Raw genomic sequence first — 57671 nt, 5'->3', positions numbered from 1 at the left:
AATATTGTAATTATTTAGCATTCTAAGAAAAGATTTCGCATTGCCGTAACCTATATTTAAAATTTTACCGACTTTTATTCTAAGCGATTTGGATCCTTCGCCTACTAATCCATAGTAAATCATATCATCCATCGTGTATTCATTCTTAGAATCAATCATTGACGGATGAGCGTTTTCTATGGCGATTTTGATATCTTCTTCCTTTGCATTTTCAATTCCGATATCCTCATCTTTGATACACAAATCTTGTGATATAAATGCATTTTTTGCGTTTGGAATAAAATCATTAATTCTTTTTCTGATTTTATTACCTGCGTAGTCTGGATCTGTTAAAACTATTATTCCTCTGTCTTCGTCTATTTTTTTGAGTCTTTTGAGTAATTTATCGCTAAAATAAATCCCACCAGTACATATAACTTCGCAGTCTAGTGCTCTTTTGACTCTCTGCTCATCGTCTCTGCCTTCTACAACTATTATTTCTTTTATCATAATTTACCATCCAAAAATATCATCGGCATTGTTGCAAATGATTTGTGCTGCATCTTTTTCCGACATTTTTTTCAACAAACTTACTTCTTGTAACACCAAATTCACATATTTAGGCTCATTTCTTTTACCACGATATGGATGAGGCGTCAAGTACGGTGAGTCTGTTTCAACCAAAATTTTGTCAATTGGTAGTTTCTCACAAGTTTCTTTGACATTCCTTGCATTCTTAAATGTTACAACACCACTAAAAGAAATATAATATCCCAAATCAATAAACTTCATTGCCATTTCATAACTTCCAGAATAAGAGTGCATTATCCCTCTGACATTTGGATATTTAGCTAGGATATCATAAGTATCTTGTATCGCATCTCTTGTGTGAATTATTACAGGCAAATTTTTCCTTTCTGCGATTTGCATTTGCTTTTCAAAAAGATATTTTTGCTTTTCCTTATCGTGTTCGTAATGATAATCCAATCCTATTTCTCCAATTGCCTTGCATTTTGGATTATCTGCTAACTCTTCAATTCTCAAAATATCATCGTCAGTAAACCTACTGTCTTCTTCAGGATGAATTCCCACAGCATTATACAAGAAGTCGTACTTTTCAGATAATTCAATAGCCTTTATGGAGTTTTCGACATTGTCACTTGGAAGCATTGCTTTCACAACAGAATTAGATTTTAAATTTTCGATTATTTTTTCTCTGTCGAAATCAAATTTCTCATCTGTCAAGTGACAATGCGTGTCGTATATTACATATTCTCCCATTAAGATACAATCGCTCCATCTTCAAATTCTGAATCAAGTAAACTTGCCATAGTCAATTTATCGCCTTTGCTTGCAGCAAGAAGCATACCTTGAGATTCTACTCCTCTTAACTTAACAGGCTTCAAATTATACACAACTATAACCTTCTTACCTATCAAATCATTTGGTTCGTACCAGTTTTTAATTCCAGAAACAATTTGTCTTTTTTCTTCTCCTATTTTAACCTTGAAAACCAAAAGCTTATCTGCATCAGGATGTTGTTTTGCTTCTATGATTTGACCTACTCTCAAATCTAATTTATCAAAATCATCTATAGTGATTTCTTCCTTTGTTTTGTTTTTCTTAGAGCTTTTCTTCGATTTCTTAGGAGCTTCTTCTGTGTCTTCTCTCAATTCAGAAACTTTCTTACCAGTTCTTTCTTCTATTAATTTGTCATTAACTTCATTTAATCTTTCAGTTTCCTTCTTGATATCCAATCTATTGAACAAGTTTTCTCCTCTTTGAACCTTAGTTCCAACTACTGTTTTACCGAAAACTTTTCCATCTTCCCATTTAATTTCTGAAAGTCCTATTTGTTCTTTGATTTTATTGCTTGTTTCAGTGATAAATGGGGAAGTCAAAATACAAATAACTCTTATAGCATCCATCAAATTATACAAAACCGTCTTCAACCTTTCAGGATCTTCTTTAATCAAAATCCATGGTGTAGTTTCATCGATGTATTTGTTCGCTCTTCTGACAACTTTCCAAATTTCTTCTAGTGCATTTGAGAAATCAAGTTCCTCCAATAGTTCTTCAACTTTTTCTTGGCAAGCTTCAACTACAGAAATCAAATCCTTGTCTATATCATTATTTTCATTTGGTTGAGGAATAACTCCATCAAAGTATTTTTCAACCATTGACACAGATCTACTTACAAGATTACCCAAATCATTTACCAAATCAGAATTAAATCTATTCATAAATCTTTCTGTCGTAAAGTTACCATCATTACCAAAAGTAAAATCTCTTAAAATGTAATATTTCAAAGCATCTACACCGTACAAATCTATAATTGGCTCTGGATAATATACATTTCCCTTAGATTTACTCATCTTATCTTCATTAAACAAAATCCATCCATGAGCGAAAACCCTCTTTGGCAATGGTAAATCCAACGCCATCAACAACGCTGGCCAAATAATAGTGTGGAATCTTACAATTTCTTTACCTACCAAGTGAATATCACATGGCCAGAATTTGTTGAATAATTCTTCATCTTGTCCGTATCCAATCCCCGTTAAATAACAGCTAAGCGCATCAATCCATACATAGATAATATGCTTATCATCAAAAGGAACCTTAACTCCCCAATCAAAACTTGTTCTTGATACCGATAAATCTTCCAATTCACCGCTTAAGAAATTGTTGACCATTTCGTTTTTACGTGATTCCGGCTTCAAGAAATCAGGATTATCCTTGTATAACTCTAAAATTCTGTCTTTGTATTTTGACAATCTGAAAAAGTACGATTCTTCTTCATGATAATGAACATCACGTCCACAATCAGGACATTTGCCATCTTTTAATTGTGATTCTGTCCAAAAAGCTTCACAATCAACGCAGTAGTGTCCTTTATAAGTAGATTTGTAAATATCTCCCTTATCATATAACTTTTGGAAAATTTCTTGAACATTTTTTTCGTGAGCCTTATCTGTACTTCTAACAAAACTATCAATATCAATGTCAAGTTTCTTCCACAAATCCTTTGCACTTTGTACAATTGGATCAATATAATTTAATGGATTATCACCCATGTTCTTTTCTTTTGCTTTTTCGTATAATTTTTGGCCGTGTTCATCAGTACCTGTAGTCAAAAACACATCATAGCCTTGGATTTTTTTGAACTTTTTCAAAGTATCCGCAATAATTGTCGTATAGGTATGACCTAAATGTAAGTTACTACTTGGATAATAAATCGGCGTAGTGATGTAGTATGATTTCTTTTCTTCTGACATAATTTCCCTCCTAAATAAACTACAATAAAATAAAAAATCCCTTATATGACATACATCATATAAGGGCGAAAATCCGCGTTACCACCTTAATTTTAGAATATAAAATATTCTCTCATTGTTTGGCACATTAATGCCTAGCATTTGATAACGGATGCTCCCGGAAAAATTTAAAAGCATAAGCTATTCAACTTTTCAAACTCAAAGACCATATTCTGTAACAATCTAATATCTTATTCCACCATACTAAGACTCTCTTTAAAAAAATTATTACATACTCATCTCATCGTAGTCATTTTATCAATATATTTAAATAATATCATAATCAAATGATTTGTCAAGCAATTAAAAAAGAGAGGCTATTGTGCATAACCTCTCCATAAATTTATCGACTATTTTAATTCGATAGTAGCTCCAACTTCTTCAAGTTTAGCTTTTAATTCTTCAGCTTCTTCTTTAGAAGCGCCTTCTTTGATTGCTTTAGGAGCTTCGTCTACGATAGCTTTAGCATCTTTTAATCCTAAACCAGTTAAGTCTTTAACTGCTTTGATAACTTTCATTTTAGCGTCACCAGCTGATGCTAAGATTACATCAAATTCTGATTTTTCTTCTGCTGCTGCTCCACCTGCTGCTGGTGCTGCACCTGCTACAGCTACAGGAGCCGCTGCTGATACTCCAAATTTTTCTTCTGCTTTTTCTACTAATTCATTTAATTCAAGAACAGTTAAGCCTTCAACTGCTTCTAAGATTTCATCTATTGACATTTTTTACCTCCAAATTTTATTTTAAATAATTATTCTTCTACTGTTTCAGTAGTTTCGTTTGATTCAGCTTCTTCTGAACCTTCAGCTTTTGATTTAGCAATAGCATCTGCTAAATATACAAATTTTGATACTGGAGCTTTGAAGCTTCCAAGCATTTTTGTAAGAAGAACTTCTCTTGAAGGGATAGATGCGATTTTCTTTACACCTTCAACATCTAAGAATTTGTCTCCTAAATAACCTGCTTTAATTTCTAAATTTTCGTGATCTGCTGCGAATTCTTTAGCTATTCTAGCTGCAGCGATTGGATCATCCATACTGAATGCAACCGCGTTAGGACCAGATAAGTAATCTAAGAATCCATCAAATCCCAATTCTTTAAAAGCAAAATTCATCATTGTGTTTTTGTATACTTTGAATAATACATTTTCATTTCTGAATTTTTCTCTTAATTCTGTTGCTTCACTAACATCTAATCCTCTATAATCAACGATAACCATTGATTTAGCATCATTAATGTGTCCTTTAATTTCTTCGACAACAGCTTTCTTTTGATTTAAAACGTGTTCTTTCATTATTTCACCTCCATGAAAAAGGCTACACTAAAAAAGTCTTTCCATCCAAAGACAGAAAGACTGATAAACTCATATCTTATGCTCCTCTGTAGGATGATTAAACTTTAATAGTCCCTACTGTCTTCGGTAGCCCAAATTAATTACTTGATTATTATATCATATTCAATGAATATGTCAACACTTTTTTTATTATTTTTCTTCAATAATACAAATGTTTTTGTCTTCTAATTTCTTTTTCTTATATCTGTACAATAATTCATAGATTGTAGCAAATATTGGAACGAAAATAAGCATACCAACAATACCACTTACTGCCGCCCCTATGATAACTGCAACTAAAACCCAAATAGATGGAAGTCCTACAGAAGAACCAACAATTCTAGGATAAGTTACATTACCATCAAATTGTTGAAGAACAATTATGAAAATCACAAACATAATCGCTTTTGAAAAAGATTCGATTAAAATAATCAAAGCTCCTAGAGCAGCTCCTAGTATCGCTCCAACCAGTGGAATCAACGCTCCAAAACCAATTAATACACTAACTGTTGCAGCGTTTGGAATCTTCAACAAATACATTCCTATGAAACACATAAACCCAAGCATAAATGCTTCGATAAATTGGCCTTTGAAGAACGAGTAAAATTTTTCGTAAGCGACTTTGAAGAAAACAATAATTCTTTTTGCAGTTTTCCCGCTGAAGAAAACATAAGTTAATTCTGTGAATTGTCTTCTCAACGTTTCTTTTGAGAATAATAAATAAATTGCAAAAGTAAACGAGACTACAAAACTAAGTACAACAGAAAATACTGTGCTAATTCCAAAAAATACATTGTTCAATATATCCAATCCATTTTTAGTTAAATAAGGCTTCAATTTTACAAACAAATCGTGAGTGCTTGTTATAGCGTATGTGTCGTAAATTTTATCTAATTGTTTTGCTATTTCTGGATATTTTCTTAGCTTTTCAACCAACACCGGAATACCTTGTATTAGTGATTTAATAGCCTCTAAAAAATTAGGAATTATAAGTGTCACTACAAATGTTAATATCGCACTAACTATTACTAAGCTTATTAGCAGAGATATTGCCCTTTTTAGACCCGGCTTCGAAGTCCATTTTTTTAAAAGTTTATTCTCAATAAAATTCATCGGCATATTCAATACAAAAGCTAATGCAGCACCAATAATAAATGGAGATATAATCGCCATAAAAGTGCCCAATGCATTTCCTATTGATTTTCCATTGAACAAAAGATATGCCAAAATAACCGGAACGATTAATATAGTAATTCCTATTTGGATTTTTCTTTTGTCATCTTTTAATAATTTCATTTTTTCCTCCGAATTTAAGAAAAGCCACTTTTACGGTGGCTAAAAATTTCTTATATATTATTCTTTTGCAAATTGTAATGGATTAACCTTGATTCCAGGGCCCATTGTTGAAGCAATTGTTAAAGATCTAATATATTTACCTTTTGATGAAGCTGGTTTTGCTTTCAATATTGCTTGCATTAACGCATTGATGTTTTCAGCAATTTTTTCTTCTCCGAAAGAAACTTTACCAACTGGAACGTGAATAATATTGCTCTTGTCAGTTCTATATTCAACTTTACCAGCTTTGATTTCTTTGATTGCACTTGTAACATCCATAGTTACTGTACCAGCTTTAGGGTTTGGCATTAAACCTTGAGGTCCTAAGATTCTACCAATTCTACCTACTACACCCATCATGTCTGGAGTAGCTACTGCAACATCAAATCCTAACCAACCTTCTTTTTGGATTTTTTCTGCTAAATCTTCTGCTCCTACAAAATCTGCTCCTGCAGCTTTTGCTTCTTCAGCTTTTTCACCTTTTGCAAATACAGCTACCTTTTGGTCTTTACCTGTACCATGAGGAAGTACGATAGTACCACGAACTTGTTGGTCAGCGTGTCTACTATCTACACCTAATTTTGCGTGTAATTCTACTGATTCGTCAAATTTAGCTTTAGCAGTTTCAACAACTAATTTACTTGCTTCGTCTAATTTATATTCAACTGTTCTATCAATTAATTTTGCACTTTCTTGATATTTTTTACCTTTTTTTGCCATATAATCCTCCTTGTGGTTCTAACGAACTAAATCTCCCACTATTCTTCTACTGTAACTCCCATACTTCTTGCTGTACCTTTAATCATACTCATAGCAGATTCTAAGTTTGCTGCATTTAAGTCAGGCATTTTAATTTCAGCAATTTTCTTAACTTGTTCTTTAGTTAATTGTCCAACTTTAGTTTTATTAGGTTCTCCTGAAGCAGAATTTAATCCTAATTCTTTTTTAATAAGAACTGGTGCTGGTGGAGTTTTTGTTATAAATGTGAATGATCTATCTTGGTATACAGTCATAACAACTGGAATAATCATTCCCATTTGGTCTTGAGTTTTTGCATTAAACTCTTTTGTAAATTGCATTATATTAACACCGTGAGGTCCAAGTGCTGTACCTACTGGTGGTGCAGGTGTTGCTTTACCTGCAGGAATTTGTAACTTTACTATTGCTTGTACTTTTTTAGCCATATTAGTTCCTCCTTAAACTATTGTGGTTATCGGGGCTAACCTCCCACATCGATCTATATGAAATTAATTAAATAACTTATATTCAAATTTATATTTTTTCGATATCATCAAAGCTAATTTCAACAGATGTGTCTCTGCCGAACAAGGAAATTAAAACTTTACAGATAGCTTTTTCAGTATTTATTTCTTCAATAATACCTACTTGATCGCTAAATGCTCCAGAAACAATATTCACATTGTCTCCCACATTAACATCAATTTCTTTTTTAGAGTAAGATTGATTTTTAAGAGCGAATTTTTGGATTTCCTTTTCACTAACTGCTACAGGTTTGGATTCTGGTCCTACAAATCCTGTAACACCTCTGGTATTTCTAACTAAATACCATGAGACATCGGTAATTTTCATCTTAACGAAAACATAACCGGGGAAGATCTTTCTTTCTTTTAACTTTTTAGCTCCACCGACCTCTGAAACATATTCTTCAGTAGGTACTACTACTTCAAATATATTGTCGATATAACCACGATTTTCTACCATTTTTTCAATATTAACTTTTACTTTACCTTCGTGTCCAGAGTAAGTATGTACTACATACCATTTTCCCTCTTTGGCACGTTCCTTAAAATCTTCAGTTGCATTTTCAATAAATGTGTTATTTTTTTCGGTCATTGTGGATACTGTTCCTTTCTAAATAAATAGTCCAATTAAACGTTGGAACACAGTATCTAATCCGTATACGATTAATGCAACTATAAAGGAAATTATAACTACTACTATTGAGTATTCTAAAGTTTCCTTTGGTGTCGGCCAGACAATTTTATTCCATTCAGTCTTCACGCCTTTCAAAAATCCTTGATTTTTTTGGGCTGATTTTTGATTAGAATTTTGCGTATTTTTCGCTGCCATAAGCTCCTCCTATCTTGTTTCCTTGTGTAGAGTGTGCTTTTTACAGAATTTACAATACTTGTTAGTTTCCACTCTATCAGGGTGAAGTTTTTTATTCTTTTTAGTAGTGTAATTTCTGCTCTTGCATTCAGTACATTCTAAAATTACTTTATCTCTCATATTAGACCTCCTCTATTAGTATGGACAAAATCCACCGTACTACTTTATCATAAACGCGTTGAAAAGTCAATAAATACTAAACTCTTGACAAATATTCTCCAGTTCTTGTATCTATCTTGATTTTATCTCCTTCGTTTACAAATAAAGGTACGTTAACTGTAGCGCCTGTTTCTACAGTAGCTGGTTTTGTAGCTCCTGTTGCAGTGTTACCTTTAATACCAGGTTCTGTTTGAGTGATTTCTAACTCAACAAAGTTTGGCGGAGAAACTTGGAATGCTTTACCTTTGAAAAATTTGATTGTTGCCATATCATTTTCCTTTATATAAAGAATAGCTTCTTCAACACTAACTTTATCAATTGGTAATTGTTCATAAGATTCTGGGTCCATGAAATAATATAAAGTTCCATCGTTGTATAAGTATTGCATTTCTCTTGTTTCAATTCTAGCTTCTTCATATTTTTCGTTAGGATTGAATGTCATGTCTCTGTTTGAACCAGTCATAACTGATCTGATTTTTGTTCTTACAAAAGCTGCACCTTTTCCTGGTTTAACGTGTTGGAAATCTATAATTTGCCATACATCTCCATCCATTTCAAAAGTTGTGCCTTTTCTAAAATCTCCTGCTTGTATCATATATACCTCCTACAATTATCTATCATATATTATACATTACTAATTAATTATGAACAACTATTTTCTCGCACATTCTGATGCATCGCCTTGTAAAATTTTCAAAGCGTGATCTAACGTATCAATTATGTATTCCAAACTTTCTTCAACAGCCTTAGGACTACCCGGCATATTTATTATGAGGGAGTTTTTTCTAATAACTGAAACAGCTCTTGAAAGCATTGCTCTTTTTGTAATAGTCATCGAATAATTTCTAATCGCTTCACTAATTCCCAAACAAAGTTTTTCTGAAACTTCTAATGTAGCCTCAGGAGTTACATCTCTTTTTGAAAATCCAGTTCCACCCGTAGTCAAAATCAACTCAATATTTTCATTGGAATACTCGATTAATTTTTCTTTTATAAGTTCTTTTTCATCTGCTACAATATCATATTTTTCTAATTTATAGCCGTTTTTTTCGATAATTTCTATAATTTTTTTACCACTTAAATCTTCTCTTTTTCCTTGAGAACCCTTGTCTGATACTGTAAGCACTGCTACTTTATACATATTAAAACCTCTTTGTGTCAATATATTTGCTTGACCTTGATATTATATAAAAATACTAGCCCATTGTCAATATTAAAATGCGTCAATATAGTGATTTAATTTGAAATTATCCAAATAAATTTCTATCACATCAAATCTAGGCTGATAATCGTACAAATCATTTTTGTCGATATAAATTTCTGTTGTTTTTCTTATTCTGTCTTGTTTTCCCAAAGTTACAAAATCAGAAGGAGCGCCGAACTTATCATCAGTCCTTGCTTTTACTTCAACTATGACCAAATAATTTTCGTAAGTGCAAACTATGTCTAGTTCCCCAATTCTCTCGGAATAATTCCTGTCAATAATTTCGTAACCTTTTTCTATTAAATATTCACAAGCGTAATCCTCGGCAAATTTACCTCGGTTTTTTTCCATTTTCATATAATTTCCTCAAAAAAGTTTTTCTATGAAGCGGACACTCTCCATATTCAAGTATCATTTCTCTGTGAAATTTAGTTCCATATCCCTTGTGTTTTTCAAAACCGTATTGTGGATAGATAGTAGCCATATCCTTCATGTACTCATCTCTTATAACCTTTGCTACAATTGATGCACAAGAAATCGGATATAATTTTTCGTCACCTTTGACAAATGACATTTGTTTAATATCTGTGTCAATAATTTCTGCATCAATTACAATCAAATCAGGTTTTATGAATTTATTGTCCTTTGTTTTCAGACTTTCTACAGCTCTTTTCATAGATAATCTCGTGGCTTGCTTGATGTTAATCTCATCAACCACACTTTGATCCACAAAATTTACACTGTATGCCAAAGCTTGATCCAAAATCATATCCTTGAATTTAATTCTCTTTTTTTCAGAAAGCTTTTTTGAGTCAGTGACTCCTTCTATTATCTCACAATTTTTAGGCATAATAATTGCACATGTCACAACAGGACCTGCTAATGGTCCTCTTCCAACTTCATCTACGCCACAAATTAATTCTTCCCCAAATTCGTTATAATCAATCGCAAACATCTTCTAATGAAATTCTTCCTAACTTTGTTTTTCTAAATTCATCTATAACTATTGATGAAACTTTAGAATAATCAATATTTTTTCCTTTTAACAAACAGCCACGTCTTATAGCAATATCATCCATTATTTCGATTGTTTCCTTGTTTTGTGTATCAATCGAATATCTTTTTTCTAAAATTTGTGGATCAATACTCATTAGTTTCTCGATGAGCTTGTACGCTAAGTTTTCTTCATCCAAAATTTCATCTTTGATAGCCCCAGTAAATGCCAAATTCAGGCCAATTTCATTATCTTCGAATTTTGGCCACAAAACACCTGGTGTATCCAACAATTCCATCTTACCTTTTATTCTAATCCACTGATTAGTCCTTGTAACACCTGGAGTGTTTCCTGTTTTGGCAGATTGTCTGTTGGATAATTTGTTGATTATAGTAGATTTTCCAACATTTGGAATACCAACTATCATCATTCTAATAATTTCTGATTTTATGTTTTTGTCTTTTCTATTAGCAAGTACATCTTCTAAAATCTTTTTAGCTGTTGGCTCAATTTTATCCAAATTTTTACCGTTTTTGCTATCAATTGGAAGTGCTGTTATATTTTTCTTTGCAAAATAATTAATCCAGTTTTGTGTAATTTTAGGATCTGCCATGTCCATCTTGTTCAATAAAATCAATTGCGGCTTATCCTTTAAGATATCTTCTATAACTGGATTCATGGATGATCTTACAATTCTGCTATCCACAAGAACCAAAACTATGTCGACAAGTTTCATGTTTTCTTTTATCTTGTCAATAGCTTTTTTCATGTGCCCTGGATACCAGTTTATATTATTAATGTCCATATTATTTCCTTTCCATCTAAAAAAAGTACTGAGAAAACCTCAGCACTCAATTTAGAATTTTTGCTTTTCTTTAACTTTAGCAGCTTTACCTTCTCTGTGTCTTAAGTAGAATAATTTTGATCTTCTTACTTTACCTTCTCTAACTAATCTTACGTTAGTTACTCTTGGTGAGTTGATTAAGAAAGTTCTTTCTACTCCTACACCGTAAGCTAATCTTCTTACTGTGAAAGTTCTTCTAAGTCCAGTTCCTTGCATTTTAATTACAGTTCCTTCATAAACTTGAACTCTTTCTTTATTACCTTCTTTGATAAGGTAGTCTACTTTTACAGTATCGCCAACATGAAAGTCGAACTTATTTTCTCTTAATTGTTCATCTTCTAATGTTTTTATAATATCCATTATGATCCTCCTTGGTTTTTTTCTTTCAGATATTTCTGATATATATCTTCTCTTTTAAGTTTAGTGTTGTTTAGTCTTGATTTTTCTCGCCACTGTTCGATTTTTTCGTGATTTCCTGATAATAAAACTTCAGGAACTTCATATCCGTTAAATACTCTGGGTCTTGTGTAGGAATCTTCCTGTAGCAATAAATTGTAGTGCGAATCTGTCTTATAACTTTCATCATTTCCCAAAACATCGTTAATCATTCGGCTTACACAATCTATAAGAACCATAGCTCCTAATTCTCCACCAGTCATAACATAATCTCCAATAGAAATCTCCTCATCACAATAATGATTGATGATTCTACTGTCGACACCTTCGTAATGGCCACAAAGAATGACTATTTCTTTTTCTTTTGAAAGTTCTATACACTTTTGTTGATTAAGAACTTTCCCTTGAGGAGACATAAACACAACTTTTGATTTGTTTTTGTTCACATCTTCCAAGCAGTCATAAATTGGTTGGCAAGTCATAAGCATCCCAGCTCCGCCACCATATATCTCATCGTCTACCTTTTTGTGTTTATTTTTAGTGTAATCTCTAATATTAACCACTTCAAGTTCAATGAGATTGTTTTGGATTGCTTTTCCTATGACTCCGTATGATTTTAAGTAATCAAAACTTTCTGGAAATAATGTGAGAATTATAAATTTCATCACATACCCTCAATTATAACTACATCGATTAATCCATTTTCTAAATCTATTTTTTTAATGAACTCTTTTACAGCAGGTATCATAAATTCTTTTTCATCATTTTTAATTACATATACATCATTACTATAAACGCTCAAAACTTCAACCAAATCTCCGATGTATTCACCATTACTATAAGCTTTCAAGCCTATCAAATCGTCAATGTAAAAGCTTCCATCTTTCAATTCGTATCTGTCTTTTTCATCTATATATAAAAACTGTTTTTTGAATTCAAGAACTTCATTAATATCGTTAAATTCTTCAAAATCAATGTACAAAAAACCCTTGTACATTCTATAATTTTGAATATTGACCTCAACTTTTTTATTCCCGAGATAATAACAAATATCTTCGTCAAATCTTTCGATATTATCAGTCAACGGTCTCATTTTAAGACATCCTTTAATACCGTGAGTATTGAGCACTTCTGCTACAGCTATATATTCCATTATTGCAAAATATCTACGACAACTTTTTCGCCACTCTTAATAGCCGCTGCCTTAGTAATAGTTCTAATTGCCTTGGCAATTTTCCCTTCTTTTCCTATAATTTTCCCCAAATCTTTGGAATCTGCTTTAATTTCTATAATAACCGTATGTTTGTCTTGTCTTGATGTTACTTCAACTGCTTCTTTGTTATCAACTAACGCAGTAGCAATTGTTTTAACTAATTTTTCCATGACAACTCCCAACTTGTATTATTATTTTGCTTCGTAAACTCCATTATTTTTAAATAATCTGTCTACTGTATCTGTAGGTTTTGCACCGTTTTTAATCCATTGTTGAACTTTTTCGCTATCAACTTTAACAGTTTTTTCTTCAACTAATGGGTTGTAATATCCGATTTCTTCGATGAATTTACCATCACGAGGACATCTTGAATCTGCGACAACTATTCTATAAAATGGTTTCTTCTTTGCTCCCATTCTTTTCAATCTAATTTTTACTGACATAATTTACCTCCATAACTTATTATCTAAAAAAAGGCATTTTCATTTTACCTTTTTTACCAAATTTCTTTTGTAGCGCTCCCATATTTTTCATCATAACTTTCATTTCTTTGAATTGTTTCAAAAGTTTGTTAACCGCTACTTGATCTTGACCGCATCCTTTAGCAATTCTTTTTCTTCTAGATATGCTAATGATATCTGGATTTTCTCTTTCTTCTTTGGTCATAGATTTAATAATTGCTTCAATCTTATCAAATTCTTTGTTATCGAAATTCACTTGTTTAAGCATTTTACTATCCACGCCAGGAATCATTGCAAGAATATCTTGCATAGGTCCCATTTTTTTGATTTGCTGCATTTGGTCAAGAAAATCATTAAAGTCAAAACTTTGAGCTTTAATCTTTTCTTCTAATTCTTTTGCCTTCTTCTCGTCAAATTGATTTTGTGCTTTTTCGATAAGGCTAAGAACATCTCCCATACCCAAGATACGTGATGCCATTCTGTCCGGATGGAACGGCTCTAAATCTCCAAGTTTTTCACCTACACCTATAAATTTAATAGGCTTATCTGCTACTTGTCTGATTGATAAAGCAGCACCACCTCTTGCATCACCGTCTAACTTAGTAAGGATAATTCCTGTAATATCCAAATCCTCGTTAAACTTAGCTGCAACATTCACTGCATCTTGTCCAGTCATCGCATCTACAACTAACAAAATATCTGAAGGATTAACTTCTTGTTTAATATTTTTTAGCTCATCCATCAAAGTATCGTCAATATGAAGACGACCGGCAGTATCTATAATTACATAATCAATGTTCTTTTTCTTAGCTTCTTCGATTGCTTTTTTTGAAATTTCAACGGGATTTGTTTGTCCCATTTCAAATACTTCTACACCAACTTTTCCACCAACAACTTGAAGTTGTTTAATGGCAGCAGGTCTGTAAATATCACACGCTACAAGTAAGACGCTTTTGTTTTTGTTTTTCAAACTCAATGCAAGTTTTCCGGCATGAGTTGTTTTACCTGCCCCTTGCAAACCGCAAAGCATAATTACCGTAGGTTTCATTGGTGAAACGTTAAGTTTTTCTTCCTTTTCACCCATCATTTTAGTTAATTCTTCATTAACTATTTTAATAACTTGTTGACCTGGAGTAAGACTTTCTAAAACAGAAGAATCGATAGCACGTTCTTTTACTTGAGATATAAAATCTTTAACAACTTTATAGTTAACGTCCGCTTCCAATAAAGCAAGTTTAACTTCTCTCATTGCAACATCTATATCTTTTTCTGTCAACTTTCCTCTGTTGGTCAATTTTGACAAGGCATTTTGTAATTTATCGGACAAATTTTCAAATATCATTTCCCACATCCTCTAAATCATTTAAGAAATTTTCTATATCTATAATGATATTTTCAATTTCTTTGCTTTTGATTTCTGGTGACAAAGAGAAAAGATCATTTCTGATTTTTCTAAGAAATTGATGACTCTTTTTTGATTTTTCAATTAAGCCAAGTTTTTGTTCGTATTCATAAAGCTTATTTTCAGCTCTTTTCAAACTATCACTTACAGCTTGTTTTGAAATATCACAAATTTGAGCAATTTCATTTAATGACAAATCCTCATTGTAGTACTTGTCAATTACATCGTATTCTCTTTTCGTAAGCAATTTACCATAATAATCAAACATCATGGTAATATTTAATAATTTTTCCATTCAATCACCGTCAACCTTTTTACTTGACTTGTATATTATATAAACTTAAAATCTATTTGTCAAGCATTTTAATCAAAAAAAGAAGTGCTTTTTTGCACTTCTAATTTGTTTTTCATTAATAAAATTCTTTTTTCAAACTTCTACTGAATAATTTGTCGATTTCTTCTTCGCATTTCGAATTTTCGTACAAAACTTTGTACACTGCATTGTTTATTGGTAAATCCAAATTCATTTTGTCTGCTTGTAATTTAATAGCTTTTACAGTGTAGTATCCTTCAGCTAATTTGTCGTATTTTTCTGATTTTGCATACATTTCTCCAAACATTCTGTTGTGAGAATATTGCGAGAACACCGTAGCCTCATAATCTCCAAGATGGCAAAGACCGTATGCGCTAAGCTCTTGGCCTCCAGATGCCTTAATAAACCTTGCAACTTCTCTACAACCTCTACTCATCAAAGCTCCCTTCAAAGAACTTATTTTCATTCCATCCAACATTCCTGCAGCAATTCCAATTACATTTTTGTAAGCTGCGCCGATTTCATTTCCAATCAAATCTTGTCCATAATAAAATCTAATCAAATCTGAACTGTAATTTTCAATCAACAATTCTTTCACATCTTCATCTTCCGAATCAATTACCATACAATTTGGAACATTGCGGTAAAATTCTTGTGGATGACCTGGACCGATCCAAGCTGCAACTTTGTTAGATCCATCCATAATTTCTTTGCAGACTTCTGATAATCTTTTTCCAGTCGAAATCTCAATCCCCTTCATATTAGTAACGATAATTTTATCCTTAATTCCAATAGACTTAAGTTCTTCACACACATTTCTAAAACCTTGTGCATTTATACTAACATGAATAACATCACATTCTTTTGCTCTTGTGATATCATCGGTTAATTCTAAATCATCTTGCAAAGTAATAATTCCATTGCTACGACTTTTCTTAAAGTTTTCGAAATCTTCAGTTCCATTCAAACCATACAACAAAACTTCATGACCAATTTTTTTCAAATACCAAGCGATGAAACTTCCCCATCTGCCAGGCCCTATAACCATAATTTTCATCATATACCTCTTTATTTCTTTTTGTTAGATTTCTTATTATTTTCTTTATTAATAGCTCTCATTCTAATCATATTCATCCACAAAAGTGTGTTATAAATTAAAAATGTTAGATATGTTAAGAACACATATACCTTATTAGGATGGTAATAAATCAACATAAAACCTATTAACAAAACGATAAAACTTCCGTATTCGAATTTTGTTCTTTTTCTTTCAAGACTTTTTGGTAAAATCATTTTATTTTGCGACGCATAAACTGCCCACGCAAGTAAAATTAACAACGATATTATGTTGTGGCCTCTAAGTAGAGTAGATACGAAAACCACCATTAAAACATTTGATATCGCCAATATAACATTGTCTGCATTTTTAGTATTATTTTTCATCATATCACCTAAATAAATTATAACATATTAGCAAATTTAAAATAATGTAAAACTTTTAGTTCGTAATAAAAAATCCTGTTATCAAATACTCGATAACAAGATTTTGTCAACATAAAATTATTTTTTTGCTTTTTGTTCCTTGTCTTCTAGTTTCTTTTTTTCGATGTAAGCTTGTTGTTTTTGTTTAATCAAATACTCAGCTGCAATTCCTGGCATTGTCATAGCAATAGGATCCAAGATTTCTTTCAATTCATCTTCTGTCAGGATTTTTTCGTCCAATACGATATTTCTAACTGTAATTCCCGTACTCAAAGCACGCTTAGCAATTTCAGCGGACTTCTTATATCCAATATGAGGAACTAATGCTGTTACAATTCCAACGGATTTTTCTACGTCATTTGAAAGTTTTTGTCTGTTTGGTTTAATTCCAAGTATACAATTTTCTCTGAAAGTTTTCACTGCGTTAGTTAATATAGATATTGATTCGAACAAACTATCAAATAACACTGGTTCAAAAGCGTTTAGTTCTAATTGTCCGTGTTCAGCACACATTGTAACTGTATTATCATTTCCAATAATCCTGAATACAACTTGATTAACAACTTCTGGAATTACAGGATTTACTTTACCTGGCATTATTGATGAACCATTTTGTCTAGCTGGAAGTTCAATATCTCCAACCATAGTTTTTGGTCCTGAACTCATTAATCTCAAATCACTTGCCATTTTTGACAAACTTACTGCAGTTGATTTTACTGCTGATGATATCTCTACAAGTCCATCCAAGTTATTAGTTCCATCTATTAAATCCTCTGCTTGATGCAAATCAAATCCTGTTAGTTCAGCTAAAATCGGAACAATGTTGGTAAAGTAAACTTTGTCTACATTTACACCTGTACCAATAGCAGTAGCTCCCATATTTATAGATTCAATTTGATCAGATGATCTTCTAATTCTCTTGATATCTCTTTTGATTACTGAATAGTATGCGTGGAATTCTTGTCCCAATCTAATTGGAACTGCATCTTGAAGTTGAGTACGTCCCATTTTAAGCACGTCATCAAATTCTACAGATTTATTAAGTAAAGAAATTTCCAATTGTTTTAATTCATTTAAGGCTTTTATTAATAATCTTAAAGTTGCAATTTTACCTGCAGTTGGAAAAACATCATTTGTCGATTGGCTCATGTTTACATGGTCGTTTGGATGAACATATTCATAAGTACCCAATCCTCCGCCTAGTTTTTCATTAGCGATATTTGCGATAACTTCGTTTGCATTCATGTTAGCAGTAGTACCTGCTCCACCTTGAATAGGATCAGTTAAAAATTGATCGTGATATTCTCCTTCAAGGATTTTGTCGCAGGCGTAAACGATTGCGTTTTTGACATCTTCTCTCATAATTCCTGCTCTGTGGTTTGCAATCGCACACGCTTTTTTAACAATCGTTAATCCATAAATCAATTCTTCGTGTAAAGTTCTTCCTGTTATAGGGAAATTTTCCATTCCTCTTAAAGATTGTACTCCGTAGTATGCATCTTTTGGAACTTGTTTTTCTCCAACACTATCAGACTCTAATCTGTAATCCATATTAACCCCCAAAAACGTTTATTTATTACATTACAAATTGATATTAACACTTTTGAAATCCATTGTCAAAAATTTATAAATTTTTATTTTCAAAATAAAAATCAGCCGAGATTTTAAAGTTTTGCAAAAACTTTTTTATCGGCTGATTCTAATTTTTTATAATTTTACAATCCCAATTCGTCTTGTCTTTTACGAAGTTTTGTGATGATATGATTTTCATCCAAATTAACCATATCATAAGTAATCAATGTATCTTTTGGTATATCCACTTTCGCTGTAGTTTTTTCTGTGATGATAGGCATTGGCAACAAATTATTTTCCATTTGATGTTTGTGAGATGTTATTTTACCGAAGCAATCGTGTCCACCAATTCCTTCAATTTTTTGGCCTTTTTTGATGTCTCTTTTTGCAACTGTGATTGTATCAGAAACTTGACCGTATTTTGGATAAATTGTAGGTTCTTTTTCTACAATTGCATCGTAAATTGTAAGTGGAGTTTCCAGACTTGTCAAATGATATGGTCTGTACAAAGTATAGTTCGGTCCTTTACCCATTGACAAATATTCCATCAAATCGTGAACCTCGTTTGTGTCGTGAGTAACAATTGCAAAAACTCCCGGCGCAACTCCAAACGCAAAATCAACTATATTGTAATTATTTAAAATACCGCCTTGTTCTTTTAATTTGAATTTGTCTGCGATGTCGTGAATGTTTGTTGTAATTCCATGACAACCCAAAACATCAGGAGTAAATCCCAATGCATTTGCTACGGCTGTAAGTTCAATCATAGTGTTAGTTCCATCTACAAATGATGTCAACATTTTTGGAACCAGTCCTTTTGACAAAGCTTCTTCTCTCAAAATATCTTCATTAGTGTAATTATCCAATGGATTGTTCTTGCCTTTACCTACAGCTAATAATTTGAATCCCAATCCAAGTGCAAAATCTGACAGTTGGATTATAGCTCCTGGCTCATCTCCAGCAGATCCAGTGTATACAACGCCTTTTTTCTTTGCCATTTCATTTAAAATTGGTCCTACAACAGCATCACATTCTACATTTAATAAAATAGTATGTTTTTCGTGTTCAATGCTTTCTACTGCAAGTTGTGTTCCAAATGGAGGATTTCCTGTCGCATCAATTACTCCATCAATCATATCTAACTTGTAGCTCAAAGTATAATCATCACTGACAACGAACGAATTATTTTTAATAGCATTTTCTGCAACTTTCAAATCAGTTGTTTTGACAATATCCACATCTTTTACGCCTGCCTTTCTCAAAGCAGTCACGCACTTGTCAACGTGTCTATCTATAATAACAGAAGGTCTCATTCCTTTAATTCTACTCAACTGACTTACAAGACCTGATCCCATTTTGCCACAACCAACCAAACCTACTCTAACTTTTTGACCGTGGTTATCTAAGTCAACAAGTTTTCTTTGCATTTTATTCATTTAGCTCTCCTTTTTAATTATAGACATCGCACATGAATACGCCGATGAAAAAGCCCATTGAAGATTGTATCCACCACAATCTCCGTCGACATCCATAATCTCACCAATAATGTACAGATTTTTAATTTTTTTTGATTCCATAGTAGAAGGATTGATTTCATCTGTGTCGACACCACCACAAGTTATCTGACCAGAATCCTCATCCTTGTATCCACTAACACTAAATTCCAAATTTTTAAGAGTGTGTGCTAATTTGTAAATTTCTTCCTTGCTTAGCTCGCACACATTAATATCATAATTTATACCTGCTTGATTCAAAACTTCTTCAATCAAATTATCGTTAATCAAGCCTACCAACAACTCTTTTATTTTCTTATAATAATTTAAAGATATTATGTAGATTAAGTGTTCGTACAATTTATTCTCATCCAAATCCACAGTATCTATTCTTATTTTGACATCTAATCCCTTGTTTTTAGCTCTGATAGCTTCACCTGATAACTGCAAAATAGTTGGTCCACTAATTCCGTAATCAGTAAACAAAACATCGTGATAAAATTCAAAAACTTCTTTTCCGTCCACTACAAGCTTCGCATTAGCCTTGAATTTAGTTCCGCTCATTTTTTTGAAACTATCTCCATTAAGCCTCAATTGCACAATTCCTGGATGAGTTTTCACGATATTGTGTCCCAATTTTTTCATAAGAATGTATCCATTTCCGTCAGACCCACTTTTCTTGTAAGCCTTAGACCCACAAGCAACGATTAAATAATCAAACTTGTAAATTGAATCATTGGATTTTACTTCAAAAACATTGCCGTTTTTTCTAACATCATCAACGAAACTATCGAAAATAAATTCTACTTCCAGATGATTTGCCAAACACATCATTTGTTTTACGATTGATGAAGCTTGCAAACTTTTCGGGAAAATCTTGCCATTTTCAAGCTCAACCTCGGGAATTCCCATATCATTGAAAAATTCTATAACATCGTAGTTATCAAATTTTTTTATAGCACTTATTGTAAACTTCGGGTTTTCTCCGTGATAGTTTTTGTAAGATACATTTCTATTAGTAAAATTACACCTACCATTACCTGTTGCATAAATCTTCTTCAAAGCGTTGGCATTTCTTTCGATAACAGTTGTGTCTATGTAATTTTGTTTTAAAATTAAAGCCGCAAAAACTCCACTAGCTCCCGCACCTATAATTCCTACTTTCATTTTCCCCTCAATTCCCTAAATCGTAATCAATTTGTAACTTATTAAATACAAATATATGATAGTATGTAGTTAACAATAAATGGTTGTTCATCCTCCTAATATGAACTTGCCAATGTTATTTAATAATAGCAAATCTATCCCAAAGATTTGCTATTTTTTATTACGATATTTATTCTATCATAAATTGCTCAAATTATTATAATCAAATATTTATAACATTCAAAAATCGAATTTTTCCAAATTTTAAATGATAATTAATATTGACAAGTCAAGGGCATTTTTTTAAAATGAAAATGAGAATTGCATTCACTATTATTTTCCCTAATATAAAAGGAGGTATTAATGAAATACAAAAATACAAAAAGAGTAATAGGATTTATTTATTTAATCACATTAATAATCATGTTTTTAAATTTCAACGAAATAATCAAGTTGAATAGATTAATCGAAGGTTCTCTTATTTTTTTTAACATAATATTATGTATTATATACTATAACGTACTTAATAAAAACTAGAAATAATCATAAAAAACAGTGATGCAATTCTCTCTATAAATTATAGTAAACTTTTACAAAAATAACAATACAAAAAATGCTACATACATTAGTATGTAGCATTTTTAAAATTTTTATTGGAATTTTTCGTCCAAGAATTTTATAATATCCATTGATTCATACATTGGTTTTCCATCAATGAAAAGACAAGGTACTTGGTCTTGTCCACCTTTTTCGATAAGGTATTTTTCGTTAGCTTCATCAGCTTTGATGTCTACTAATTCAACATCCTTAATTCCTTTTTTTTCTATAAATCTTAGAACTTTCTTGCAGAATGGGCAAGTTTCTTTGTAATACAATTTTAAATCCATAATAATCTCCTTTTCGTTAAATTCTTTGGTAAAATATATATACCCGAATGGAAAATATATAAACATGAACAAAAGGAGTTTTTATGATAACATATAAAATAGATGTGTACATTCCTGAAGATTACGTCGATTTGTTAATAAAAAAACTAGGTCAAGAAAAAATTATAACCATAGGAAATTACGATTATTGTTATACTACATCGAAAGTAAAAGGTCATTTCATGCCTAATAATTTGGCAAATAATTTTTCTGGCGAAAAAAATATTATCAACGAAGTTGACGAAATCAAATTAGAATTTCGCACGACAGAAAATAATATCAAAAAATGTATACAAATTATCGAAGATATTCACCCATATGAAGAATGCGTTTATGATATTTTCGAAATAAAAAATTTTAAATAATAAAAACCTTCTGCGGCTTGAATTTAAGCTACAGAAGGTTTTTTTAGAAAAATTTCAAACAAACAAATGCTGTTAGAACTGCTAATATAATTGTTAGTCCAACATTTTCTTTCAAATAAGCTATAATAATCGCTACGATTGAAGCTACAATTGTAGGAATTAACATTTCGCTTGAAGCTGTAAGAATTCCCCTTATAACCATAATACTTAATGATGTATATGGTATTATATTTAAAAATTCGGCGGTTTGTCTAGAAAGTTGTTTTCCTTTTAAATATTTAAGAGGTATTATCTTAGGAACAGCTGTAACTAAGCTACATAATAAAATTAAAATTATATTATACATTTTGACCTCTTTTCATAATTACTTTCAATCCGATGTATGATGATAATATAATTGCTAGGATTATATCCCATCCAGATGGTATAAATTTCAAATAAAAAATAATTGCATAAGTTAATACACCAATTAAACTAACCACCAAACCGTTTGAACTTTTCTTAATCGATGGTACAACAAGTGCTATGAACATCGCAGTAAGTCCAACTTCAAGTGATGTTTGGACTGATTTTGGCATTAATTGTCCTATTAAATATCCCACAGGTGTAAATATTCCCCACGCCAAATAAGGTCCTAATTCAACTGCCAACGCAAATTCCGTATTAAGTTTTTCTCTGTTAAAGCTCATCACTGAAAATGCTTCATCTGTTAACATAAATCCAATCACAGGAAGTGCTTTCGGATTTATTTTTTCAGTATGTATTCCAAGTGATGTCGACATTATGAATAATCTTAAGTTTAATAAAAATACCGATAACACAATAGAAAACATACCCACTCCAGCACCTAATAATTCAACTGCCATGAATTGTGCTGCTCCAGAATAGAAAACAAAAGAAAACAAAATCGAATCCAACATGCTGATGTTTTGACCTTTGCATAACAATCCAAAAGCCATTGCTATAGGAATATATCCCAACATAATCGGAGACGAAAATTTGATTGCTTCTTTAATTCTATTTGAATCCATTAAATTTTCCTCCATTCCATCTTTATTACAAACATTTAAACGTAAGAAATCATAATCTACAAGATTTGCAGATTATGATTATTTTATTTCTCTTCTATCCAAGATAGCCTTGTATAAGCTCATTTCATCATAATATTCCAAATTGGCTCCTAATGGTACTCCCATTGCAATTCTAGAAATTTTTACGTTATATTCTTCATTTTTAAGAACTTCTATTATGAAGTTAGTTGTTAAATCTCCATTCGTAGTTGGTGATAATGCTAGGATAACTTCCTTGACATAATCTTTTTTACATCTCAAAAACAAATTCTCCAAGTTCAAATCTTGTGGAGCAATATTATCTCTTGGGGATAATAATCCTCCCAAAACATGATATTTCCCATTGTACTCTCTAGTTTTTTCAATGGAAATTACATTCATAGAATCCTCAACTACAGTTATAACACTGTTATCTCTTTTTTGATCCGAACAAATATCACACAATTTTTTATCAGTGAGATTTCCGCAGTTTGCACATGGTTTAATATTTGTTTTAACATTTACAATGCTTTCAACAAGCTCATCTACCTTTTTAGGGTCCATATCTATTATTTTAAAAGCTAATCTTTTTGCGCTTTTTCTGCCAATAGTTGGCAAATTGGACAAATTCTTAATCAATTCGTCCATTGCTTTAGGGTATAGTGACAAATTTATCCCCCCTTATTTAAAATCCTGGAATGTTGATTCCTCCAGTGATTTTACCAAGTTCAGACTCACTCATGTCTATAACTTTTTTGATGGCGTCGTTAACTGCAACCATTACCATATCTTGAAGCATTTCAACATCTCCATCTTTCACCAAATCTTCATCTATTTTAATAGAAACTATTTCTTTTTTACCATTGGCAACAACTTCAATAGCTCCGCCGCCACTTGTTGCAGTAACTTCAGTTTCTTCTAATTTTTTTTGAGTTTCTTCCATTTGTCTTTGCATTTTTTGCATTTGTTTCATCATGTTACCCATGTTTCCCATGCCTGGCATTCCGCCTCTAAATTTATTTCCCATAATTCCTCCTATTTTTCAATTATTTGGACATTATTTCCAAACAAATTTTGTAATTTTTTAACGTTTTCGTTTTCTTTTTTCTCTTTCTCCTCATCAATTTGTATATCCAAAACTTTAAAATCATAATGCGGTTTCAGTAATTGTTCGATAACTTTCTTGTGAGGAATCAAAGTATACAAATACAACTGATTTGTCTTCAAAATTAACTTATCACTTTCCAAACTAGCCTTAATATTGTCTACAACTTCATTTGGAACTTTATCGAAATCATTTAAAACTTCTCTTAATTTTCCAAATGAATCGTCAATAGTAGTATCATTTGTGTCTGCTTTGTCGATTTTTTCATCAGTCTTTATTATATCATTTTTATCGGATAATTCATCCTGTTTTTCTTCTTTTTCGGAAGATTTTTGTGAATTTTTGATATTTTTATCGATTTTTTCATCAAAGTCGTCAATTTTTTGATTAGAATTGATTCTAATTCCATTTTGTTCAATATTATTGATCTTATCTTCCAATGTGTTTACTCTAGCAATTAAATCATCATAATCAATGTAATCTATAAGTCTCATCACCAAAATTTCAAGCAGAGCTTTTTGATTATCGGCTTGTTTTAGCTTTTTCTGATGATCTATTACAATAGACATGCTTTCTACGATTTGCCTATTCGTTATGAGCTTGGATTGTTCATTGTATTCGTCGTTGTATTGTGTGTTGTTTTGCCTTATGTTTTGTAGACCATTTTTTGATAGCAACAAGTTTCTAAAATGATTCAACAATTCATCCATAACATTTTCAACAGGTTTGTTTTGTGATATCGTGTACAAATCATTCAGAACTTCTTTGGCATCTTTTTTTATTATACTATTGACTAGTTTGAAAATCCCCTTGTTGTCGACAATACCAAGTATATCATTAATATCTTGTTTTGTAATGTTGTCTTTTTCAATGCTTAATACTTGATCCAAAATAGATAAAGCATCTCTCATAGCTCCATCTGCCTTGTTAGCTATAAGTTCAATCGCATCATCGTCCATTTTTCTGTCCAAATCGTTCAGAATGTATTTTATATTATCTGAAATGTCCTTGGAATTTATCATTTTAAATTCATATCGTTGACATCTGGATAAAATAGTTTGTGGAATTTTGTCGATTTCAGTTGTAGCTAATATGAACACCAAATGTTTTGGTGGCTCTTCCATGATTTTAAGTAATGCGTTGAATCCTTCATTAGTAATCATGTGAGCTTCGTCTATGATATAAACTTTGTATTTTAATTTTGTAGGTGGATAAATTACCTTATCCCTAAGTTCTCTGATATCGTCAATTCTTCTGTTACTAGCAGCATCCATCTCCACAATATCTAATGTGGATTCTTCCAAAGAACTCAAACAATTTTCACACTTATTACACGGATTTCCGTCTTGCAAATCCAAGCAGTTAATCGCTCTCGCAAAAATTTTCGCACAACTTGTCTTGCCAGTTCCCCTTGAACCAGAAAAAATATACGCGTGAGAAATGTTTTTGGTTTCAATTTGATTTTTTAAAATATCTGTTATGTGTTTTTGTCCGTAAACTTTATCAAAAGTATCCGGTCTATATTTTCTATAAATAGCTTGCATACATACCTCGTTTCAATTATTAATACTACGAGTAATATTTTATTTGGTTAAATTTGGTAACAATTTTAATCTTTTAATATTATATCATATTTGATATTTCTTGAATTCATAGTAAAATAGTATTAGAAATTTTATTTTTAAAATTTTTAAAGGGGGATTTAATGATGAAAAATATTGACCCATTTTTATTGACAATGTTAGGGTTAATAGTTCCTGGTCTTCTAACCGGAGTAGGAGCAATCCCTGTTTTTTTCACAAGAAATGTAAGTCAAGGTAAGTTAGATGTATTTTTAGGGGCAGCTGCAGGCGTCATGCTATCTGCAACTTGTTTTTCTCTGATTTTACCTAGTATTGAAGAAAACGGTGGAGGCTTTAGAGGAGTTATAATCTCTTCACTAGGAATTTTAGCGGGAGCTGTGTTTTTGGATATAATCGACAAATACTCTCCGCATGAGCATTTATTAGACAAAAGAGTTGAAGGAAATCCTTCAGATTCTTTGAAAAAAATATGGTTGTTTGTAATTGCGATTACAATTCACAATTTCCCAGAAGGTATGGCAACTGGAGTTGGCTTTGGTGGAGATTCAGTGGCAAACGGGCTTCCAATCGCAATAGGAATTGGTCTACAAAATATGCCTGAAGGTTTGGCTGTTGCTTTGTCTTTGGTTAGAGAAAATTACACAGTCAAAAAAGCATTCTTAATCGCATTATTTACAGGATTAGTAGAACCAATAGGTGCGTTTTTGGGTTACGGACTTGTAACTTGGTTCTCACCTATTTTGGGATTTATTTTGGCTTTTGCCGGAGGCGCAATGCTTTTTGTAATTAGCGACGAAATCATTCCTGAAACTCACAGCAACGGATATGAACGCCAAGCAACTTACGGAATTGTAATTGGATTTATTATAATGATGATTTTGGATGTTGCTCTTGGCTAAATAAAAAAGCGGCTACTAGTTAAAGTAGTCGCTAATTTTTTTGATTATAACGCTTGAATAGCTGCCATAGTTACATAGTTGTATGGTTGGTTGTAATGTGGCAAGAAGAATATATCTGTTAGTGCTAATTTATCGATAGTAACGTGTTCTTGAATTGCCAAGCTGAACATGTGAATCATCATTGAAATATCATATTCACTCATTATTTGGCAACCTTTTATTTCGCGTGAATTTTTGTCGTAAACAATTCTGATAGTAACTTCTTTGTTGTTTTCTTCCATAAATGGTGGCTTTTGTAAATCTGTGAAATCAGTGTATTCAACTTCCATTCCCAATTTTTCAGCATTTCTAACTGTTAAACCTGTTGATACCATGCACAAATCGTAAATCTTAATTCCGTTTGATCCTTGAACACCGTTTGATTCTAATTTTGTTCCACAAACATTGTGACCAGCTACTATACCACTTCTAACAGCATTTGTAGCCAATGCAACATATTCGTATTTTCCTGTTGCATTATTGAAAATAACTGTTGAATCTCCAACTGCAAATACATTTTCATCTGAAGTTTGTTGGTGTTTGTCAGTGATTATCGCCTTATGATCGTTTAATTTCAAATGATCTTTTGCAAGTGAACTGTTTGGTTTAAAACCAATAGACATAACAACCATATCGCAATCGTATTCTGCTTTGTCAGTTATTACCTTATTTACTTTTCCATCAGTTCCTTCTAATTTTACAACTTCTTCATTGAATACTAAATTTACACCGTGATTTTTAAGATTTTCTTCCATTTTCTTGCAGAATTTGTCGTCATAATAACCTCTTAAAACAGTATTACCGTGTTCTATCAATGTTGATTCTTTGCCTAATCTTTTAAAAGCTTCAGCAAGTTCTGTTCCTATGTAGCCTGCACCTACCACTACAACTTTTTTAATATCTTCGTGATTAATCTTGTCTATGACTGATTGTGCATCTTGGAAAATTTTAACTTTTTGAACATTTTCCAAATCCATTCCTTCGATATCTGGTAAAATTGGTTGAGATCCTGTAGCTAATACCAATTTGTCGTAAGATTCTTGAATTTCTTTTCCGTCTTTGTCTTTTGCATAAACAATTTTTTTGTCGTAGTCGATGTTTTCTACTTTAGTTTCCATGTGAACTGTAGCGCCTTTTTGTTCAAAAACCTCTTTGCTACAATAAAATAATTTTTCTGGACCTTTAATTTGCTTTCCAATCCACAATGCCATTCCACAACCTAAGAAAGAAATATTGGAATTTTGATCAAAAATTACTAATTCTTCATCTTTGTAGTTATCCAATATTGTGTTCGCGCAAGCTGTACCTGCATGGTTAGCTCCAATTAAAACTATTTTACTCATTATATTGCCTCCTTTTTTTATTTCCTACTAGATTTGTAGGATTAATAAGTAAAAAAATATTTGTTTGATAAATAACAAATCTTTACGCCTATAATTATATCAAATTTGTAATCATTTTTCAATATGCAAACTATTTCTTTTTTTCTGAGTTCATATATAATAGTATTATGGAGGTAGAAAATTGAACAATTTAAAATACTTGAAATTACTTGCAAAAGAATTTCCTACGATTGAACAAGCAGCCAACAAAATAATCAGTTTGACGTCTCTGTCAGTTTTACCAAAAGGCACAGAGTACTTCTTATCTGATTTGCACGGACAATACGATAGTTTCAACAGAATTATTAAAAGTGCTTCTGGTAATACCAGAATTAAAATTGACCTTGAATTCAAAGACAAATTATCGGAATCAAGGAAAAATCAGTTGGCCAATTTAATTTACGATCCTAAGACAATTATCAATATTACAAAGGAAAACGATGAATTTACAGAAAAATGGATAAGAGATACGATTTTTTATCTTATAAGAATCGCTAAAAGAGTTGCCAGCAAATATTCTAGACAAAAAGTCAGAAATCAAACTCCTTTTTACTACAGAGATTTGATAGATGAAATGCTCAACATTCAATACGAATCGTTGAACAAAAAAGAATATTTCAATCAACTTTTAGATAGCATCATTAAAATAGAGGTTAGTGAAGATTTTATAATAAATTTGTGTGAATTAATCCAAGATTTGAACATTGACTGGCTACACATTGTCGGGGATATTTTCGATAGAGGCAAAAGACCGGACATTATTATGGATACTCTTATTGCTAAAAAAGATGTGGATATTCAATACGGAAACCACGATGTTACATGGATGGGCGCATATCTTGGAAGTTATGTTAATGCTTGTAATGTCGTCAGAAACGCTATAAGCTACAATAACTTTCAGTCTTTGGAAGATGGATATGGAATTAATTTGAGATTATTGTCTACTTTGGCAGATGAATCATACTACGATGACCCTTGTGAACGATTCAAAGTTAGAATACTTGATGACAATAAACATTCAGAAACTGATTTGCTACATGCAGCGAGAATGCACAAGGCTATTTCAATTATTCAATTCAAGTTGGAGAACCAACTTTTTAAAAGAAATCCAGAATTCGAACAATTAGACAGATTATACCTAGAAAGAATTGATTTCAAAAACGGAATTTACAAGGATGCAAATGGCAAGTCACACGCTCTTTTGGATATAAAATTCCCAACGATTAATCCTGACAATCCTCTTGAATTAACACCAAGTGAACAAGAAGTTATCGAATGTATATCCAAATCATTCAGAACAAGTCACAGATTAAAAGAACACATGGACTTTTTGTTCTCATATGGTTCTGTGTACAAAATAGCAAACAGCAATTTGCTTTTCCACGGATGTATTCCTATGAATAAGGACGGAAGTTTTGAAGAATTCACATACCAATCTAATAGTTACAGTGGCAAGTCGCTTTTGGATTTCTTTGAAGGAATTATCAATTCCGCAAAGAACATGAATGATAATGATCCTGACAGACAAACTGCGTTGGACTTTTTCTGGTATATGTGGTGTGGTCCAAAATCACCAATGTTTGGAAAAAGCAAGATATCAACATTTGAAAATTTCTTCATCACTGACAAAGATGTCAGAAAAGAAGTTAGCAATCCTTATTTCAGTTTAAGTAAAATTGAAAAATACGCAGACAAAATATTTGAAGAATTCAATATGAATCCTGAAACTTCACATATAATCAACGGTCACGTTCCTGTAAAAAGTATAAATGGAGAAAAGCCAGTGTCAGCTAACGGCAAAACTTATGTAATAGATGGCGGAATTTCCGAAGCTTATCAAAAGAAAACAGGTATTGCTGGATACACATTGACATTTAACTCCCACCACTTGGCGATAGCAAAACACAAGAATTTCCAAGTGATGGAATCAGTTCATGGAGCATACACTCCAGAGGTTACGATTACAGAAGAATTTCCAAAGAGAATGCTAATAAAAGATACAGATGAAGGCGAAGAAATCTTAGAATTAATCGAAGATTTGGAAAGTTTAATAGAAGCTTACAGAAGTGGAACTATTCAACAAAATTCAAACTAATAGCAATAAAAAAACTAATCTTGGAAAATCCAAGATTAGTTTTTCTTATAATACACCAAATTTATTAAATGGAAAATATCTCAAAAAAGCTCTTCCTACTATGGCTTTTTTGTTTATCGGTCCAAATATTCTGCTATCATTTGATTCTCTAGGAAGTCTATTATCTCCCAGCACAAAATATTCATCCTCTCCTAGTTCCCATTTCGTTTTATCTCCAGAAACAAGAGTTGTTGGACTGCTTGTATAATCTTCATTTAATTGTTCATTGTTAACATAAACTTTATTGTTTTTTAATTCCACGGTATCACCTGGTAATGCTACAATTCTTTTGATGTAGTCTCTGCCAGATTTATCTGGTGCATGAAGTTCTATAATATTACCACGTTTTAATTTGTTCTTAAAAATCCCCATTCTATTTACGAAAATCCTATCTCCGTTTTCTATTGTAGGATTCATGCTATTTCCTTCAACATGAGTTGTACTAATTACAAAATTTCTAAGCAGTAATGCCAATACAATGGCAATTCCTATTACAAATAACCATTCAAAAAAAGATTTTGCTTTTTCTGTCATATTAACGATCCTTTCTAATTTTTACTAATTTGATTATAATACGAATCAGTAAATGTGTAAAGGACGTTAATTAATTATCGTTATTCAAATTTTAGTGTGAAATCTTATGAGTTAAAAACTTCTCTGTCTAATTCACCTTCACTTGCTGCAACAATAACTGCTGAAGAACCTGCTGCTGTAACATTTGTAGCAGTTCTTCCCATATCTGCAAGCATTGAAATCGGACTCATCAATACAACCATTTCTACAGGAAGACCCATTGCTGCAAATACTGCTGTTGTAGTGATTGTTGCTGTTCCAGGAACTCCAACAGTACCTAAAGATACAGCCAATGCTACCAAAATCAACATAACATATTGTCCGAATGAATAGTGAATTCCCATAACATTAATTGTCAAAATAGCTGACAACACCGGCCAGAATCCTGCACAACCTGGCATACCAACAGTTGAACCGGTTGATGCAACAAATGTTGCTATCTTTTCAGAAACACCTAGTTTATTTGTTAAATTTTCAGTATTAGCTGGAATACATCCAACAGAAGATTGTGTTGAGAATGCAATCAATTGAATTGGCCAGAATTTTTTGAAGAATTTTACTGGATTTACTTTTGCAAAAATAGCCAAAAGAGCTCCAGTTGTGATATATGAGTGGAAGATTGATGCAATATAAGTCAATATCAACACAACAATCAACGGCATCATGCTAGCCATATCTGTTCTACTAACAGCGTTCGCCATTAATGCTAATACAGCATATGGAGTGAAGTCTATAATCATTCCTGTAAATCTAAAAATAACTGCTGCAGCTGAGTCGATAAAACTTAAAAATGGTTTTGCCCTTTCTCCTTCTCCTCTTTCTTCCAATTGTAAAATTGCAAGACCCAATAATACCGAGAAAATAATTATAGGAACTACTTTTGCTTCTGCTGCATTTCCCAAGACATTATCTGGGAAGAAATTTACAAAAGTTTCTGCAAAAGTTGGAACTTCCTTAGCTTTCGCATCTGCTGCTAAAGTTAACGAACTTCCTTGTCCAATTTTAAATGCTACCCCTAAAATTAAACCTATAAGTGACCCTAAAACATTGTGTAAACTTAAAATTCCAATTGTTTTTGTTCCTATTTTCTTCATTTTTTCTATACTTTCCAAAGAAACTACAGTACTAACTATTGATGTGAATAATAATGGAATTACTATCGCAAATAATAAATTAGCATAAATTGAACCAAATACTTTTACATATTCTGTGTTTCCTTTAAAAATAAATCCTACTATAATACCTAGAATTGCAGCTACTATTGTTCTTGTACCAAAGTTCATTTTCTTTTTAGCCATGAACATCAATAAAGCAAACAATACTAAAGTAACTGCTAATGCTAAAAATTTCATGTAAACACCCCTTTTAAATTTATAGTTATATATTATAGTATATTGAACACAATTTTCAAATTTAATTTTAACTTTTGTAAATTTTGTTTAATTCACTATGGACATTATTAAGTAATTTTGGAATTTATTACGATTTTTTTTGATAAAATTATCGTACCGCAAAAATACATATCGCTGATACTACTAATGAAAATCGTTTGATATTTTGTGAAAATATTATTAAATTTTTATGATCGAATTATATATATAAATTGTTAAATTTTTTTAATAAATTACAAAGTAAAAATCAGAGGTTATTACCTCTGACTTTAAATTATTCATACATTTTTAATAAAACATCTTCAGCTTTTATTGGAAGAGTATCGAAAGTACATCCTAGAGCATTCAATATAGCTCCGTTAATCGCTGGAGCTGGTGTGTTTGAAACTATTTCTCCAATTGATTTTGCCCCGAATGGTCCTGTTGGCTCATAACTTTCACAAAAATCAATGTGAATATTTCCAATGTCTTTTCTAGTTGGTAGATTATATGAAATAAATGAGTGTTCTTTTAATCTACCCTCATCATCCCACAATGAATCTTCATACAATGCATATCCTATTGATTGACAAATTCCACCTTCAACTTGAACTGTCGCTAATTTTGTGTTCATAACAGTTCCACAGTCAACAACTGCTGCATAATCTTCTACTTTTATTTCTCCTGTTAATTTGTCAATGCTAATCTTTGCAAATCCTGCCATATATGGCGGTGGAGATGTTTTTGAATCAAAGTTTCCAATTCCAATAAGTTGCATACCATTTGGACCTGTGGACAAATCCCTCGCCAAATCTTTAATTGAAATTAATTTCTTATCTTTCAAATAAACTTCTTGATTTCTAATATCAAGCCATTCAACAGAAGTTTCAAATCTCATCGCAACACGTTTTTTGATTTTATTTAATAAGTTTTCACATGCACGAACAACAGCGCTTCCAGTTATATACACTCCACTTGATGCGTAACTGCCTGGATCAAATGGCGTTATATCAGTGTCTGCAATTATTGGAATAATATTGTCCATTCCGCATTGCAACACTTCATTTGCCAAATTCACCATGATTGAATCAGTCCCTTGTCCAACATCTGTAGGACTCATCAACAATGTATAATCACCTTGTTCATTTAATCTAACTTCAACTGTTGAAGTATCAACGTTTTGAATTCCACTTCCTTGTTGTGCAATAGCCATTCCAACTGAAATTATTTTGTCTTTTTCTTCTTTGAAAGGATAATATTTATCCCATTCAATCATTTCTCTTGCCTTTTCGATACATTCATTTAATTTGCAACTTTTGACATCTATTCCGTAAGCCAGAGTTTTTTCTCCTTCACGAACAGTATTTTTAAGTCTTAGTTCAACTGGATCCATATTTAATTCTTTGGCTAATTTGTTTACCATAGATTCTAATGCAAATGTACCTTGAACTGCACCGTAACCACGAAAAGCTCCACCAGGAAGTTTATTTGTATATACAACTTGTCCGAAAAATCTAGCAGCCCTCATTCTACTGTACAATGGAAGTGTTTTGTTTCCAACCAAGTTCAAAGTGGTAAATGCGTGATACCCATAAGCTCCTTGATCGGACAACGCATAAATGTCACACGCTTCAATCGTCCCGTCTTTTTTGGCACCTATTTTAACTTTCACTTTCATTTGGTGACGTGAGTTTGAAGCTTCAAAAGTTTCTTCTCTGTCAAATACAAGTATCGATGGTTTTCCTGTTTTTAAAGTTACAAATCCTGGATAAATTTCTGTGACACTTGTTTGTTTTCCACCGAATCCCCCGCCTACTCTTGGTTTTATAATTCTTATTCTTGAATCACTTATTCCCAAAGCAACGGATAATTGTCTTTTGATATGAAATGGAACTTGCGTTGATGTAATGCAACACAATCTGTCGAATTGATCCATGTAACAATATGACCTATACGTTTCCATCATACAATGTGCCTGCGCTTTTGTTGTAAAAGTATCTTCCAACACGACATCGCACTCTTGCATTACTTTGTCGATATCTTCTCCCCAAGATTCTTTCTTTTCTCCTACGAGATTTCTTTTAGTATCATAGCCGAAAACCTTAGTTGGTCCATTAAAAAATACATTTTCTTCGTGAACTACAATCTCATTGTCAATAGCTTTTGTGTAATCAAGTAACGGTTTTTTTAGATCGTATTTAATCTTGATTCTCTTCATAGCCTGATTACAAATTTTTTCGCTAACACCAACTACAATTGCAACAGGCTCTCTCATGTATCTAATATTTTTGGATAAAATCGACATATCGTAAGGACTTGGTTCTGGATAAGATTGTCCTGCCAAAGTAAATTTATTGTCAAAAACATCCTCATAAGTGTACACTGCAACAATTCCATCCATTGCTTCAGCTTTTGATTTATCTATTTCTAAGATTTCACATCTCGCGTAAGGACTTCTCATTAACTTTATAATAAGTGCATCAGGATCTTTTAAATCATCTGTGTAAACAGGTTTTCCGGTAACTAATGAATTTGAATCTATTTTTTTGAAATTCTTATTTATCTTCATCTTCAATCTCCAAATATTTCTTAATAGCTCTCATTTGAGAAGCATAGCCTGTACATCTGCATAAATTCCCCATCAAATAATCTTCGATTTCTTCATCTGTAGGATTTTTGATTGTTTTCTTCAAACTTAAAACATTCATGATAAATCCCGGTGAACAAAAACCACATTGTTCTCCGCCTTCTTCAGTCAAAAGTTCTCCGAATTTTCTTTGACTTTCAGATATTCCTTCTAGTGTAGTAATCTTTTTACCTTCACATCTTAGTGCCAAAACAGAACATGAAAGCACTGGAACATCATCCAACCACACAGTGCAAAGTCCACAATTAGATGTCGTACAACCGCATTTTACGGATTTATATCCCAAATCGCGAAGAACGCTATATAATGTAGTATCACAATCAACACTAGCTATATGATTTTTATTATTAACATTTAATTCAATAATCATTAAAACTCACCTAACGCTTTTTCTAATAATCCTACAAATAAAAGCTTTCTGTATTTTTTCTTAGCTTTATTGTTAGAACCAATATATTCATCTATTAATTCCAATGTCTTCTCTCTGTCAAATCCATTAGCATTAATCTCATGAGAAACATCTCTCATAATCATAGCTTTTTGTGGCCTTGCCCCAAACACTACCTTGTATTCTCCGTCGATTTTACTAACACTTACAATAGCAATCGGAAAATCCTTACAGCAAAGTCTTTGTACGATTTGAGTGCAGTGAATGTCTTTGTTTGGAATTATTATTTCTACCAAAATATCTTTTTTTATATCAGAATTAATAAATTCTTCAATACTCATCACACCATTATCATACAATTTTACTCTTGCATCTAATAATAACAATACTGGAAGAAAATCAGAAAAAGCATATCTTGAAAACACACTTGCCCCAACTTGTGCAGTATTTCTAAGTTGGGTTGACACAATTCTCTTCAAAGCCTTTGGAATAATACCATCGCAAAAACTTTGCAAAAAATCATTGTATTCCAAATCTCTGTATGTAGTAGTTGCTCCGATTTTTATTTCATCATCTTCAACTTTTATGTAATTTAAATCTAATTTTGACAAATCAATCCCAACATTGTACGCACGACAGCCAGCTTTAAGAAAATGACATCCACCCAAAATTTCATTCATTTTTGATTTCATCAACAGCTCATAAGCTTCATCCAATGTTTCTGGACTTTTGTAATCTCTTAATGTAAACATAACCACTCCTTGATTTTAATCAGTCTATATTATATCACAAAAATAGCCGGCCATTTTAGTTGACCGACTATTGTGTAGTTATTAATTTTTTTAAAGTAAAAAGTCTTTGTTTATTTTTAAATATTTTTTGCTTGTTCTTTCTTAGCAATTGATGGTAATATTAGACCCAATCCCAATAAAACAACTGGAGTCAAAATGTTTAATATCAATTTGAAATTCCATTGACTTGTGAATGGTTCTCCTTCTTTTGGAATCATTCCTAAAATACAAGCAAAAGCTGTGAATAAGAAACACCATCCAGCGATAATTTTACCGAATGATTTTGACTTTGTGAACCTGTATTCCACACCTTGTTTTTCATACAAGTAGTGCTTTAATGCAAAATATGCTGTAAATACCCACAAATAACGCATTGGCATTACTATGGAGTTCAAATCCAACAACCAATTGTACAATTCATTTGAGTTTCCTATTCCCAAAGCTGGAATAACAATCAAAATACTAACCAAAATTGTTGTTAGTTTGTATCCACCAACTGGAACTTTTTTGTCGTTGATTTTTCTCAAGAAGTTTGGAACGTATTTTGCGTCTGCTTCACTCAACAAAAGTTTAAGTGGTGCATCAATACTCATAACCAAAGCTGCCGCTTGTCCGGCAAAGTTTGTCAAAGCGTAAATGATTACAAGAGTCGAACCGATTCCGTAATATTGTCCTAATTTTTCAAATGCATAATAAGCACCATTCATTTTAAGGTCGTTTGCAACATTTGTTGTATCAAACATCATACCCATAGCAACTGAACCCAAAATTGCAGATACTGTTACCATTAAAGCCATAATAATCATAGCTTTTGGGAAATTTTTGCCTGCATCTTGTGTATCATTTACATAAGGTGAGATTTTTTCACAACCACCTACGGCAAATACCAACATAGAAATAGTTGTCAAATAGTGCAAATTAAAGTTAGGTAAGTAAGTTTTAATACTTAACATATTTGGAGATGCAACTTCTACTCCTCTTAATGCTGGAGCTGCTAACATTAATAAAATAAATAAAATACCCATTACGAAACTAGCAGTACCTGCGATTGAACCCAAAACTTTTATAGATTTAATACCATTTGCTGCTAAAAGCACAAATAACAAAAATATTATAAGTACCAAAGATTGCAAAACAATTGGATTTAAAGATTTTACTATTTTAGGATTTCTAAAAATCGCCCACGCACCTGCTACCATAAGGTTTTGTGGTTTTTGTGCCAAGTAAGGAATGTGTACTACCCAATAAGTCCAACCTGACAAATAAGCAAGTAATGGTCCCATTGTTTGTTTTATCCAGTAACTAAGTCCTGATTGACCTTCCTTGAATGTAGAACCAAGTTCTCCAACCATTAAAGAATACGGAATAAAATATAAAGCCATTATAAATATCCAACTTGTAATAACTGCTAAACCTTGGTTTGCATAGTTATTAACAACATTACCAAATCCCCATACGACTGTGAATCCCATCCAAATCAAATTCGTAACCGTAAGAGATTTTTTCTTTTGTTCATCAATTAAAACATCGTTTTTCATAATTTCCCTCCTAATTAGAATTATAGCAAAATTTTATTATATTGGGAATATTTGTCAATAAAAATAGCCTCTAGACTTGCTAAAGGCTACTGTAAAAATTATTTTGAATAATTTTCTATAATTTTTAAAACCATTTCCGAAGCTTTTTTCATTTGATCTACAGATAATAGTTCGTGCTTTCCGTGGAAGGCATATCCACCAGTGAAAAGGTTCGGACATGGTAGTCCTTTGTAAGATAATTGTGCTCCATCAGTACCACCTCTTATTGGTTGAACCAATGGTTTAATTCCTACATCTTCCATTGATTTGTAAGCCAAGTCCACAATTTCCATTACAGGTTCTATTTTTTCTTTCATATTGTAGTAGCTATCTTTCATGTTCAATTCGATAGCATTGTTGTATTTCACATTCAAAAATTCAACCAATTTTTCCAAATAAGCTTTCTTTTCTTCAAATTTTTTCTTATCGTGATCTCTTATTATGAATTTCATTACTGTGTTTTCAACAGTTCCTTCAAATGATGTCAACAAATAAAAACCTTCGTAATGTTCTGTGTGTTCTGGTCTTTGTGCTACTGGAAGTTCATTGAACAATTCCATAGCGATTAATTGCGAATTAATCATTGTGTTTTTTGCACTACCAGGGTGAACATTTTTACCATGAATAGTTATAGTTGCACCTGCTGCATTGAAGTTTTCGTATTCCAATTCTCCAATTGGACCACCATCTAATGTATACGCAAAGTCTGCTCCGAATTTTTCTACATCGAACAAATCAGCTCCTCTGCCTATTTCTTCATCAGGAGTAAATCCAATTTTAATTGTTGGATGTTTAATATCTTTGTTTTCACATAATTTATTCACAACATCCATTATAATTGCAATACCAGATTTATCGTCAGCACCCAAAAGTGTAGTTCCATCTGTGTGAATTAAAGTTTGACCTTCCAAATCTTTTAAGAAAGGAAAATCTTCAACAGTTGTTGTAACCGTATCTGATAATTTGATATCTCCACCTTTGTATTCTAAGATTTGTGGATTTACATTTTCTCCAGACATATCTGGAGCAGTATCCATATGAGAAATAAATCCGATGGATTTTGATTCTCTATCCAAATTAGACTCTAATGATGCATACACATATCCGTGTTCGTCCATATGTGCATTATCAATTCCCATTTCTTTTAATTGTTTTACTAATAAATTTCCCAAATCTTTTTGTCTGGCTGTTGATGGACAAGTTTCACTTGATTCATCGCTTGTCGTATATATTTTTGCATATTCAATAAATCTATCAACTATATCTATCATAAATTTCTCCTATTTAATAACTTTCTTTTCTTCCCAAGATTTTTTAACTGCGTTTGCAACATTTCTTGCAACATCTTTGTTAAATGCTTCTGGTAAAATTCTATCTTCTACTGGTCGTTCAACCATGTGAGCAATTGCATACGCTGCTGATAATTTCATATCGTCAGTAATTCTGTCTGCTTTTGCATCCAATGCTCCTCTGAATATTCCAGGAAATACCAATACATTGTTAACTTGGTTAGGATAATCACTTCTACCTGTTCCAACAACTCTTGCACCTGCTTCTTTTGCTTCGTCAGGATAGATTTCTGGAACTGGGTTAGCCATCGCTAAAACAATAGAATCGTGGTTCATTGAAGATACCATTTCTTTTGTTAAAATTCCAGGAGCAGAAACACCGATGAAAATATCTGCATTTTCCATAGCAGTTTTCAAATCTCCTTTAACTTTATTAGGGTTAGTAGTTCTAGCGATTTCTCTTCTAGCTTCGTCAAGTTTTTCATCATCAGGATCGATAATTCCACGGCTGTTTAAGATTAAGTTGTTCTTAGCACCTGCTAATGTTAACAAGTTAGAAATTGCAATACCAGCTGCCCCTGCACCACTGATTACGATTTTGACATCAGAAATATCTTTCTTAACAATTCTCAACGCATTGATAACTGCAGATAATACAATAACAGCAGTACCGTGTTGGTCATCGTGGAATACTGGAATATCCAATTCTTCGATTAATCTTTTTTCAATTTCAAAACATCTTGGAGCTGCAATATCTTCAAGATTAATTCCACCAAATGAAGGAGAAATCGCTTTAACAGTTCTGATAATTTCTTCAGTGTCTTGTGTGTTTAAGCAAATTGGGAACGCATCTACATTACCGAATTCTTTAAATAAAACTGATTTACCTTCCATAACAGGCATACCAGCGATTCCACCAATATTTCCCAAACCTAAAACTGCAGAACCATCAGTTACTACAGCAACCATATTTCCTTTATTTGTGTATTTATATGCTAATTCATTATCTTCGTGAATTTTCTTACAAGGCTCAGCAACACCTGGAGTGTAAGCCAACGCCAAATCCATAGCGTCATTAACTTTAACTTTAGATACTACTTCTAATTTCCCTTGATTTTTTTCGTGAAGTTCAAGAGCTTTTTGTTTAATTTCTTCAATATTCATATTTTCACCTCATAAATTTCCTATAATTTTCAACAGATTGTTGAATTATATTATTACAATATAATTTTAACACTAAAACCTAACTATTCCAACAAAAAAGAGGTATTATTTAAAATACCTCAATTAAATTAGAAAAATATTGGAACTAAAATAGATGCCAACAAAATTATTAACGCTCCTCCCAAACGAGAAGATATTTGTGCAAATGGCATAAGTTCCATTCTATCTGCAGCTGTAAGAACTGCAACATCGCCAGTACCACCCATGTTAGCCATGCATAATCCTGCAGTAATAGCTGTTTCTATTGGATAGAATCCTACGAAATATCCTACGATACCAGCGCCAATAATTGCTCCCAATACAACAGCGATAACTAATACAACGTAAGTTGGTGTGAACGCTTCAAAAATTTGTCCCAAATTAGTGTAAGCCATACCAATACCAAGCATCAATGCTGCTGTGAAGTTTTTCGCTACGAAATTGTACCAACCTTCGGCAATATGTTCGATTTTTTCTGGAACAATTCCTGCTGCTTTAACTATAACTACAGAAATAATCATCCATGCATAAGAGTGGATTTTGATGCCGATTTTTTCAAATAAAAATGCTAAGATAGCACCAAATGTGAAAAATGCTGTTGCAATTACAATACCAGCGCCATAATCTTTAACATCATTTAAAATAATGTTTTCTTTCTTTTCTGCTTTCAAACTATCGTCATCACTTCTAACTAATTGACCATTACCAGTTAAACTTGGTTTTGATTTTCCTAATCTGTTCAATAAACCACCTGCAACAATCGCCATAGCATTACCCAAAGCAACCGCTGGAACAAGTTTACTCAAAATAGTTTCTGAAGGAATATTCAATGCTGATTCGAAAACTTTTGAAATAGGTACAGCGCCTGCTCCCATTCCTCCACCCATAATTGGGATACCAATATAAGCGATTGATTCACCTACACTCTTTCCGAACAACAACCCTACAACTCCTACTAAAAGTAATGCCATAAACACAGAACCCAAAATACATGGTAAATATCTAATTGCTGCTTTGATAAGCAATTTTCTATTCATACCAAGAATTGAACCTGTAATTAAAGCTGCGATATAGAAATCAAGGAATCCTCCCTTAGTCATAAATGTATTTATACTTTTGATAGAATCAGCTGGTAACCATTTATAATAAGTTATAGCCGCACCAACAAATATAGATACGATAGCTCCACCACCCAAATACGTTTTAATAATTGGTGTGTGATTTCCGATTAGGTTTAATAATTCCCCAAATACAATCAAAAACAAAAATGCTCCAACCATGCCATTTGGTAGAACATCAAATATAAATGATAAAACGATTATTACTAATGCGATTATAAAATACGGTAATTTTAAACCTGCAATCTTTTTATCCATATATTACCTCCTTATTTAGTTTTTACATCTTATATTATCTCATTTAAAAAAACAAAAAGCAATCTAAATCAGCTTAATTAAAAGTAATAAAGTGAATAGATACAAAATTGTAGTACTCACAACATAATACCCTGCCAATGAATCATCTTGACGATATCTTTTAGCAAAAACATAAGTATTAACAGCCGTAGGAGCACCAAATAAAATCAACGCAACAACCTTTTGAATTTCAGACAAGCCGAAAATTTTTCCAATAAATAATCCTGTCAACGGAAGAACCAAAAGCTTCACCACAGATACCTTTAAAATTGATTTAATTTCCTTGAAATCAATTCTAAAATTCAAACCATACCCCATAGTCACCAAAGCCAAAGTTCCCGCAATATCCCCCAAACTTTTAAGAGAAGTTTCCAAGAAAAATATGTTAATTTTAGTTACATACAAGAAAATTCCAACGAAAAGTCCAATCATCAACGGAGTCTTGAATACATTAATCAATAAAGTTTTGTTAGAATTATTCTCTCCAACAAGACTTTCGTACATGCTCACCGTATAAAAATTATAGAAAAACTGACTAATACCAGTGATAGCTCCAGCCATCACAATTCCCTTATCTCCGAATAAAACACTCAAAATAGGAAACGACATTATTATAAAATTGCCCCTACTCATTCCATTAGCTTCCAAAACAGCGAAAGACTTATCTTCGTTAGTGATTTTTGAAAAATAAAATGTCAGAAAAATGTGAAACAAAAACATAACATTCAAGTACACAAAATATTTCAAGCTCAAATCATTTCCAAACTCCACATTATAAAAACTCATCATAATTTTAACTGGAAAAAGTACATTAAAAATCAGCTTGTTAAGTCCAGTCATCGTATTTTCATCTACTATCTTGAATTTTCTAAGCAAAAACCCAACAAAAATCAAACAGAATAAATTGATAATCGTCAGATACAACTGCGTATAATTTACCAAAAAACCACCTTTTTCACATAAAAATATAGGTAAATGAAACCACTTACCTATACAACAATACTATTTATTTGTCAAAAAATCAAATTATTTTGTGTACAATTCAATGTATCTGTCCTCTGTAGTGTAATCTGATTTTTCAATCGAATCGATGATTAAACCATCAGATATGAATTTCTTCAAAGAATCGTCCAAATCATTCTTAGCCACAATATTGACTACCCTTTGGTTTTCACTATCGGATGTTACAACCTTGTATTGTTCCTTTGAAATCTCAGACAAATTCTCAAACGCTATTTTTTTATCCACCAGAAACATTACATCGTCTGTTAACTTGTCAACCTCTGACAAAGTATGAGATGATAACACAACTATCTTGCCATCATCTTTTAATTTCAGAAGATAATTTCTAAGCAAAATAACGCTAGTAGGATCCAATCCTGTTACAGGCTCGTCCATAATGTAAATATCATAATCTCCCATGAAAAAATACGTCAACAAAGTTTTTTGCTTTTGACCCAGAGAATAAGTGCTAACTTTTCTCTTCATAAAATTATGAACCTTAAAAATATTTAACACCTCTTCAAACTTTTCATCAGAAACATGGCGTGAGTTCTTTGCGAAAATAAAATGATCCAACCCTGTCAAGTTATCATACAGCATATCCAAGCTTCTTGCATAGGATAAATACTTGAAAATCTCCGGATTTTTATTATCTATATCATTAACCTTAATCTCACCTGAATCGTATTTTGTCAAATCAGAAATTATATCCATAAGAGTAGTCTTACCAATACCATTTGGTCCAACTAACGCGTAAATCCCAGGTTTATCTAATTTCAAATTCAAATCCTTTAACACTTCGTTTTCTCCGTAAGATTTGTTCAGACCTTTAATCTCAAGCATTAATATCCCCCTTCATCCTTTTAATTGATATCAAATTAAACACTATAATATAAAATACAATCATTATCACATTATATATCGGATTAGAAAAACTGAACTCATTCAAATAATTGTATCCGCCTTTCAAAATCATCAAACTATCCACCGAGCTAAACGGATTCAATAAGAAAAACTTACCCAAAGTTCCAAAATAGCTAATAATTATTCCCAAAACAATCAAGAAAGTTGTAGCAATTATATTCACAGTTTCATTCTTGATGAATGTAGTCATCATATTTGAAAAACTAACCACAAGTAAAATTATCAAAATATTTATCAAAATCATTGGCAAAATGAAACCACTGGATGCCCTGAACACACCCTCTACCACACCGTTATAACTGTAATCGTAGCAGAACACTGGATACAATTTCTCACCAAGTCCTCCGTTAAACAATCCAATTATCATACTAATTGCCAAAATCACAATATACATTCCGGCAGATAATACAAACGAATTAATCTGCTTTGATTTCCAGACATCTTTTTTCCATTCATTCACAAAAGCCAACTTCAAAGATCCATTGGACCTTTCCTTCTTAAACTCAAGGGTAAACATCAGACAAATAATCAACGTAAATGCTGGAATAATCCCATTTTCATACATAGATATTACATTACCTATGAGTCCTCTTTGTTCAGAAGGAGAGTGTTGTTTTGTTTTATACAATTTTAGCTTTTTATTAGATAATAAACTTTGTTCAATCTCATTACTAACAATCTCATAACTTGAATCGGGCTTTAAGTGGTTATCAATAAAATAATTTACCCTATTCTCATTAGATCGAGAAGTACTTGGATCTATCCATTCTACATCAAATTCCCATTTAGAATTCAAATAAAGAAACATATTACTATAATATTCTGTGGGATTATTAGCTCTGTTAACATAAGATTTTTTAAAATTTTCCAAATTAATTAGTCTTTTCTTGTCTCCTTTGTCTTTTGGATTGTTGTGAACGTTAATCTTTGCAACTTCAATCTCACTATCAATAGTTTGCAAATCATCCCTAGATTTTATGTTTTTGAATTTTATCGTGTTGAAGCAGAATAACACAACTACCACTACAGTTAGTACACCAAAATACTTATATAATTTGCTTCTCATAATTTTAGCAAAATCTAATTGCAAGATATTTTTGATATCGATTTTGGAGTATGTTTTAGAAAAATTATAATAAATCAACTTGTATCTGTTATTGTTAACAATGATTAAACATGCAATCATTAATAGAAATACAATTGGCACTAATATTGAAAGATTACCAAAATTACGAAAACTATTTAAACTAAACGATAGATCATATTTTCTTGAAATCAAAGAAATTATCCAATAAATTGATAAAACAGCTATAATTGATAGACTTTGTTTCATGTACCTTCTGAAAATTTCATACAAAATCATCGCAATGCTGTAAATCAAAAACCCCGTCCCTATGTATTTTAAAGCAAGTACCATTGAGTTTACATTCATTGTTATAGGCGCCTTAATCTTAAGGTCTGTTACAGATTTCAAAATCATATCGTTCGCACTTCCTATTGGAAATCCTTTGATTACAGAGAAAATAATATTGCCCAAAATCATCGAAAATATTACAATAGCAAAAAATACTACATGCTTTATAAGCCTTGCATATACTAATTTTCTGGAGCTCATTGAAATCATGTCTAATTTTAGATTTTTGAAATTCATCTCATTAGCAAATACAGCTACCAGAAAAATCACACACAAGAAAATATCATTCATGACATTTTCCATTAGGAAACCAAATGATTTAAAAAAACTAAAATTGTTGGAAGTTGTGTAGAACCCATATCTGTTAATTTCATCACGAACCAAATTAAAATAAGAATCCAATTCGTTATACATTCCACAACTAGGTAACTTGTTTAAGTTGTTTTGCCTTTTGAACGATTCTATCTCATCATATTGGCTCAATAATTCATTGTAGAAATTATGCTCTGTTTTTGAAGAATACTTTGCAGCTTTTGTCTCTTCCATCAACATACTCACATCGTATTCCAATGGTTTTATGTATTGCAAAGAATAAAAATTCATCTTGCTAAAATCCAAATATTTCTGCTGTTCTTCTTTGTTTTCAGAAGATTTTGATAATGCAAAAGATTCCATCATTGTATTATCAAAAGTATTCCTAGTTTTCATAAAATAAGAATAATCTTGATCGGTATATTCATATTTTATGCTGTTTAATGTAACATAAGAATATACGCAAAAAATAATAACTACAACTGGAAATATTAATGACTTGTAAAGTTTTTTCAGTTCAAACATATTTTCTCCTTTCACATATGTAATGAGGAGGATTTCTAATTAAATATTAGTTACCTTGATTTTTTATCTTATTTTATTGGAACGGGCAAATTGAGCCACCAGGACAATGGTAAATAGTTCCACTATAGTACCATGTTTCCTTATTGTTTGTAACATCTACTGTAATTAACCTTTGTCTGTATAAATATCCTTTATATCCTGTTACTGTTGATTCTCCATAGACTACATATTTTGGAGCCTTATCTCTTTCAAAAGTATAATTCCTCCCATATTCCTTTTGATAAACGACTGTTGGTTCAGCAGGTTTTACTCCGCCACCAGCTAATGAAACGTTTTCTTTTAAAGTTGGACTTATTGTTAAGCACATAAGTATTATTGTAAATAAGATTTTTTTCAAATTTTTCATAATTTCCTCCGTTATTATAATCCTCCTTATATATTATCTACCCAATATTTTTATTTCTAATCACATTTTATTATTTTTTTATTTTTTAATTAGATTATTTTAAGTATTTTTTAATTCTTGTTTTTTTTTTCGGATTTTTTTATTTATATTTAGATTTTTTATTTCCTCATTTAATGCAAAAAAATCTTCCACACTGTTTAGTGCAGAAGACTTTTCGCAATTATTTGTCGCTTAAATCAATATTTAAGATTTTAGGAACTGTTGTACTGACAAGATCTTTAGAAAATTGTGTTTTCAAAGTTCTATCCAACACATACTTAATGTCATTCATATCATTGTAATCTTTAATGAAAATAACTTTGGAATTCTTATCAATTGCTACAATAGTATTATTTCTTCTATTGTTTAAATAAAATATCGAATTAGCATTTGTGTATATTTCAGATATATCCAATTTTTTAGAACTAATCGTATCATTTATAACATTGATATTACCGATAGTGTTCATGTTTTCGATAGAAAATTCATCGCTTTGTATTCTACTGACTTCTTGCCACATTTTTAATGAACTATTTTCTTTGTAATTTCCTAACAAAAGTATTGTAAGATTTTCATCTTGTAACTCTGAAATTTTTTCATAAGTTTTATCATTTTTCAAAAACCTATAATTTTTGATATCGCGTCCATAATACAATTTATTAAATTTCTTTTCAGTATCGTTAAGTTCTTTGTAATCACCTCTGTTTTCTCTTTGACTATAAGTTAAGGCTACATTTTCGTCTGGCTGTGTACTTTCTACATTTTCTACCAATTTTGGTTCGTGATTTTTATTATCTAATGATATTTTTTCGTTTTGAATTGGTAACATATCATCTCCTACTGAGTTTTCAGTGTATTTTGTTTGTAATGATCTGTTCACTAAATCCTCAATATCTTGGTTGGAAATGTATTTTTTCACAAATAGCATTCTTCCGTTTTCATCTGTAATGAGAACATATGGGCTTGAAACCGACTTATCAAAATCAAATTTTTCTCCACCACAGTAGAAGTTATTTTTTACATCATTCATATCAAAAGATTGGAACATATTCTTCAAAATAGTTTCATCTTTATAATTAGAAATCTTTATTAGATTGATTTTCTCCACATTCAAATACGATGAATTCTTCCACATTATTCTGGAGTTTTTATCTTCTGGAGATCCTACTAACATTACGTTTACTTTTTTGTTCAAGAATTCTTTTATATATTTTTGATTTGAATTGATGTCTTTCATTAAATACATATTCATATCTCGTCCGTAGTATTTTTCATTAACTTCTTTTTCGTTCGGTTCAAATATCCTGTAATCTCCTCTTTCTTTTCTTTGAGAATAGGTCATTGGAACAATTCTATTTGGATCTTTTTCTTTCGGAAGTTCTTCCAAGATTTTAAGATCTTCAATAGGTTTAAATGAATCTGTTATTGTTTCATTGCTTGCGAAAGTATTGACAGTTCTATCCAAAACATACTTGATATCTTCGTTTGAATTGTATTCTTTTGTAAACATATAGTTTTGATTTTTATCAATAGCAACTATTGTTGGTTTTGGAACTTGTATCAATGAATTATATGCTCCAGTAACATAGATTTCTTTCTTAACATTTTCCAAACTTTCGAATCTTTCTTTCTTCTTATTTATGTCAGCTTGTGCCCCCAAATAAGATACATTTATTAAATCATAGTTTCCTTCTTTTATATATTTAGAATTTTCCCACATTTTAATAGTATCTTCTTTTCTGTAATCTCCAATCAGAAGTATTTTAATATCTTTTTTAGAAATTTCATCTAATGATTTAGGTTTGTTGTCTTTGTCTATCAGTTTAATCCTAGAAAGATCCTTAGCGTATTGTGAACTGAACTTAGCTTCATTTTCCGACAATTTTTCATAATCTTTTCTGTTTTTTCTTTGTTCAAGAGAAATAGGATAGCTTGATTTGAACATATCTATGCTAAGTTTTTTGAAGTTCTTATTGTCTGCGTAGTATCCATTGGACATGTTAAATCTTCTCAAAAGCTCATAATTGGATTTATAAGGAAATACATTTAACAACGATCCATTCTTATCCAAAATAACTACTTGATTTTTATTCGATCTAAATTGTCCATTCAACGAATTACCTCTCATAAATGAATCCGAATATAGTTTGCCTTTGCCTATTTGTTCCAAGTCTTTTTGATTTCCATTGGTAATAACATTGACAAAATTAAATGCTTTGTCATTTATATTCGAAGAATTTTCAAACATTTTAAGTGATTGAGAATCGACTCTATCTCCCATCAAGAAAATTGTAGGTCTTTTGTTATCTATCAAATCTTGTATTTTAATTGGTTTGTTATTCTTATCGTATAATACAAAATTGCTGTAATTGAACCCATATTTGGATTTTACATTGATCATTGTTAAGTTATCAGTTGCGTCGAAAAATCCAAGTGCATAAGCTTGTTCAAACGATAACGGGAAGTTTTGTTCCTTTATTTCAACATCAATAGGATTTTCTGGTTTTTCGTCTGGTTTTTCGTCTGGTTTTTCGTCTGGTTTTTCGTCTGGCTTTTTGTCTGGTTTTTCGTCTGGCTTTTTGTCTGGTTTTTCGTCTGGTTTTTCATCTGGTTTAGATGGCTTATCACCTATTTGAATTGAAATTTCTTTGTTGTAATCTTTAAATCCTTCTCTTGAAATTTTGATTTTTAAAGTATATTGTCCCAATACGTTACTGTCATTAGTGATGAAGGACAGATTAATTTTTCCAGAATTATCCGATACTGCACTCTTATTGAATAATTGTTTTTGATTTGAATCTTCTAGTATAACTTGTCCTTGTGCTTTATCTAGCTTTGAATCATTCAAATCTGATACAACCAATTCCAAATTAATACTATCTCCAAGCTCGTATTTTTCCTTATCAGTTTTAATCAAAGCTTTCATTTGAAGTAAATCAGGAGTGTTTTGGCTTACAACTTGATATTCGATAAATTTGAATGCATTTTGGTATTCAGCATCTAACAATTCTACTTTGACACTATATTTTCCCAAGGTAGTTTTATCATTTGTACCAATTTTTAGTATATGTCTACCATTTTTATCTGTTTGCCTGTTGTATGATACAGTTCTACCAAAAGGATCTTGCAAAGTGTATTTAATAATTCTATTAGCCAAATACTCTTTTGTGTCTTCATTTTTTAGTTCAACATTAATTTGAACAACGTCTTTTCTCTTAACTGTTGTGTTTGGCGATGTTATATTAATGTTTGCTTTTTGATTTGTTTTTAATTCTACATTAGGGTCTACTATTTTATCTTCAATTTTGATATTTTGTTTTGCTAATATAGTTTTAATATTATTAAAATCTTTTTGATTTATTAAATTTACAACTCTACCCTCTTCATCTAATACCAGTATTTTAATACCTTGAGTCAATGATAATTTGGAATTTCTAATATCATTATCTGTATCAATGAAACTTGTTGATATCAATCTTCTAAGATTTTTTTCTTGTAAATTCTTTTTATTATTTTCTGATGTTATTCTCACAAAATTATATGTTTCGTGTGATTTATTTGCAAAATCTTCCAACTTAGCTTTGTTATTATCAAACAACACAATGCTTGGTTTCTTTAAATCAACGACATCATTGAGAAGTTTTGATTTATCGTTCAGGTCATTAACAGAATAACCTAAGAGATTTTTACCGTAAATATTTTTTAATAAATCTTTGCTTTCTTTATCATCTTTCAAATGAGCAAAATATGAAGATTTATTGGCATCATCGTAGTTGATAAAATCATCATTTACATCTTTGTTTGAAATATCAAATTTGGTAAATGAACAATCTTGGTAGTATCCATCTTTGTTAGCTTCTGCTATTATTTTGTAAGTTCCTGGATATATATTATCAGAAAGCTTGATTTTTAATTTTTCTTGTCCGATGTTATTAGTTTGTAGTTCCCCACTGTTTATTTCAGTTCCTGCTAAGTCAAGTAATTTGTATTTTACATTCGACTTTGCTATATAATTGTAGTTTGAGTCAGTAGTTTTAACATCAAAAGTTATCTCATTTTTTGAATTGTATACAGATTTGTCACGAATTATATCTAATCTAAGATTTTTGTTGTAATCTTTGTTTTCTAATCCTGACACTTCGATGTATTTTTGCATACCTTCTTTAATATAAGCTACAGATTTAAAACCCTTATCTTTCAATTGTTTGATTTTAGATTCTGATTCTAAGTTACTTATTACAAATAGATTTGTAGTTTTATCCAAAGCATTCATAAAATCATCAAAATCAGTATCATTTAAATCCATGTTAAATGAATTGTCGATATGACTTCTTTCAAAACTTGCTTTGGATCTTACATCTAATATGAAAGGTTTTTGAGTTTTCAAATATTTCGTTACATCGGTAGCATTCTTAGCATCAAAGAAACTATCATTTGTCTTAGGAATTTGATTAGTAATAGAATAAAATACAAATCTTTTTGTCCTTTTTTCGTACTTTTCTTTAGACAAATCAAAGTACAATTCATATTTTCCCTGAGTTTCTGTATTTACATTTAATTCTATATTTCCTTGCTCATCCGTTTTAACGTTTGATTCTTTCTTTGAATTTGGAGATATTTCTGTAACTTTGACATCTACATTTGAAAAGTTATTTCCTTTTTCATCCTTCAAGTTTAGTTTTATAACTGCATTCTTAGTCGCTTCATAGATTTTCTTATCTGACATTATTGTTGTGCTAAACTTTTTAAGTTTCGGCCTTTCAACTACGGTAAAACTGATTGTTTGAGATAATGATTTGTAATTGGATTTTTGAGCTTTCAATGTCACATCGTACTTACCGGCAGCCAATTTCAATTTATATATCCAACTACCAATTGATTTGTCATCTGTTGTTGTTCTATCAATTATCACTTTACCATCAGGAGTTTTTACAGAAATATTAACTTCTGCATTGTTGACACTATTTCCATATTCGTCTACTGTTTTAAAATCAATTTCAGCAACCTCATCTACAAAATATTGTTCTTTTTTATTTTTGGCATTTACTGAAATCCCTTTATAATCTTCGTCTTCTCCAAACTTTATCCTATAATTTGCGGATGATGAAGGGTAATTGTAGTAATCTGCTACAGCTTTTATAGAATATTCCCCTTTTGAAGTGTAAGCTTTTGGTGTCATGTAAATGAATACATATCCTTGATAGTCACTTACTTTTCTGATTTTAGTTTCTTGTTGGTTCGGATCCAAGATTGTAATATCAACCGATGAATTTCTCATTGGATTGTTGTTTTCATCTTTGATTTGGATTTTAATATAAGCTGATTCATTGAGTTTGTAAACTTTCTTTGCAGATTCAAAAGAAATATTCAAGTATTTTCCATCTTTCTTGGCAAAGAATGAATCGCTTTTTTCTACATCGTAGTATCCTTCTTTGTAGGCAACGGCTTCTATTTTATAAGTTCCCATTACATTTCTTTCTGACAAATTCATGGAAAAATTAGCCTTTCCATCTTTGTCTGTTTTCAAATTAACATCATAAGATTTTTGATTTGGATCAGTTATGGTCAATCTAATATTCGCATCAGAAATAGGTTTATTTTCATTATTTACTACAAAATCGACATTTACAGGTTCTGTTTTAACCATGAAAGTTTTTTTAGACAAATTCATTTGTAGATCTAAATTTTTCATTTCGGTTGTATTTCTATCTACATGTAAATCTAGTGTTTCAGTAAAATCATCAAAACCACTCAAACTTGCATTAACTTTTATTTTATAAACGCCTTCTTCATTGAACATTTCCTTTTCCAAATCAAATATAGCTTGTCCTTGTTTATCTGTGTACAATGATTTAGTGTATTCTTTTTGAGATGGAGATGTAATGGTTGCATTCACCTTAGCATATCTTTTAATTTCTGCGTATTTATTAGTAACTGTTGATACTAATTTTACTTGAGTATTTGGTTTGATTTTGTCTTTGTCTAGTTTGTTTTCAACAAAAAGTGGATTTTCAACTGTAGGCACAAAATCTTTGCTTTCAACATTGAAAGTGTTAATGCCAATTAATTTATTTTTATAATAAACATTTACCTTATACTTACCAATAGCTGCAGTATTTGCAAGTCTAACATTAAAATTAGATTCTCCTGTTAAATTTGTTTTCAAATTGTATTTGAAGTTTTGATCATGAGATGTAACTATTTCGCATTCAATATCTTTATTTACGATTTGGTTTTCATTTTGGTCTTTAAGTGCTATATTAATACCAACTTGTTCTCCTTGAATGTAACTTTGCTTATCTGATGAAATATTAGCTTTAAACTGTGCGTTTGATTCATCAACTCTGATTCTCATAGTATCAAAAACTCTATAAGAATGTTTTGATTTTGCAGTAATTATACATTCTCCATATCCAACAGCTTTAACTTTTCCTGTATTGTCAATATCACAAACTGTCCTATCAGAGCTTTCCCATTTCAAATCCTCAGTTATTGCAGTTTTAGGTAATAAATCAACTCCTAGTGTTACAGTTTCTCCGATTTTGAGAAGTTTTTCTTTTTCTTTGAATTTAATGCTTTCTATTTTATTTTCATTTTCATTGTTACCATTAATGTGCTCTCCATCTATTGTAAATGCTTTTAATGAAACATTGGCGTTTTTGATTTGATCGGTTAAATCAGTCCATTTTTCACCATCTTTACTTACAAAAGATTGTCCAGTTTCTGCTGTTGTTTTCGAAGAAAATCCCTTGATAGGTCTTTCAATTGGAATTGGATATTTGTATCCAGGAGTTTTCATTCTGACAATAACAGCAAACTTTGAGCCTTTTGAAATAAGCGTGTCTTCAACTTTAACTTTTTCGTAACCTGCAAATTGCATCTTACCTTGTTTAACGCTGTTTTTTTGTGAAAGTCCACCGTTTTTATCTACATTTGTATTAACAAACACTTCGTATTCAGCATCATTTGCAGAAGTCCACAATCCTACACTTGAAAGATATGTGTCTTCTTCCACTGGACCAAACACATTCGCATAATACGATTCTTCTCCAAGTCCAACTTGACTTGTCATTCCCAATTTATCGTATTGCCAAATCTTTTCATTTTCATTCAAATCTTTTAAAATATATTGAGAGTTTTGTGTTCCTATGTTTTTGTCGTAGTATGATACATAATAATATCCGCCTTGAGTTCCCCAACCAGTTCCCCAAGAGTTTTTACAAATCCATGCACCGTCTCCTTGTGGAGTAGTCTTGAAATTTTTCTTACTGTAATTATCATCCCATCCAACAATTGTTATAGCGTGATTTGGAACTTGAGCACCTGAATAATAATGTGCCATTGTTTTTTTGTTGAGATATTCATCCCCACCCATAACCGCTGAATACACTCCACCGTATTTTGTTATCATGGATTTAATCAAATTATTATCGTTGGAATCTCTTCTGTCTGGTAAAAATATAGCTTGTGTTAACTCTTTTGCTATAGGTAAATTTTCTGGAGAATCTGATCCATAAATATCATAAGGGTCATCTTTTTCAAGAACAGGACCCGATCTTCTAGCCAAATAAGCAGAAGATACTGTTCTAGTTCCGCCATCACTTGGACCCCAATCAAATCCGTGAGTATTTCTCATGTGTTTTTCAGAAAAATCCATTCTTTCATCTGGCATTAATATAGATTCTGCAGATCCAAAAGTTGCAAAAGCCCAGCAGGAACCATTTGGACCTTGATCTTTTACACTTGTAACCTTACCAATATCCCTTAAATCATATTTTGGATTGTCTGCAACATTAATGCTTCTGAAAAAGAATGTCCTAGGAAATATAGTTTTACCGACCTTATTGTCTATTGATGAATAATCTGTATGAATTTTGTATGGATCTTGTTTTAATGTTTTTGAATTAACATTAAAATTGTTATTTTCTATGCTTTTTTCGTACAAATTCAAATCATCTTTTTTTTCACTTGTATTTGTTTGTTTGAACTCAATTAAATCTTTAGTTCTATTATCATTGTTTGATTGTTTATTAGCTGATAATGGCTGCATAGGCAACACCAATGCAACACTAAGAATAATCGAAAATATTTTTAACCTTTTGTTCATAAAATACTCCTTTTTTTGTGAATAAACCTTCTTACACCCTAAAATATTTTTTTAGATTTGTAAGAAGATTTACTACATAAAGTTTAGTTAATGAGGGCAAATCATAAGATTTGCCCCTTATAACTAATTAAAATCAAATATCAAATATCCATCATTAGATGTTTTATTTGAGTCTGAGTTTTCATCACCAAAATCTGGGTTGATAACTTCTTCAGAAGCTCTCAATTTTTCTCTATTATTTTTGTAAGTTTCATAAGATCCATATTCTAATTTGTTGTTATCATGACCGTATCCAACAATGATTTCTTCTGAATCTTTTGGTTTGAAACCATCTGGTAAGAAATCAAAAGATGGATTATTTAACCAGATAATTTTAGCTATTCTTGCGGGATCTGGTAATTCAGATTGTACATTAAATTCGGACCAATGAATAGTTTCACCTTCACGAAGTGCTAAGATTGATTCAAATTCTTCAGGGTATTTTGCTCTCAATTCATTTACATAATCTCTTAAAATGTAAACTCCTTCAGCAGCTCTAGAATAAGAAACGTCTCTTGCTCTTCTAACATCTTGTGCTTTTCTTAATTCTTTATCGAATTTAGCTCTATCTTCAGAAGTTAAATATCTGTTTACTTTATTTTTTATGTTTCTGATTTCGTTTAATTGTTTATCTATTGTTCCACTTAACCACTTAGGACTTGCATAGATATCACGTTCAAGTAAAGCTTGGCTACAAGCTGATTTAAGTCTAGCATCTAATTCTATTAAGTTTTTAACTTGGATTTGAGTATTTGATGCTTTAGTAATATCAGCAATTTCTTTTGAAAGTGAATTTCTTACAAATTCTCTTTTACCTTTAACTCCAACTTCTGTCAAATCATCTCTGTAGTAGTTGTTAAGAAGTTTTCTAGCGTCAGCTAAGCTTTTATTAAAAACTCTCTTTAAATAGATTGTAGCAAAATCATCAGCAGTTAAATCAGGGAATTGTTTTAATTCATCCATAACACTTGAAATTTTTTCGCAAGCTTTTTCAATATCTTCTACTGAATTAAAGGGGTTAAAAGCTGTTACTAATGCTACAAATACTTCTCCAGCTGCTCTACTGTGAGCTTCTTGAACTTTATATAGAAGTTCTGTAGAACATCTATGAATAAATATTCCTGTTAAACCTAAAAGTTTAATTCTTGGTGCAATTGAATCTAAATCATAAATTGTTTGTTCATTAAATTTTTGTGCTACAGGTGGAATATCAAAACTTCTGTCTTCAGCTAATGTCTTGATATCTTCTTGATATGCTTTCATTAAAGGAACATTTTTAACTTTATTTTCTTCTAAAATAGTAGCTCCCTTAAGCATTTCATTTTGTGAAAGTTGAGGTATCATTTCTTGATATTCTTCAATTAAACTACGTTCAGTTTGTTCATTAGCGCTTGCAATTACTGGTGCAGCTACATTAAATACCATCAACATAGCTAACATTATCGCTAAAATTTTCTTTTTCATAATATCCTCCATAAAATTTAAGATTAACTATATTTCCGGATCTGTGAAATCAGGATAAATAAGATCCGAATTAGTGCCATCCATATTAGTTGTAACCACTTCGTCTTGTAATGAAGATCTAGCAACTACATAATTATTGTAGCTTCCATATTGAGCTTTTTGACCAGCAAATCCAATAATAATATTGGAACTTTGTGATTTCATTCCAGATGGAACTTTATCAAAAGTAGGCGATACAATCCATTTTATACTTGCTACTTGATATGGTTCTATATAAGATGATGGAATATATAACCCATCTATTTCAAATTCTTCTCTTTTCAATGAATTTGGATACTTAGCTATAAGTTTTCCATTAAAATCCCATAAATCATAAATAGCGTTTGAAATGGAATCGTATCTTGGATTTTTTTCAACTTTTTTATCTACAACTTTCTTAACTAGATTTTGCCACATATCAAAATCATTTTTATCAATAGATGATCTGTACTTTGATTTTAAGACATTTTGTTTACTAATCTCGCCCAAAACAGTCCCATTTAACCAGTTAGGATTTGCTAAAACCTCTTTGGATAGATATGCCGAAGAAGCTGCAGATTTTAGTCTTGCATCTAATTCAATTAACTGTCCAAAAGTAATGTTTTTCCCAACTTCTTTGTTAATTTCATTAACTTCCGTTCTAAAAATGGTTTGGATAAATTCTTCTTTTCCTTTTGCACCATAGTCGCCTTTATCAAAGTATTTGTTAGAAGATTTTCTCGCCTCAGCGATGTTTTTGTACATCAATCTTTTTACATAAACAGTTGCCTGATCACTAGCAGTCAAATCTCTAAGACTTATTATTTTCTCAATATTTTTGTCCAACTTATCAATGGCTGCCAATACATCCTTTTTCCCATTGAAAGGATTGATTGCAACCATAACCGATTCAAAAGCTGTTTGTGCAGCTAAATTATGAGCTTCTTGAATTTTATAGATATATTCTGTCGTCATTAGATCAATGAATCTATTAACTTTTCTCAAAAGCTGAATTCTTACTCCTATTGAACCGATATAAAAAAACTGTTGAGGATTGTAATTGTTAATAGCAGATGGTAAATTAATACATCTATCTTGCGACAATACGGCTAAATCGTCTTGAGCTTTTTTCATTAACGGAATTTCATACGCCTTATTTCCTTCAATTCTTGCTCCTTTAAGAACAGAACTTTCTTTTGCTATTTCGTCTTCACTCATCATAAGATTATAATCATAATTAATATTCTTAAGTTGTGATACATCTGATAATTCATATTTGTCGATTTTTATTTCTTTATCTGCGTAAGATTTTGCAAACAATTCTTGTGGTATTGAAGTCAATAAAAACGATAGCAATAAAATTATTGAAAATAACTTATACTTTTTTTTCATCTTTTCCTAATATTTACCTCCTTTATTTAAATTGATAGGATATGTAATATTAAGCATTATCGTAAAATATGTGGTTTAATACGATTGTAACATTTAACACTTCATACTTTTGTTTAGTAACATTTATTGTATTTTAATTGTTATATAGTGATGATTTGTTCATTTTTTGGTTTTTATATTATATATCTCTATCTATTTTTAAAATTATCATACTATTTTAATTTTGTCAATTTAAATATTATATTTTAATATAAACAGAGTTTTTCTAAAAACAGAACATTGTTTAATTTATAAGTTTAAGAAATGTTTTTTCCTTTTATTATTTATTTTTCTAAATCTTTATTTAAAAAGTGTACAAAAAAAGCCCTCACCTAAGTGAGAGCTAAATAGTCTTAGTATATTAAATTATTCTATAATTTTAGAAACAACGCCTGCTCCTACTGTTCTTCCGCCTTCTCTGATGGCGAATCTTAATCCTTCTTCGATTGCGATTGGAGTGATTAATTCGATTATGAATTTTG

The 57671-nt window shown here is 31.3% G+C and carries 55 protein-coding genes and 2 other annotated features (1 of these 57 running past the window's edge); of the genes, 3 read left to right on the top strand and 52 right to left on the bottom strand.

Translation table 11 applies throughout. The annotated features are described in order from the left end of the window. The 29 genes from rnmV to ACLUJM_RS06555 all read right to left on the bottom strand — a co-directional run. Nucleotides 1-489, bottom strand: the 5' portion of a protein-coding gene (gene rnmV / locus ACLUJM_RS06695; protein ID WP_412412491.1) for a ribonuclease M5. The gene continues 36 nt to the left of window position 1, outside the view; 489 of the gene's 525 nt are visible here — the first part of the coding sequence; the start codon lies at nucleotides 487-489; the stop codon falls past the left edge of the window. 3 nt (nucleotides 490-492) lie between these two features. Next, nucleotides 493-1260, bottom strand: coding sequence for a TatD family hydrolase (locus ACLUJM_RS06690; protein WP_412412490.1), 768 nt, complete (start codon nucleotides 1258-1260; stop codon nucleotides 493-495). Beyond that, the gene (gene metG, locus ACLUJM_RS06685) at nucleotides 1260-3257 is read right to left on the bottom strand and encodes a methionine--tRNA ligase (RefSeq protein ID WP_412412489.1); all 1998 of its coding nucleotides are present in this window, start codon (nucleotides 3255-3257) and stop codon (nucleotides 1260-1262) included. The genes ACLUJM_RS06690 and metG overlap by 1 nt, the downstream gene beginning before the upstream one ends. A 58-nt stretch (nucleotides 3258-3315) precedes the next feature. Next, nucleotides 3316-3553, bottom strand: a binding site (T-box leader). Nucleotides 3554-3646: 93 nt separating this feature from the next. After that, a complete protein-coding gene (gene rplL, locus ACLUJM_RS06680) occupies nucleotides 3647-4018 on the bottom strand; it encodes a 50S ribosomal protein L7/L12 (RefSeq protein ID WP_002835312.1) in 372 nt (123 codons plus the stop codon). A gap of 29 nt (nucleotides 4019-4047) precedes the next feature. Further along, nucleotides 4048-4590: a 50S ribosomal protein L10 gene (gene rplJ, locus ACLUJM_RS06675; RefSeq protein ID WP_304065382.1), complete on the bottom strand. Its 543-nt coding sequence runs from the start codon at nucleotides 4588-4590 to the stop codon at nucleotides 4048-4050. A gap of 20 nt (nucleotides 4591-4610) precedes the next feature. Next, nucleotides 4611-4735 (bottom strand) — a sequence feature (ribosomal protein L10 leader region). Between the two features lie 44 nt (nucleotides 4736-4779). Further along, a complete protein-coding gene (locus tag ACLUJM_RS06670) occupies nucleotides 4780-5925 on the bottom strand; it encodes an AI-2E family transporter (RefSeq protein ID WP_294684469.1) in 1146 nt (381 codons plus the stop codon). Nucleotides 5926-5982: 57 nt separating this feature from the next. Then, nucleotides 5983-6684: a 50S ribosomal protein L1 gene (rplA, locus tag ACLUJM_RS06665; RefSeq protein ID WP_002838605.1), complete on the bottom strand. Its 702-nt coding sequence runs from the start codon at nucleotides 6682-6684 to the stop codon at nucleotides 5983-5985. 38 nt (nucleotides 6685-6722) lie between these two features. After that, complete coding sequence (rplK, locus tag ACLUJM_RS06660; RefSeq protein ID WP_002835316.1) at nucleotides 6723-7148, bottom strand: 50S ribosomal protein L11; 426 nt, start codon at nucleotides 7146-7148, stop codon at nucleotides 6723-6725. Between the two features lie 88 nt (nucleotides 7149-7236). Continuing rightward, complete coding sequence (nusG, locus tag ACLUJM_RS06655) at nucleotides 7237-7818, bottom strand: transcription termination/antitermination protein NusG (RefSeq protein WP_316094877.1); 582 nt, start codon at nucleotides 7816-7818, stop codon at nucleotides 7237-7239. Nucleotides 7819-7836: 18 nt separating this feature from the next. Continuing rightward, a complete protein-coding gene (gene secE / locus ACLUJM_RS06650) occupies nucleotides 7837-8055 on the bottom strand; it encodes a preprotein translocase subunit SecE (protein ID WP_094205471.1) in 219 nt (72 codons plus the stop codon). A 9-nt stretch (nucleotides 8056-8064) separates the two neighbouring features. Then, nucleotides 8065-8214, bottom strand: a complete 150-nt coding sequence (rpmG, locus tag ACLUJM_RS06645; RefSeq protein ID WP_002835319.1) for a 50S ribosomal protein L33 — start codon at nucleotides 8212-8214, stop codon at nucleotides 8065-8067. A 76-nt stretch (nucleotides 8215-8290) separates the two neighbouring features. Then, the gene (efp, locus tag ACLUJM_RS06640; protein WP_094224529.1) at nucleotides 8291-8848 is read right to left on the bottom strand and encodes an elongation factor P; all 558 of its coding nucleotides are present in this window, start codon (nucleotides 8846-8848) and stop codon (nucleotides 8291-8293) included. Nucleotides 8849-8905: 57 nt separating this feature from the next. Next, nucleotides 8906-9394 (bottom strand): molybdenum cofactor biosynthesis protein B, encoded by a 489-nt coding sequence (locus ACLUJM_RS06635; RefSeq protein ID WP_002835321.1) that lies wholly within the window; start codon nucleotides 9392-9394, stop codon nucleotides 8906-8908. A gap of 72 nt (nucleotides 9395-9466) precedes the next feature. After that, nucleotides 9467-9814, bottom strand: coding sequence for a YraN family protein (locus tag ACLUJM_RS06630; protein WP_002835322.1), 348 nt, complete (start codon nucleotides 9812-9814; stop codon nucleotides 9467-9469). Further along, complete coding sequence (locus ACLUJM_RS06625) at nucleotides 9789-10412, bottom strand: ribonuclease HII (protein ID WP_304065617.1); 624 nt, start codon at nucleotides 10410-10412, stop codon at nucleotides 9789-9791. The genes ACLUJM_RS06630 and ACLUJM_RS06625 overlap by 26 nt, the downstream gene beginning before the upstream one ends. After that, nucleotides 10399-11256 carry a ribosome biogenesis GTPase YlqF gene (gene ylqF, locus ACLUJM_RS06620; protein ID WP_294684466.1) on the bottom strand — a complete coding sequence of 286 codons (858 nt, stop codon included), beginning with the start codon at nucleotides 11254-11256 and terminating at the stop codon, nucleotides 10399-10401. The genes ACLUJM_RS06625 and ylqF overlap by 14 nt, the downstream gene beginning before the upstream one ends. A gap of 51 nt (nucleotides 11257-11307) precedes the next feature. Then, complete coding sequence (gene rplS, locus ACLUJM_RS06615) at nucleotides 11308-11655, bottom strand: 50S ribosomal protein L19 (RefSeq protein ID WP_002835325.1); 348 nt, start codon at nucleotides 11653-11655, stop codon at nucleotides 11308-11310. Further along, nucleotides 11655-12356 (bottom strand): tRNA (guanosine(37)-N1)-methyltransferase TrmD, encoded by a 702-nt coding sequence (gene trmD / locus ACLUJM_RS06610; RefSeq protein WP_094203456.1) that lies wholly within the window; start codon nucleotides 12354-12356, stop codon nucleotides 11655-11657. Before trmD ends, rplS begins: the two co-directional genes overlap by 1 nt. Beyond that, nucleotides 12356-12844, bottom strand: a complete 489-nt coding sequence (rimM, locus tag ACLUJM_RS06605; RefSeq protein ID WP_294684465.1) for a ribosome maturation factor RimM — start codon at nucleotides 12842-12844, stop codon at nucleotides 12356-12358. Before rimM ends, trmD begins: the two co-directional genes overlap by 1 nt. Beyond that, nucleotides 12844-13074, bottom strand: a complete 231-nt coding sequence (locus ACLUJM_RS06600; RefSeq protein ID WP_002835328.1) for a KH domain-containing protein — start codon at nucleotides 13072-13074, stop codon at nucleotides 12844-12846. Before ACLUJM_RS06600 ends, rimM begins: the two co-directional genes overlap by 1 nt. A 21-nt stretch (nucleotides 13075-13095) precedes the next feature. Then, nucleotides 13096-13347, bottom strand: a complete 252-nt coding sequence (gene rpsP / locus ACLUJM_RS06595; protein WP_002835329.1) for a 30S ribosomal protein S16 — start codon at nucleotides 13345-13347, stop codon at nucleotides 13096-13098. Nucleotides 13348-13366: 19 nt separating this feature from the next. Beyond that, the gene (gene ffh, locus ACLUJM_RS06590; protein WP_294684463.1) at nucleotides 13367-14707 is read right to left on the bottom strand and encodes a signal recognition particle protein; all 1341 of its coding nucleotides are present in this window, start codon (nucleotides 14705-14707) and stop codon (nucleotides 13367-13369) included. After that, complete coding sequence (gene ylxM, locus ACLUJM_RS06585; protein ID WP_294684462.1) at nucleotides 14697-15062, bottom strand: YlxM family DNA-binding protein; 366 nt, start codon at nucleotides 15060-15062, stop codon at nucleotides 14697-14699. Before ylxM ends, ffh begins: the two co-directional genes overlap by 11 nt. Before the next feature lie 115 nt (nucleotides 15063-15177). Beyond that, nucleotides 15178-16137, bottom strand: a complete 960-nt coding sequence (locus tag ACLUJM_RS06580) for an NAD(P)H-dependent glycerol-3-phosphate dehydrogenase (protein WP_294684461.1) — start codon at nucleotides 16135-16137, stop codon at nucleotides 15178-15180. Nucleotides 16138-16148: 11 nt separating this feature from the next. After that, complete coding sequence (locus tag ACLUJM_RS06575; protein ID WP_102164544.1) at nucleotides 16149-16523, bottom strand: hypothetical protein; 375 nt, start codon at nucleotides 16521-16523, stop codon at nucleotides 16149-16151. 117 nt (nucleotides 16524-16640) lie between these two features. After that, complete coding sequence (locus tag ACLUJM_RS06570; protein WP_294684460.1) at nucleotides 16641-18113, bottom strand: aspartate ammonia-lyase; 1473 nt, start codon at nucleotides 18111-18113, stop codon at nucleotides 16641-16643. A gap of 164 nt (nucleotides 18114-18277) precedes the next feature. Then, nucleotides 18278-19570: an NAD(P)H-dependent oxidoreductase gene (locus tag ACLUJM_RS06565; protein WP_294684459.1), complete on the bottom strand. Its 1293-nt coding sequence runs from the start codon at nucleotides 19568-19570 to the stop codon at nucleotides 18278-18280. After that, the gene (locus ACLUJM_RS06560) at nucleotides 19571-20794 is read right to left on the bottom strand and encodes an NAD(P)/FAD-dependent oxidoreductase (RefSeq protein WP_294684458.1); all 1224 of its coding nucleotides are present in this window, start codon (nucleotides 20792-20794) and stop codon (nucleotides 19571-19573) included. Nucleotides 20795-21423: 629 nt separating this feature from the next. Continuing rightward, complete coding sequence (locus tag ACLUJM_RS06555) at nucleotides 21424-21660, bottom strand: glutaredoxin family protein (RefSeq protein WP_035109230.1); 237 nt, start codon at nucleotides 21658-21660, stop codon at nucleotides 21424-21426. 83 nt (nucleotides 21661-21743) lie between these two features. Between ACLUJM_RS06555 and ACLUJM_RS06550 the strand changes: the two genes are divergently transcribed. Then, nucleotides 21744-22064 (top strand): hypothetical protein, encoded by a 321-nt coding sequence (locus ACLUJM_RS06550; RefSeq protein ID WP_294685728.1) that lies wholly within the window; start codon nucleotides 21744-21746, stop codon nucleotides 22062-22064. Between the two features lie 43 nt (nucleotides 22065-22107). Here the strand turns inward: ACLUJM_RS06550 and ACLUJM_RS06545 are convergent, their stop codons facing one another. The 5 genes from ACLUJM_RS06545 to dnaX form a co-directional block, all read right to left on the bottom strand. Continuing rightward, nucleotides 22108-22410, bottom strand: a complete 303-nt coding sequence (locus tag ACLUJM_RS06545; protein ID WP_002838595.1) for an AzlD domain-containing protein — start codon at nucleotides 22408-22410, stop codon at nucleotides 22108-22110. After that, the gene (locus ACLUJM_RS06540; RefSeq protein WP_294685730.1) at nucleotides 22403-23095 is read right to left on the bottom strand and encodes an AzlC family ABC transporter permease; all 693 of its coding nucleotides are present in this window, start codon (nucleotides 23093-23095) and stop codon (nucleotides 22403-22405) included. The genes ACLUJM_RS06545 and ACLUJM_RS06540 overlap by 8 nt, the downstream gene beginning before the upstream one ends. Before the next feature lie 78 nt (nucleotides 23096-23173). Beyond that, the gene (recR, locus tag ACLUJM_RS06535) at nucleotides 23174-23782 is read right to left on the bottom strand and encodes a recombination mediator RecR (protein ID WP_294685731.1); all 609 of its coding nucleotides are present in this window, start codon (nucleotides 23780-23782) and stop codon (nucleotides 23174-23176) included. A gap of 16 nt (nucleotides 23783-23798) precedes the next feature. Further along, complete coding sequence (locus ACLUJM_RS06530; protein WP_294685733.1) at nucleotides 23799-24140, bottom strand: YbaB/EbfC family nucleoid-associated protein; 342 nt, start codon at nucleotides 24138-24140, stop codon at nucleotides 23799-23801. Between the two features lie 8 nt (nucleotides 24141-24148). Further along, complete coding sequence (dnaX, locus tag ACLUJM_RS06525) at nucleotides 24149-25762, bottom strand: DNA polymerase III subunit gamma/tau (protein WP_412412488.1); 1614 nt, start codon at nucleotides 25760-25762, stop codon at nucleotides 24149-24151. 161 nt (nucleotides 25763-25923) lie between these two features. On the opposite strand from dnaX, the gene ACLUJM_RS06520 reads away from it, so the two are divergent. Next, nucleotides 25924-26700 carry a ZIP family metal transporter gene (locus ACLUJM_RS06520; protein WP_094206949.1) on the top strand — a complete coding sequence of 259 codons (777 nt, stop codon included), beginning with the start codon at nucleotides 25924-25926 and terminating at the stop codon, nucleotides 26698-26700. Between the two features lie 44 nt (nucleotides 26701-26744). On the opposite strand, the gene nox is transcribed toward ACLUJM_RS06520, so the two are convergent. Beyond that, nucleotides 26745-28082 carry a H2O-forming NADH oxidase gene (gene nox, locus ACLUJM_RS06515; protein ID WP_294685737.1) on the bottom strand — a complete coding sequence of 446 codons (1338 nt, stop codon included), beginning with the start codon at nucleotides 28080-28082 and terminating at the stop codon, nucleotides 26745-26747. A gap of 181 nt (nucleotides 28083-28263) precedes the next feature. On the opposite strand from nox, the gene ACLUJM_RS06510 reads away from it, so the two are divergent. After that, nucleotides 28264-30216: a fructose-1,6-bisphosphatase gene (locus ACLUJM_RS06510; RefSeq protein WP_294685739.1), complete on the top strand. Its 1953-nt coding sequence runs from the start codon at nucleotides 28264-28266 to the stop codon at nucleotides 30214-30216. Between the two features lie 45 nt (nucleotides 30217-30261). Here the strand turns inward: ACLUJM_RS06510 and lepB are convergent, their stop codons facing one another. From lepB to ACLUJM_RS06425, 17 genes are all read right to left on the bottom strand, one after another. After that, on the bottom strand, nucleotides 30262-30789 hold the full coding sequence (lepB, locus tag ACLUJM_RS06505) for a signal peptidase I (protein WP_294685740.1): 528 nt from the start codon (nucleotides 30787-30789) through the stop codon (nucleotides 30262-30264). 104 nt (nucleotides 30790-30893) lie between these two features. After that, the gene (locus tag ACLUJM_RS06500) at nucleotides 30894-32180 is read right to left on the bottom strand and encodes a dicarboxylate/amino acid:cation symporter (protein ID WP_412412487.1); all 1287 of its coding nucleotides are present in this window, start codon (nucleotides 32178-32180) and stop codon (nucleotides 30894-30896) included. Nucleotides 32181-32493: 313 nt separating this feature from the next. Further along, nucleotides 32494-34767 carry a xanthine dehydrogenase family protein molybdopterin-binding subunit gene (locus ACLUJM_RS06495; RefSeq protein WP_294685742.1) on the bottom strand — a complete coding sequence of 758 codons (2274 nt, stop codon included), beginning with the start codon at nucleotides 34765-34767 and terminating at the stop codon, nucleotides 32494-32496. Further along, nucleotides 34754-35215 (bottom strand): (2Fe-2S)-binding protein, encoded by a 462-nt coding sequence (locus ACLUJM_RS06490; RefSeq protein WP_294685743.1) that lies wholly within the window; start codon nucleotides 35213-35215, stop codon nucleotides 34754-34756. Before ACLUJM_RS06490 ends, ACLUJM_RS06495 begins: the two co-directional genes overlap by 14 nt. After that, nucleotides 35215-35985, bottom strand: a complete 771-nt coding sequence (locus ACLUJM_RS06485) for an FAD binding domain-containing protein (RefSeq protein WP_412412486.1) — start codon at nucleotides 35983-35985, stop codon at nucleotides 35215-35217. The genes ACLUJM_RS06490 and ACLUJM_RS06485 overlap by 1 nt, the downstream gene beginning before the upstream one ends. Nucleotides 35986-36101: 116 nt before the next feature. After that, complete coding sequence (locus ACLUJM_RS06480; protein ID WP_412412485.1) at nucleotides 36102-37562, bottom strand: APC family permease; 1461 nt, start codon at nucleotides 37560-37562, stop codon at nucleotides 36102-36104. A gap of 98 nt (nucleotides 37563-37660) precedes the next feature. Beyond that, a complete protein-coding gene (pepT, locus tag ACLUJM_RS06475) occupies nucleotides 37661-38872 on the bottom strand; it encodes a peptidase T (RefSeq protein WP_412412484.1) in 1212 nt (403 codons plus the stop codon). Between the two features lie 9 nt (nucleotides 38873-38881). After that, nucleotides 38882-40054 (bottom strand): NADP-dependent malic enzyme, encoded by a 1173-nt coding sequence (locus ACLUJM_RS06470; protein ID WP_412412483.1) that lies wholly within the window; start codon nucleotides 40052-40054, stop codon nucleotides 38882-38884. Nucleotides 40055-40182: 128 nt separating this feature from the next. After that, nucleotides 40183-41469: a 2-hydroxycarboxylate transporter family protein gene (locus ACLUJM_RS06465; RefSeq protein ID WP_002842042.1), complete on the bottom strand. Its 1287-nt coding sequence runs from the start codon at nucleotides 41467-41469 to the stop codon at nucleotides 40183-40185. Between the two features lie 63 nt (nucleotides 41470-41532). Beyond that, complete coding sequence (locus ACLUJM_RS06460) at nucleotides 41533-42450, bottom strand: AEC family transporter (RefSeq protein WP_412412482.1); 918 nt, start codon at nucleotides 42448-42450, stop codon at nucleotides 41533-41535. Nucleotides 42451-42534: 84 nt separating this feature from the next. Beyond that, complete coding sequence (locus tag ACLUJM_RS06455; protein ID WP_412412481.1) at nucleotides 42535-43353, bottom strand: ABC transporter ATP-binding protein; 819 nt, start codon at nucleotides 43351-43353, stop codon at nucleotides 42535-42537. Beyond that, nucleotides 43346-45685, bottom strand: a complete 2340-nt coding sequence (locus tag ACLUJM_RS06450; protein WP_412412480.1) for a hypothetical protein — start codon at nucleotides 45683-45685, stop codon at nucleotides 43346-43348. Before ACLUJM_RS06450 ends, ACLUJM_RS06455 begins: the two co-directional genes overlap by 8 nt. Nucleotides 45686-45758: 73 nt before the next feature. Beyond that, entirely contained in the window at nucleotides 45759-46091 is a 333-nt protein-coding gene (locus ACLUJM_RS06445; protein WP_412412479.1) for a hypothetical protein, read from the bottom strand. Nucleotides 46092-46311: 220 nt separating this feature from the next. Continuing rightward, nucleotides 46312-54237: a lectin like domain-containing protein gene (locus ACLUJM_RS06440; RefSeq protein ID WP_412412478.1), complete on the bottom strand. Its 7926-nt coding sequence runs from the start codon at nucleotides 54235-54237 to the stop codon at nucleotides 46312-46314. A gap of 123 nt (nucleotides 54238-54360) precedes the next feature. Next, nucleotides 54361-55740, bottom strand: a complete 1380-nt coding sequence (locus ACLUJM_RS06435) for a CAMP factor family pore-forming toxin (RefSeq protein ID WP_002842054.1) — start codon at nucleotides 55738-55740, stop codon at nucleotides 54361-54363. Between the two features lie 27 nt (nucleotides 55741-55767). After that, nucleotides 55768-57150, bottom strand: a complete 1383-nt coding sequence (locus tag ACLUJM_RS06430) for a CAMP factor family pore-forming toxin (protein WP_002842046.1) — start codon at nucleotides 57148-57150, stop codon at nucleotides 55768-55770. A gap of 405 nt (nucleotides 57151-57555) precedes the next feature. After that, nucleotides 57556-57671 (bottom strand): hypothetical protein (locus tag ACLUJM_RS06425; RefSeq protein ID WP_412412445.1); only part of this gene is annotated, 116 nt, incomplete at its 5' end.

Source organism: Finegoldia sp. (assembly GCF_046991905.1).
In the GTDB taxonomy this organism is placed as follows: domain Bacteria; phylum Bacillota; class Clostridia; order Tissierellales; family Peptoniphilaceae; genus Finegoldia.
This window is presented reverse-complemented; position numbering and strand designations above follow the sequence as displayed.

Bases quoted from the DNA above. Each gene is read 5' to 3' on its own strand.
- ACLUJM_RS06690 (WP_412412490.1), bottom strand. From the start codon at position 1,260: ATGGGAGAATATGTAATATACGACACGCATTGTCACTTGACAGATGAG.
- metG (WP_412412489.1), bottom strand. From the start codon at position 3,257: ATGTCAGAAGAAAAGAAATCATACTACATCACTACGCCGATTTATTAT.
- rplL (WP_002835312.1), bottom strand. From the start codon at position 4,018: ATGTCAATAGATGAAATCTTAGAAGCAGTTGAAGGCTTAACTGTTCTT.
- rplJ (WP_304065382.1), bottom strand. From the start codon at position 4,590: ATGAAAGAACACGTTTTAAATCAAAAGAAAGCTGTTGTCGAAGAAATT.
- ACLUJM_RS06670 (WP_294684469.1), bottom strand. From the start codon at position 5,925: ATGAAATTATTAAAAGATGACAAAAGAAAAATCCAAATAGGAATTACT.
- rplA (WP_002838605.1), bottom strand. From the start codon at position 6,684: ATGGCAAAAAAAGGTAAAAAATATCAAGAAAGTGCAAAATTAATTGAT.
- rplK (WP_002835316.1), bottom strand. From the start codon at position 7,148: ATGGCTAAAAAAGTACAAGCAATAGTAAAGTTACAAATTCCTGCAGGT.
- nusG (WP_316094877.1), bottom strand. From the start codon at position 7,818: ATGACCGAAAAAAATAACACATTTATTGAAAATGCAACTGAAGATTTT.
- secE (WP_094205471.1), bottom strand. From the start codon at position 8,055: ATGGCAGCGAAAAATACGCAAAATTCTAATCAAAAATCAGCCCAAAAA.
- rpmG (WP_002835319.1), bottom strand. From the start codon at position 8,214: ATGAGAGATAAAGTAATTTTAGAATGTACTGAATGCAAGAGCAGAAAT.
- efp (WP_094224529.1), bottom strand. From the start codon at position 8,848: ATGATACAAGCAGGAGATTTTAGAAAAGGCACAACTTTTGAAATGGAT.
- ACLUJM_RS06635 (WP_002835321.1), bottom strand. From the start codon at position 9,394: ATGTATAAAGTAGCAGTGCTTACAGTATCAGACAAGGGTTCTCAAGGA.
- ACLUJM_RS06630 (WP_002835322.1), bottom strand. From the start codon at position 9,814: ATGAAAATGGAAAAAAACCGAGGTAAATTTGCCGAGGATTACGCTTGT.
- ACLUJM_RS06625 (WP_304065617.1), bottom strand. From the start codon at position 10,412: ATGTTTGCGATTGATTATAACGAATTTGGGGAAGAATTAATTTGTGGC.
- ylqF (WP_294684466.1), bottom strand. From the start codon at position 11,256: ATGGACATTAATAATATAAACTGGTATCCAGGGCACATGAAAAAAGCT.
- rplS (WP_002835325.1), bottom strand. From the start codon at position 11,655: ATGGATATTATAAAAACATTAGAAGATGAACAATTAAGAGAAAATAAG.
- trmD (WP_094203456.1), bottom strand. From the start codon at position 12,356: ATGAAATTTATAATTCTCACATTATTTCCAGAAAGTTTTGATTACTTA.
- rimM (WP_294684465.1), bottom strand. From the start codon at position 12,844: ATGGAATATATAGCTGTAGCAGAAGTGCTCAATACTCACGGTATTAAA.
- ACLUJM_RS06600 (WP_002835328.1), bottom strand. From the start codon at position 13,074: ATGGAAAAATTAGTTAAAACAATTGCTACTGCGTTAGTTGATAACAAA.
- rpsP (WP_002835329.1), bottom strand. From the start codon at position 13,347: ATGTCAGTAAAAATTAGATTGAAAAGAATGGGAGCAAAGAAGAAACCA.
- ffh (WP_294684463.1), bottom strand. From the start codon at position 14,707: ATGATATTTGAAAATTTGTCCGATAAATTACAAAATGCCTTGTCAAAA.
- ylxM (WP_294684462.1), bottom strand. From the start codon at position 15,062: ATGGAAAAATTATTAAATATTACCATGATGTTTGATTATTATGGTAAA.
- ACLUJM_RS06580 (WP_294684461.1), bottom strand. From the start codon at position 16,137: ATGAAAATTATGGTTATAGGGCCTGGCAGATGGGGAAGTTTCATCGCT.
- ACLUJM_RS06575 (WP_102164544.1), bottom strand. From the start codon at position 16,523: ATGAAAAATAATACTAAAAATGCAGACAATGTTATATTGGCGATATCA.
- ACLUJM_RS06570 (WP_294684460.1), bottom strand. From the start codon at position 18,113: ATGGATTACAGATTAGAGTCTGATAGTGTTGGAGAAAAACAAGTTCCA.
- ACLUJM_RS06565 (WP_294684459.1), bottom strand. From the start codon at position 19,570: ATGAATAAAATGCAAAGAAAACTTGTTGACTTAGATAACCACGGTCAA.
- ACLUJM_RS06560 (WP_294684458.1), bottom strand. From the start codon at position 20,794: ATGAAAGTAGGAATTATAGGTGCGGGAGCTAGTGGAGTTTTTGCGGCT.
- ACLUJM_RS06555 (WP_035109230.1), bottom strand. From the start codon at position 21,660: ATGGATTTAAAATTGTATTACAAAGAAACTTGCCCATTCTGCAAGAAA.
- ACLUJM_RS06550 (WP_294685728.1), top strand. From the start codon at position 21,744: ATGATAACATATAAAATAGATGTGTACATTCCTGAAGATTACGTCGAT.
- ACLUJM_RS06545 (WP_002838595.1), bottom strand. From the start codon at position 22,410: ATGTATAATATAATTTTAATTTTATTATGTAGCTTAGTTACAGCTGTT.
- ACLUJM_RS06540 (WP_294685730.1), bottom strand. From the start codon at position 23,095: ATGGATTCAAATAGAATTAAAGAAGCAATCAAATTTTCGTCTCCGATT.
- ACLUJM_RS06530 (WP_294685733.1), bottom strand. From the start codon at position 24,140: ATGGGAAATAAATTTAGAGGCGGAATGCCAGGCATGGGAAACATGGGT.
- dnaX (WP_412412488.1), bottom strand. From the start codon at position 25,762: ATGCAAGCTATTTATAGAAAATATAGACCGGATACTTTTGATAAAGTT.
- ACLUJM_RS06520 (WP_094206949.1), top strand. From the start codon at position 25,924: ATGATGAAAAATATTGACCCATTTTTATTGACAATGTTAGGGTTAATA.
- nox (WP_294685737.1), bottom strand. From the start codon at position 28,082: ATGAGTAAAATAGTTTTAATTGGAGCTAACCATGCAGGTACAGCTTGC.
- lepB (WP_294685740.1), bottom strand. From the start codon at position 30,789: ATGACAGAAAAAGCAAAATCTTTTTTTGAATGGTTATTTGTAATAGGA.
- ACLUJM_RS06500 (WP_412412487.1), bottom strand. From the start codon at position 32,180: ATGAAATTTTTAGCATTAGCAGTTACTTTAGTATTGTTTGCTTTATTG.
- ACLUJM_RS06495 (WP_294685742.1), bottom strand. From the start codon at position 34,767: ATGAAGATAAATAAGAATTTCAAAAAAATAGATTCAAATTCATTAGTT.
- ACLUJM_RS06490 (WP_294685743.1), bottom strand. From the start codon at position 35,215: ATGATTATTGAATTAAATGTTAATAATAAAAATCATATAGCTAGTGTT.
- ACLUJM_RS06485 (WP_412412486.1), bottom strand. From the start codon at position 35,985: ATGTTTACATTAAGAGATTACAAAAGTCCAGAAACATTGGATGAAGCT.
- ACLUJM_RS06480 (WP_412412485.1), bottom strand. From the start codon at position 37,562: ATGAAAAACGATGTTTTAATTGATGAACAAAAGAAAAAATCTCTTACG.
- pepT (WP_412412484.1), bottom strand. From the start codon at position 38,872: ATGATAGATATAGTTGATAGATTTATTGAATATGCAAAAATATATACG.
- ACLUJM_RS06470 (WP_412412483.1), bottom strand. From the start codon at position 40,054: ATGAATATTGAAGAAATTAAACAAAAAGCTCTTGAACTTCACGAAAAA.
- ACLUJM_RS06465 (WP_002842042.1), bottom strand. From the start codon at position 41,469: ATGGATAAAAAGATTGCAGGTTTAAAATTACCGTATTTTATAATCGCA.
- ACLUJM_RS06455 (WP_412412481.1), bottom strand. From the start codon at position 43,353: ATGCTTGAGATTAAAGGTCTGAACAAATCTTACGGAGAAAACGAAGTG.
- ACLUJM_RS06450 (WP_412412480.1), bottom strand. From the start codon at position 45,685: ATGTTTGAACTGAAAAAACTTTACAAGTCATTAATATTTCCAGTTGTA.
- ACLUJM_RS06445 (WP_412412479.1), bottom strand. From the start codon at position 46,091: ATGAAAAATTTGAAAAAAATCTTATTTACAATAATACTTATGTGCTTA.
- ACLUJM_RS06440 (WP_412412478.1), bottom strand. From the start codon at position 54,237: ATGAACAAAAGGTTAAAAATATTTTCGATTATTCTTAGTGTTGCATTG.
- ACLUJM_RS06435 (WP_002842054.1), bottom strand. From the start codon at position 55,740: ATGAAAAAGAAAATTTTAGCGATAATGTTAGCTATGTTGATGGTATTT.
- ACLUJM_RS06430 (WP_002842046.1), bottom strand. From the start codon at position 57,150: ATGAAAAAAAAGTATAAGTTATTTTCAATAATTTTATTGCTATCGTTT.